Origin of the sequence: Erwinia sp. MYb375 (assembly GCF_037479175.1) — a bacterium.
Classification (GTDB): Bacteria; Pseudomonadota; Gammaproteobacteria; order Enterobacterales; family Enterobacteriaceae; genus Erwinia; species Erwinia rhapontici.
Genome location: NZ_JBBGZS010000018.1, coordinates 1 through 54103, shown reverse-complemented (window position 1 = coordinate 54103; position 54103 = coordinate 1). Strand labels below are relative to the sequence as shown.

The window sequence follows — 54103 nt, the reverse complement described above, 5'->3', positions numbered from 1 at the left end:
GTAGCTAAGTGCGGAAAAGATAAGCGCTGAAAGCATCTAAGCGCGAAACTTGCCTCGAGATGAATTCTCCCTGGGGCCCTGAGCCCCCTGAAGGGACGTTGAAGACTACGACGTTGATAGGCCGGGTGTGTAAGCGCAGCGATGCGTTGAGCTAACCGGTACTAATGACCCGTGAGGCTTAACCTTACAACGCCAGAAGCGTTCTGGTGAGCGTGATGAGAGACGCGAAGAGATTTTCAGCTTGTTACCGGATAAAGAATTAGCGGAAACGAAAGATTTTACGCTGAGGCAAGGCGGAGCCTGAGGCGGCACGAGGGAGCATACTGAAGTATGTGACTGAGAGGCGCGAGGGTGACAACGCTGCATCAGTGAAAAAGATTCGTTTCATGCACAAAGAATTTGCCTGGCGGCTTTAGCGCGGTGGTCCCACCTGACCCCATGCCGAACTCAGAAGTGAAACGCCGTAGCGCCGATGGTAGTGTGGGGTCTCCCCATGCGAGAGTAGGGAACTGCCAGGCATCAAATAAGCAGACAAGCCTCATACGAAAGTATGAGGCTTTTTTGTGCTTTAAATCTGGCGATCATCGCTGATTTGATACGAAAAATCTCTGTTTTGTCAGGGGATTACCTGCCATAAAAGCCTAAATAAGATCTTCCGGATAGTTAACATTGCGAAATGCAGCCTCTGCTCGCTCAAATAAAACACTGTGCCCCCCTGCCTGCTGAAGAAACAGCATCAACTTACGGTCACCGTCCGCCAGATAGCGTTGCAGTGAACCCGCAATACTGCAGTGCAGCAATGCTTGCGTGGGGTGATCTCGCTCTTCTGTGCGTGCCCAGACCGCAGATGCTGTTCCTTTATGCTGCCACAATTTCTGAACCAGATTATCCGGGAGCAACGGTGTATCACAGGAAGTGAATACTACCCATTCCGTTTCTGCCTGTTGCAGTGCTGCCAGCATTCCTGCCAGTGGTCCCGGGAAAGCTGCCAGCGTATCGGATATCACAGGCAACCCGCTCTGTTGATATATCTCAATATTTCGATTGGCATTAATCCATACAGTAGTGACCTGGGGCTGCAAACGCTGCAAAACATGTTGGTAGAGTGGTTTCTTCTGCCACAATATGAGCCCTTTATCTTCCCCTCCCATACGGCTGCCACGGCCACCTGCAAGGATGACGCCGGTCACGGTTTCGCGTTCTGGGGCGGAAATTCGATTCATTAGTTTTATACCCTATGCTTAATGTTGGGTTCTTTATACAGGGACAACTGCATGAAATGCCATCGCCTTAACGAATTAATCAGCTTGCTACAGCCTGCCTGGCAGGATGATCCTGATCTGAATTTACTCGAGTTTTTACAGAAATTAGCCGATGAAGCCGGCTTTAAGCAGCCTGTTAGTGAATTAACGGATGATGTACTGATCTATCATCTCAAGATGCGGGGCAGTGATAAAGATGCTGAAATTCCAGGGTTGAAGAAAGACTATGAGGATGATTTCAAAACAGCATTACTGCGTGCTCGGGGCGTGATTAAGGATTAAATCAGGCGGTTGACCCGCTGCCGCTGCCATTTAATGGTACTCTTGCAGGCTATTATTTATCGATTATCAGCGAGCATGCCGGATGAAAGAACCTGCTTTTAACTTCCACACCCTGACGCCTGATACTATCCTGGATGCGTTGTGGGAGACCGGTCTGCGCGTGGAATCCGGCCTGACGGCGCTAAACAGCTATGAAAACCGCGTCTACCAGTTCTCCGATGATGACAAACGGCGCTACGTGGCGAAGTTCTATCGCCCGCAGCGTTGGTCGCAGGCGCAGATAGAAGAAGAACATCAGTTCGCTGCTGAGCTGTTTGCTGATGAGATCCCACTGGCAGCCCCTCTGGAACTGAAGGGCTCAATGCTGCACCAGCACCAGGGGTTCTGGTTTGCTGTTTTTCCCAGTCTCGGCGGGCGCCAGTACGAAACCGATAATTACGATCATCTGGAATGGGTAGGGCGTTTCCTCGGGCGAATCCATCAGGTGGGCCGCCGGAAAAACTTTGAGTCGCGGCCGACTATCGGATTACAGGAGTACATTGATGAACCGTTACAGATTCTCACCGACAGCACGCTGGTCCCCGCAAAGCTAAAAACTGATTTACTGGCCAGTATCGGGCGTCTGCGCACAACTTTACAAAACTGCTGGCATACTCAGTGGCAGCCTTTGCGCTTACACGGCGACTGCCATCCGGGCAATATATTGTGGCGTGATGGCCCACTGTTTGTTGACCTGGATGACGCGCGTAATGGCCCTGCGGTACAAGATCTGTGGATGCTTATCAATGGCGATCGCCAGGAGCAGCGTCTGCAATGGGACATTCTGCTGGAGGCGTACGGTGAATTCTGTGAATTTGATACTCATGAATTGTCACTGATTGAACCTTTACGTGCTATGCGGATGGTTTATTATCTTGCATGGGTTGTCCGCCGCTGGCACGACCCGGCTTTCCCGGCCAGTTTTCCGTGGATGACGGATGAGGATTTCTGGCGCAGACAGATTTCCACTTTTAACGAACAGAACAAGCTGCTGCAAGAGCCTCCGCTACAGCTTGCACCTGTTTTCCAGGTGTGATCACCCTTTGGTTCGCCTATTGAGATGTAATCAGGAGAGAGTTTGACGATGAAAAAGATTTTATTTGCGCTCGTCGGTATGGTTCTGGCATTCAGCGCTTCTGCCGCACAATTTACCGATGGTCAGCAATACGTCACGCTGGATAAACCGGCTACTGGCGAACCACAGGTTCTCGAATTCTTTTCATTCTACTGCCCACATTGCTACCAGTTTGAGCATGTATGGCATGTGAGTGATGCCGTGAAGAAAGGCCTGCCAGAGAATGTGAAAGTCACCAAATATCATGTTGAATTCCTGGGTGGCGAAATGGGTAAAACCGTAACGCAGGCCTGGGCAGTAGCGATGGCTCTGGGCGTGGAAGACAAAGTAACGGCACCGATTTTCGACGGTATTCAGCAGACGCAAACCATCACGGATCCTGCCAGCCTGAAAGCGGTCTTCGTGAAAGCCGCGGGCATCAAGCCTGAAGAGTACGATTCAGCCTGGAACAGCTTCGTAGTGAAATCACTGGTTGCTCAGCAAGAGAAAGCCGCAGCCGATCTGGACCTGCGTGGCGTGCCAGCGATATTCGTGAACGGCAAATACATGGTGAACAACGGTGGCCTGGATACCAGCTCACAGGAAAACTATGTTCAGCAGTATGCCAACGTGGTGAAATACCTGATTTCTCAGAAGTAAGCCTGCACAGACTTCCCCTAACGCCGGCGATGCCGGCGTTTTCTCTCTCGCCTGGCGAGATAATTATCGTAAAAATGCCCTTTCATCAGTTGGAGATATCGTCTCTTCCTCTGAGCATACCAACTTATATCCACATCAGCCCTATTCCGGGAAACATAAAGTTAATCCTGGTATAAATAAATAAGTAAATGATTATAAACAAAATTTAATTGTGTTTTTAAATGCATTTCCACAAATTCGCTGCTGTTAGTAAATTTACACACAAACTTATCCACAACGTGTCAATGCGAAGCGTAACGCAAAATCACAATTGTCCGTGGATTATTCGCTGTTGAGATTTCATCTTTCATAGCGAGCTGTGGCATCCTTAACGCTAATCAAAAACCAAAGAAGAACGTGACGACTTATGGCTCAAATTGCAGAAAACCCGCTGATTCTGGTAGATGGATCTTCCTACCTGTACCGTGCTTATCATGCGTTCCCTCCGCTGACCAATAGCGCAGGCGAACCCACCGGTGCAATGTACGGCGTATTAAATATGCTGCGCAGCCTGCTGCTGCAATATAAGCCAAGTCATGTAGCAGTGGTATTTGATGCCAAGGGTAAAACCTTCCGCGACGAATTATTTGAAGCGTACAAATCTCACCGTCCCCCGATGCCCGACGATCTGCGTGCGCAAATTGAACCATTGCATACCATGGTCAAAGCGATGGGGCTGCCGCTGCTGGCCATCTCAGGTGTGGAGGCTGACGATGTCATCGGTACGCTGGCGCTGGCCGCAGAGAAAATCGGCAAACCGGTGCTGATCAGCACCGGTGATAAAGATATGGCTCAGCTGGTGACGCCAAATATCACCTTAATTAACACAATGAATAATGCGATTCTTGGCCCGGATGAAGTGGTTGAGAAATACGGTATTCCTCCCTCGTTGATGATTGATTTCCTGGCGCTGATGGGCGACTCCTCCGATAACATTCCGGGCGTCGCCGGTGTCGGTGAAAAAACGGCTCAGGCACTGTTGCAGGGATTAGGCGGAGTGAAGGATATTTACGCCAACCTGGATAAAGTGGCGACGCTGACTTTCCGCGGGGCTAAAACCATGGCCGCGAAACTGGAACAGAATAAGGAAATGGCCCTCCTCTCCTATCAGCTGGCAACGATTAAGACCGACGTTGAACTGGAATTGACCTGCGATCAGCTGACCGTTGAAGAGCCTGCAGTTGAAGAACTGTTGGGGTTATTTAAGCACTATGAATTTAAGCGCTGGATTGTTGATCTGGAAGAAGGCTCCTGGCTGCAAGGCAATAAGAGCCGACCCACTGCCGCAAAAGGCAAAGTGGATGCAACTGTGGCGCCGGATGCCGCAGAAGTCGCTAGCGTGCTCTCTTCCGAAGGTTATGTCACCATTCTGGATGAAGCGACCTTCGATAGCTGGCTGACGAAACTTCAGCAAAGCGAGCTGTTTGCCTTCGACCTGGAAACCGACTCGCTGGATACGCTCAGTGCTAACATCATCGGCCTGTCTTTTGCCACCGCCCCCGGTGAAGCCGCCTACCTGCCCGTTGCGCATGACTACCTTGATGCACCGGACCAGTTAGATCGTCAATCCGTACTGGCACGGCTTAAACCGCTGCTCGAAAACCCCAAAGCGCTTAAAGTCGGGCAGAATCTGAAGTACGACCGTGGTGTGCTGGCAAACTATGATATTGAACTACAAGGCATTCAGTTCGATACCATGCTGGAGTCTTATGCGCTGAGCAGCGTTGTCGGTCGCCATGATATGGATACCCTGGCATCACGCTGGCTGGGCCATAAAACCGTGAGCTTTGAAGAGATTGCTGGCAAAGGTAAGAATCAGCTGACGTTCAACCAGATCGCGCTGGAGCAGGCGGCGCATTACGCGGCGGAAGATGCCGACGTCACACTACAGCTGCATCTGAAAATGTGGCCAGAGTTGCAGAAAGAGCAGGGGCCAAAAGAGGTCTTTGAACAAGTTGAGATGCCGCTGGTGCCGGTCATCTCCCGTATTGAGCGCAACGGTGTGCTTATTGACCAGAATATTCTGGCGGTGCACTCGCAGGAGCTGGGCAGCCGCCTGGCAGAGCTGGAGCTGAAGGCACACGAGCTGGCAGGCGAACCGTTCAACCTCTCTTCGCCGAAGCAGTTACAAACCATCCTGTTTGAAAAGCAGGGCATCAAGCCCACCAAGAAAACCCCGGGTGGCGCACCGTCGACCAGCGAAGAAGTCTTAGCTGAGCTGGCGCTGGACTATCCGCTGCCGAAGGTGATTCTGGAGCATCGTGGTCTCTCTAAGCTGAAGTCCACCTATACCGATAAGCTTCCGTTGATGATCAATCCACACAGCGGACGAGTACATACTTCTTATCACCAGACAGTCACGGCTACCGGGCGTCTCTCTTCCAGCGATCCGAACCTGCAAAATATACCTGTGCGTAATGATGAAGGGCGACGTATTCGTCAGGCATTTATCGCGCCGGAAGGCTGTCGCATTGTCGCGGCTGACTACTCACAGATTGAGCTACGTATCATGGCGCATCTGTCACAGGATAAAGGGCTGCTGACCGCCTTTGCCAGCGAGCAGGATATTCACCGTGCGACAGCCTCTGAAGTCTTCGGTGTTGCGCTGGATAAAGTCAGCGGCGAGCAGCGCCGTAGCGCTAAAGCGATCAACTTTGGCCTTATTTACGGCATGAGTGCTTTTGGTCTGTCACGTCAGCTCAATATTGGTGCCGGTGAAGCGAAGAAGTATATGGACCTCTACTTTGAGCGTTACCCGGGCGTGCTGCAGTATATGGAGAGTACCCGCGAGCTGGCGGCAGAGAAAGGCTATGTTTCGACGCTGGATGGCCGCCGACTCTATCTGCCAGAGATTAAAGCCAGCAATGCGATGCGCCGTAAAGCGGCAGAGCGTGCGGCGATTAATGCGCCAATGCAGGGGACCGCAGCGGATATCATCAAACGGGCAATGATTGCCGTGGATGAATGGTTGAAACCTCAGACCAACGATGACGTGAAAATGATCATGCAGGTACACGATGAACTGGTATTTGAAGTGCGTGCTGATGCAGTCGATAGCGCATCAGCGAAAATCCGTGATCTGATGGAAGGCAGCATGAAACTGGATGTGCCGCTGCGCGTTGATATTGGCGTGGGTGACAACTGGGATCAGGCTCACTAAGTTCATCTTTCCTGTCCTGTGGGCTGATTTTTCTCATTCAATCAGCTCGCAGGATTGCCCCTGCTAACATTGTCGCTTTAAACGGTTCAGCACCTCGCTTCATTCCCTTCCGACAGTAACAATATCTAACCATCTCAGGCACAACACTTTTTTAGTAATTAAGCTACATGATCGACGGCGTTATGTGACATGAGTTGGATAATGCATGTCGTTTTCTGAAAATTAACTACAAAAAACCCTTTTGAGCGCTCAAAAAATGATGTAAAGTTTCAGATGTAGGGTACAGAGGTAAGATGTTCTATCTTTCAGACCTTTTACTTCACGTAATCGGATTTGGCTGAATATTTTAGCCGCCCCAGTCAGTAATGACTGGGGCGTTTTTTATTGGGCGAAACGTAGGGGGCAGGCATGCCTGACCCTGGATGCAGGCGGGTTATTTGGCAGGGATATCGTCTTCGGTTGCCGGAGGAATATCACGATACCAGCTGTCCAGCTTCTGGCTCAGTTTATCCACACCAATTTTCTTGAGTGATGAAAACGCTTCAACATCTACAGTGCCGAGGAAGGTTTTTGCCTCTTCACGAACCGCGTTCAGCTGTGCTTTACGCGCGCCGGATGCCAGCTTGTCGGCCTTAGTCAGCAAAATCAGTACTTCAATTCCGCTCTGTACCGCCCACATCACCATCTGACGATCAAGATCTTTCAGCGGATGGCGAATATCCATCAGCACCACCAGCCCCTTCAGACAATGACGATCGCGCAGGTATTCCGCCAGCGCACGTTGCCATTTGAGCTTCATCTCTTCCGGGACCTGCGCGTAGCCGTAGCCTGGCAGGTCGACCAGACGGTAGCCTTCAGCAACCTGGAAAAGGTTGATCAATTGGGTACGACCAGGGGTTTTACTGGTACGGGCCAGGCCTTTCTGGTTAGTCAGCGTATTCAGTGCGCTGGATTTACCCGCGTTAGAACGCCCGGCAAAAGCAACCTCAATGCCAGTATCGGCAGGCAGGTGGCGGATATCGGGGGCGCTGGTGACAAAATGGGTGACGTGATAATTCCAGCCAGACAAAATAGATACTCCAGGTAAGAAAGGACAATTGTGCTGATTATACCCTGTATAGCGATAAAGCGCCCGGTAAGACACTGCATGATCGCGCGCTGTGAGACATTGACCATTGCCCCTGCGAGCACTCTCTGTATTTTGAAATTAAAAAAATGGATTTTTTACTAATTTTCATAGAGTTGTGAAATAGCCGAAAAAAACAGAGTAAAAATTACTTATGTCACCTTGTTTGCCGGACTGGTTAGTCTACATTTGTAGCCAGAAACAGGATATTTCACTTCAGGATGAAGTGCTCAGGGAGCATCAGGACGATCTCGGGCAGGGAAGGAAATGTGCACAGGCGTGCGCGACAAGGATTCAGGAACGCTCACAGGATTGAGTAAAGGCAAAGGAAAACAGGGATGCTGGCTGCTAATAAGGATGCTGACATTGTCAGTCCTTCTGCGGAAGGTGCTAAAAACCGCGACGGGGTGACCTGCCGCCTTTTTTCTTTGTCTGCTTTCTGCTAGATTTCGCGGCAATTCTATACTGAAGATAAACGTCTGAGAGCAGAAACCATGAAGCAACCTGCACGCACGCCCCAGGATAAAAAACCGGGAACCAAAGTGAAACGTAAAACGCGTGATGAGATTAATCAGGAAGCGCGAGACCGCAAGCGTGATAAAAAGCACAGCGGCAATACTTCCGGCAGCCGGGCTAACCCGGTCACCGAGAGCCAGAAAGGCGCTAACGGCAAACCGGCCAAAGACCCACGTATCGGCAGTAAAAAGCCGATTGCCCTGGGCCCGGATGTGGTTGCCAGCAAGCCGAAGCCTGCACAAGTGGCAAAACCCGTCGTAGAGAAGAAGCCGCGTCTGTCACCAGAAGAAGAACTGGCGCAGTTGGAAAATGACGAGCGTCTGGATGCGTTACTCGATCGTCTGGAAAATGGCGATGCCCTGTCAGCGGAAGAGCAGGCGTGGCTGGATCAGTCACTGGACCGCATCGATGTGCTGATGGAGCAGTTAGGGATTGCCCTGGACGATGACGCCGAAGATGAGCAGGCAGAAGAAGATATGTATCGCCTACTCAAAGGCGGCCAGTGATCCTCTCGTCTCTCTGACGTAACATGAGGCAGCGCAATGTAGCGCTGCCTTTTCTTTGTAGGGTTTTTGGTGATGATTTGGCCTGGATCAATTATTGCGCTGATTCTGCTGTGCTGGCTGGGGGGGTTATTCGTTAAACTACAGCGGCTATCGCGGCTGAAAACCCGGCTGCGCAGCAAGATCGTCAGCCAGCAGCTTCCTGTCACGCGGCGGTCAATGCGACGACGATAAGGGAAGCCGCCATGCAGATGCAGACCACCGAGTGGGACCTCTCGCTCATTCAAAAGTACAATATCGCCGGTCCCCGCTATACCTCTTATCCGACCGCACTGGAATTCCATCAGGATTACGACGAGCCGGCTTTTCTTCAGGCAACGCAGCGCTACCCTGAACGGCCGCTGTCGCTCTATCTGCACATCCCCTTTTGCCACAAGCTATGTTACTTCTGCGGTTGTAATAAACAGGTCACGCGCCAGCAGCACAAAGCGGATGATTATCTGGATGTGCTGGTGCAGGAAATCGCCCTGCGTGCACCGCTGTTCCAGTATCGCACCGTCAGTCAGATGCACTGGGGGGGCGGCACTCCCACCTTCCTCAATAAGGCGCAAATCAGCCGACTGATGGCCTGTCTGCGCCAGCATTTTCACTTTACGGATGATGCTGAGATCTCAATTGAAGTCGACCCGCGCGAAATTGAGCTCAACGTGCTTGATCATTTGCGAACCGAAGGTTTTAACCGCCTGAGCATGGGCGTGCAGGATTTTAACAAGCAGGTGCAGGAGAAGGTGAATCGCGTACAGGATGAAGCGATGATCTTTGCCCTGATGGCGCGGGCGCGTGAGCTGGGTTTTTCCTCCACGAATATTGATCTGATTTATGGCCTGCCAATGCAGACCCCAGAGAGTTTCGCTTTCACCCTGCAAAAAGTGGCTGAGCTGAATCCTGATCGTCTGAGTGTCTTTAACTATGCTCATATGCCCGCTCTGTTCCCCGCTCAGCGTAAAATCAAGGATGAGGAGTTGCCCGGTGCCCTGGAAAAGCTGGATATTTTACGGCAAACCATCGCCACGCTGACCGCGCAAGGGTATCAGTTTATCGGCATGGACCACTTCGCCCGGCACAATGACGAACTGGCTATTGCCCAGCGTGAGGGGGAACTGCACCGCAACTTCCAGGGATACACGACGCAAGGTGAGAGTGATCTGCTGGGAATGGGCGTTTCAGCGATTAGTATGATCGGGGACAGCTATGCGCAAAACCACAAAGAGCTGAAACATTATTACGCAGAAATTCGGGCAGGCAAAACCGCCCTGTGGCGCGGCCTGCAACTGAGTGAAGATGATTGTCTGCGGCGCGATGTGATTAAAAGCCTGATCTGTAACTTCTCGCTGTCATTTGATGCCATCAGCACGCAATGGGGAATTCACTTCCGTGAGTATTTTGCCGAAGATCTGGCTCTGCTAACGCCACTGATGATGGACGGGCTGGTGGAATGCCACGACAACCGCCTTGTCGTCACCGCTAAGGGCCGTTTACTGATAAGGAATATCTGCATGTGCTTCGACCGTTACCTGCGTCAGAAAGCGTCTGGGGGGCAATTTTCGCGGGTTATCTGACTGGACGGGTCGATCGAAAAAAGGGTTGATCGACCTCTACGGCGATCTCGCGGGTATTTACGTGCGAGGATTTTGTCGGGGCGGACCTTCTTTTCCGGGCCGCCCCGATGACGTCACCGGGTGTTATTCCATTCCCAGCTCTTTCAGCTTACGCGTCAGCGTATTGCGCCCCCAGCCCAGCAGACGAGCCGCCTCCTGCTTATGACCCTGCGTATGACGCAGGGCGGTAGTCAGCAGCGTACGCTCCATCTCGGGTTGCGCTTCCGACAGCAGGTTTTGATGACCGGAGCGCAGAGCGCGGTCCGCCCACTGTGCCAGCAACGTCGCCCAGCTGTCCGGCAATGACTGAACCGGGTTTTCTGGCGTCGATGTTTCAAACAGCTCTGGCGGCAGATCCTGGATCAGCACTTCCTGCCCGGCGGCCATCACCGTCAGCCAGCGACAGGTATTCTCCAGCTGGCGTACGTTGCCTGACCAGTGCAACCGCGTGAGCGCGGTTTCCGTTTCAGGATGCAGGATCTTGGCTTCCACACCCAACTCTCTGGCGGCGACCTGTAAGAAGTAACGTGCCAGACGCGGAATATCTTCACGACGTTCACGCAGGGGGGGCAAATGCACACGGATCACGTTCAGGCGGTGGAATAAATCCTCACGGAATTTCCCCTCATGCACGCGCAGCTCCAGATTCTGGTGAGTCGCAGCAATAATACGCACATCCACTTTGACCGGTGCATAGCCCCCGACACGATAGAACTGACCATCGGCCAGCACTCGCAGCAGACGGGTCTGAACATCCAGTGGCATATCACCAATTTCATCGAGGAACAGCGTACCGCCATCGGCCTGTTCAAAACGACCCTGGCGAATCTGATTGGCACCGGTAAACGCCCCTTTCTCATGACCAAACAGTTCTGATTCGATCAGGTCTTTAGGGATCGCCGCCATATTCAGCGCGATAAATGGCGCTTTCGCACGCGGACTGTGGCGATGCAGTGCATGAGCAACCAGCTCTTTACCCGTACCGGACTCACCGTTGATCAGCACGCTGATCGACGAACGCGACAGGCGGCCAATAATACGAAAAACATCCTGCATTGCGGGGGCTTCACCGATGATATCGGTGGTTGGCCCGCTGACGGGCTGATTGCGCGGCTGCTGCTGTTCCTGATAGTGACTGATGGCGCGCTCAACCAGCGCAACGGCTTCATCAATATCGAACGGCTTCGGCAGGTAATCAAACGCGCCCTGTTGATAAGCACTGACGGCAGCATCCAGGTCTGAGTGCGCTGTCATAATGATCACAGGCAGCATGGGGTGCCGCTGTTTGATCTGCTTTAACAGCGCCAGGCCGTCCATACCGGGCATACGAATATCTGACAGTAAAACGTCTGGGGTTTTGGTCGCAAGGGCTTCCAGTACCTCGTTTGCGCTGTCAAACGTTGCGCAGTTTAAACCAGCTCCAGTCAGCGCGCGTTCAAGCACCCAGCGGATGGAGCTATCGTCATCGACGATCCAAACTATCCCTCGTTGCATAGAAACCTCACTGGCGAATAGGCAGGTAAACCGAGAATTCAGTGTGTCCAGGCCAACTGTGGAACTCTATTTTTCCCGAATGCTGATCGATCAGACTGCGGGCAATGGATAACCCCAGCCCGGTGCCGCCTTCGCGGCCGCTCACCATCGGATAAAACAGCGTGTCCTGCAGCTGTGCCGGAATGCCGGGGCCGTCATCTTCAATATCGATGCGTGCCACCAGGCGATAGCGTGTTCCGTGCAGCGTTAACTGGAACGCTGTGCGGGTACGTAAAGTAATCGTGCCGCCTTCTTCACCCAACGCCTGCAGGGCGTTGCGTACTACATTCAAAAGGACTTGTTCTATCTGGTCCGGATCGTGAGGCAGTTCTGGCAGGCTCGGGTCATAATCGCGGACAAGTACGACATTATCGGGCAGTTCCATCGAGACCAGATTCACCACACGTTCAGCCACCTGATGGATGCTCTGTGTAACATGCATACCGGGCTGTTGCGGGCCAAGCAGACGGTCGACCAGATTGCGCAGGCGATCGGCCTGTTCAATGATGACCTTAGTGTATTCCGTTAACGCCGGGTCGGGCAGTGCTCTGGCCAGCAGTTGTGCTGCACCGCGAAGCCCACCCAGCGGGTTTTTAATTTCGTGTGCCAGGCCACGCACTAAATCACGTGCTGCAACCTGCTGCGCATGTTGCAGCTGTTCCTGACTGAGTCGGCGCTGATTATCCATGGGCGCCATTTCCAGCAGAATTAATCCTTCGGGCAGACGTTGCGCGGTGAGCGACATAATGTGCGCACGGCTGTCGACCACCAGGGTCACTTCGCTGTCGGTAAAACCTTGTCCGGCATCCAGACTTTCGAGCATGACCTCAATATTCAGGGAAAAATAACCCATCAGTTCCGGCAGTGGCGTACCAAACAGCTTGCGGGAACTTTGCGCCAGCAGTTGCTGCGCGGCGGGGTTGGCGTAATGAACCACCAACGCACTATCAATCAGTAAGATACTGTTGATCAGTGAATTGAGAATCTGCCCAGCATCGGGCAGCGGGCCAGTTGCCATACAGCGTTCTCCTGAGGTAGTTATGCACCAATTTAGTGCATTATAGCCATAAAACGCGAAAATCGTCTGACATAACCGGGAATTCGTGGTGAAAAAAGCCCATCCTGAGATGGGCTGAAAGTTTCCACGGCAACAAAATCCCAGACGTCTTTCACGCCGCAGCTGTGTTGGCTTCTCTCAGTCACCCGAATCACTTAGCGGACTAAGCTCATCGGGCCTCCTTCGATTGCCGCCTTGCTGCAACATGAAATTCGTCGGGCTTACTTCTAAATTAAACGCTGTAGTACAGTTCGAACTCAACCGGATGCGGAGTCATACGAACGCGGTCCATTTCTGCTTTACGCAGCTCGATATAAGCTTCGATAGCATCGTCAGTGAACACGCCACCACGGGTCAGGAACTCGCGGTCTTCGTTCAGTGCAGCCAGGGCTTCGTCCAGAGAACCTGCAACTTTTGGAATCTCAGCTTCTTCTTCTGGTGGCAGGTCGTACAGGTTTTTGTCCATTGCATCGCCAGGGTGGATCTTGTTGATGATGCCGTCCAGGCCAGCCATCAGCAGTGCAGCGAAGCACAGGTATGGGTTTGCAGCAGGGTCAGGGAAGCGCGCTTCAATACGGCGTGCTTTCGGGCTGGCAACCACTGGGATACGGATAGAAGCAGAACGGTTACGGGCAGAGTAAGCCAGCATAACAGGGGCTTCGTAGCCTGGGACCAGACGCTTGTAGGAGTTAGTGGTCGGGTTCGCCAGAGCATTGATTGCTTTAGCGTGCTTGATCACACCACCGATGTAGAACAGCGCCATTTCAGACAGGCCGCCGTATTTGTCACCCGCGAACAGGTTAGTGCCGCCTTTAGACAGAGACATATGGCAGTGCATACCAGAACCGTTATCACCGAACATCGGTTTTGGCATGAAGGTCGCAGTTTTGCCGTAAGCGTGAGCGACGTTGTGCACAACATATTTGTAGATCTGAATTTCATCAGCTTTTTTGGTCATGGTATTGAAGCGGGTTGCCACTTCGTTCTGACCCGCCGTTGCCACTTCATGGTGATGAGCTTCAACCACCAGACCCATCTGCTCCATGGTCAGACACATGGCAGAACGGATGTCCTGTGCGGAGTCGACAGGTGGCACTGGGAAGTAGCCGCCTTTCAGACCTGGACGGTGACCTTTGTTGCCGCCTTCATATTCTTTACCGGAGTTCCAGTAAGCTTCGATGTCATCGATAGCAACGTGTGAACCTGAAGTGCTGCTGCCGAAACGGATATCATCGAACAGGAAGAACTCTGGCTCTGGCCCAAACAGAACGGTGTCTGCAATGCCAGAAGAGCGCAGGAAATCTTCGGCGCGTTTCGCGATGGAACGCGGGTCACGGTCGTAGCCCTGCATGGTGCCTGGCTCGAGGATGTCACAACGGATGATCAATGTAGAATCAGCAAAGAACGGGTCAATGACTGCGGTGGTTGAGTCTGGCATCAGAACCATGTCGGATTCGTTGATACCTTTCCAGCCACCAATCGAGGAGCCGTCAAACATTTTGCCTTCTTCGAAGAAGTCAGCGTTAACCTGATGAGCAGGGATAGTCACGTGCTGCTCTTTACCTTTGGTATCGGTAAAACGCAGGTCAACAAATTTGACTTCGTGCTCGTTCATCATCGACAGAACATGTTCAGCGGACATACTTAACTCTCCTGGATTTTGTCATTGGCGTCGTGTTTAGAGAACTTCACCGGTGCGCTTTGCGTTTCGCCGCGCTAACTCCGATAATAAAGATCTCTCACAAGCTTACAACCGTTGTGGAAACTGGCGTTTTTCGCTTAATGAGTATTTGCGAAATCTATGCCAACTTTTTTATTTAACGAAAAAAGCGCTATGATGCGCCCTCTCGTGAGACGAGGACTGCACCACGATGGAAGTCGCGCACCATTTTGGTGCCATTGAATGATAAATGGGCACTCTTTTGGTGCAAATTTTCGTCCAAGTGCAATGTTTGCACTGAAAATGGCTGTAAATGCAATCCGGACAGTTATCTTTATATGAAATTTGTGATCCTGTTCAGTCCTTCGATTAATCCGTGTACAATAGCGCGCTATTTCTAATGCCTGAGGCAAAGCTGTGATCGAAAATTTGCGTAACATCGCCATTATTGCCCACGTTGACCATGGTAAAACTACCCTGGTTGATAAGTTGCTGCAGCAGTCCGGGACCTTTGATGCCCGTACCGAAGCAACCGAACGCGTAATGGACTCCAACGATTTGGAGAAAGAGCGTGGGATTACCATCCTCGCAAAAAACACCGCCATTAAATGGAATGACTACCGCATCAACATCGTGGATACCCCAGGACACGCCGACTTCGGCGGTGAGGTTGAGCGTGTGATGTCAATGGTCGACTCGGTGCTGCTGGTTGTGGATGCAATGGATGGCCCGATGCCGCAAACCCGTTTCGTGACCAAAAAAGCGTTTGCTAATGGTCTGAAGCCGATCGTGGTAATTAACAAAGTTGACCGCCCTGGTGCGCGTCCTGACTGGGTTGTTGATCAGGTGTTTGACCTGTTCGTTAACCTGGATGCGACCGACGAGCAGCTCGATTTCCCGATTATCTATGCTTCAGCCCTGAACGGTATTGCAGGCCTGGATCACAACGATATGGCGGAAGACATGACCCCGCTGTATGAGGCGATTGTTAAGCACGTCTCTCCACCACAGGTTGAGCTGGAAGCCCCGCTGCAGATGCAAATCTCTCAGCTGGACTACAATAACTACCTGGGTGTTATCGGTATCGGCCGTATTAAGCGCGGTAAAGTGCGTCCTAACCAGCAGATCACTGTGATCAACAGCGAAGGCAAAACCCGTAACGCTAAAGTCGGTAAAGTTCTGACCCATATGGGCCTGGAGCGTATCGAAGCGACTGAAGCGGAAGCCGGTGACATCATCGCTATCACCGGTCTGGGCGAACTGAACATCTCTGACACCATCTGTGATACTCAGAATGTGGAAGCGCTGCCAGCCCTGAGCGTTGATGAACCAACGGTCACCATGTTCTTCTGCGTTAACACCTCTCCGTTCTGCGGTAAAGAAGGTAAGTATGTGACTTCACGTCAGATCCTTGACCGTCTGAACAAAGAACTGGTGCACAACGTGGCACTGCGTGTTGAAGAAACCCCAGATGCTGACGCCTTCCGCGTATCAGGTCGTGGTGAACTTCACCTGTCAGTTCTGATCGAAAACATGCGTCGTGAAGGTTTCGAGCTGGCGGTATCCCGTCCAAAAGTTATCTTCCGTGAATTCGAAGGCCGCAAGCAGGAGCCATTCGAAAACGTGACCCTCGACATCGAAGAACAGCATCAGGGTTCTGTGATGCAGGCGATGGGTGAGCGTAAAGGTGACATGAAAAACATGGATCCGGATGGCAAAGGCCGTGTGCGTCTCGACTATGAGATCCCAAGCCGTGGTCTGATCGGTTTCCGTAACGAATTCATGACCATGACTTCCGGTACCGGTCTGCTGTACTCCACCTTCAGCCACTACGATGATGTGCGTCAAGGCGAAGTTGGCCAGCGTCAGAACGGCGTGCTGATCTCTAACGGCCAGGGTAAAGCAGTCGCGTTCGCCCTGTTCAGCCTGCAGGATCGCGGTAAGCTGTTCCTCGGCCACGGTGCTGAAGTGTATGAAGGCCAGATCATCGGTATTCACTCACGTTCTAACGACCTGACGGTGAACTGCCTGACCGGTAAGAAGCTGACCAACATGCGTGCTTCCGGTACTGATGAAGCCACCACTCTGGTTCCACCTCAGAAAATGACCCTCGAGCAGGCGCTTGAGTTCATTGATGATGATGAACTGGTCGAAGTGACGCCACAGTCTGTACGTATCCGTAAACGTCACCTGACTGAAAACGACCGTAAGCGCGCAAGCCGCGGTCCGAAAGAAGCGTAATAGCGCTTTTCTCAGGGCCGGAGTTTTCTCCGGTCCTGAGCTTCCTTCTGAATCTTCTCCGCAGTTTTCAAAATCCTCACCTGTTCAGTCTCTCCATTTACCGCTAGAGTGAATAACTCACCGGAACAAAAGGAGATGGCCATGCTGTATATCTTTGATTTAGGTAACGTCATTGTTGATATTGATTTCAACCGGGTTCTCGGTGTCTGGAGCGATCTGAGCCGTGTACCCCTCTCGACGCTGCAAAGTCGTTTTCAAATGGGGGAGAGTTTTCATCAGCACGAGCGTGGTGAAATAAGTGACGAAGCGTTCGCACAAAAAATGTCTGATGAGCTGGGGCTGTCATTAAGCTATGAACAGTTTGCTGCCGGTTGGCAGGCGGTGTTCGTCGGCGTGCGCCCGGAAGTCATTGCCATCATGCACAAATTGCGTCAGCAGGGTGAGCGCGTGGTTATCCTGTCAAACACTAACCGTCTGCACTGCCAGTTCTGGCCGTCACAGTATCCGGAAGTGAATGCAGCCGCCGACAAAGTCTATCTGTCGCAGGAAATGGGGTTGCGTAAACCTGAACCGGCGATCTATCAACGCCTGCTGAACGAAGAAGAGTTCTCCGCTGAAGAAGCGATCTTCTTTGATGATAACCCCGATAACATTGAAGCGGCGCGCAAGCTCGGCATTCACAGCCTGCTGATTACCGATGCCAGCGTGTTACCGGCTTTCTTCGCCGATCGCCAATAAATGCGCTTTCTCAATCATTATCGGCACCGACTACGGGCCTTTTGGGCATGGGTGAAGCTGCTGTGGCAGCGCATTGATGACGACGGCATGACCATGCTGGCCGGGCACCTGGCCTATGTCTCGTTACTGTCGCTGGTACCGCTGATCGCCGTGGTTTTTGCTCTGTTCGCGGCTTTTCCGATGTTCTCAGACGTCAGTATTCAGCTGAAGAACTTCGTTTTTAACAACTTTGTACCGGCGGCCGGCGCGACCATCCAGAACTATCTGGAGCAGTTCGTGGCCAATGTCAGCAAGATGACGGCGGTGGGTGTCGGCGGGCTGGTGTTTACCGCACTGCTGCTGATGTATTCAATCGACTCGGCGCTTAACGCCATCTGGCGCAGTAAACGTAAGCGTCCGCTGGTCTATTCATTCGCCGTTTACTGGATGATCCTGACGCTGGGTCCGCTTCTGGCGGGTGCCAGCCTGGCGATCAGCTCCTATCTGCTTTCGTTACACTGGGCGACAGTCAGCGGCGTGAGCATGCTGGTGGATGTCGGGTTACGGATATTCCCGCTGCTGCTCTCCTGCCTGTCGTTCTGGCTGCTCTACAGCATTGTCCCGACCACCCAGGTGGCAGGGCGCGATGCGCTAATCGGTGCGGTCGTTGCCGGGTTACTCTTCGAACTGGGTAAAAAGGGCTTTGCGCTGTATGTTACGATGTTTCCCTCGTACCAGCTGATTTACGGCGTGCTTGCTGTTATTCCCATTCTTTTTTTATGGGTTTACTGGACCTGGTGTATTGTTTTATTAGGGGCGGAAATTACCGCTACGCTGGGGGATTACCGCCAGCTTAAACAAGAAGAACAAGAAAGAGAGAACGAAGAATCATGATTGCCTTAATTCAACGGGCGTTATCCGCTAGCGTGACAGTGTCGGGAGAGACCATCGGGGAAATCGGACCAGGATTACTGATTTTACTGGGCGTGGAGAAAGGCGATACGCCTGAGCACGCGAAAAAGTTAGTCGATAAAGTCCTTGGTTATCGTATCTTCGGCGACGAAAACGACAAAATGAATCTCAACGTGCAACAGGCGGGGGGAAGTGTTCTGGTCGTGTCGCAGTTCACGCTGGCGGCTGACACCAAAAAAGGGATGCGTCCGAGTTTTTCCGGCGGTGCTGTACCCGCTGATGCCGAAAAACTGTATGAGTATTTCGCTGCCTGCTGTCGTGATAAAGGAATAGCCACGGAAACCGGGCGTTTCGCTGCTGATATGAAAGTGGCGTTGATTAATGATGGCCCCGTGACCTTCTGGCTGCAGGTTTGAAGCAGCTAGCCGAGCGGCAAAGGAATGGCCTGGCGGGACCTGAAAGAGAGAACCATTTTATGTATCACCTCCGCGTGCCAGAAACTGCAGAAGAGTTAGATACCTATTACCAGTTCCGCTGGGAGATGCTGCGTAAGCCATTACACCAGCCGATGGGCTCAGAACGTGATGCCTGGGATGCGTTGGCGCATCATCAGATGGTCGTGGACGAACAGGGCAATCCGGTGGCTATCGGGCGGTTGTATATCAATGCCGATAACGAAGCTGCCATCCGCTTTCTCGCCGTACATCCGTCTGTCCAGGGTAAAGGCCTGGGCACACTGGTGGCGATGACGCTGGAGTCTGTTGCGCGTCAGGAAGGGGTCAAACGCGTGGTGTGTAGCGCGCGTGAAGATGCGGTCGATTTCTTCTCTAAGCTTGGCTACCTCAATCAGGGCGAAATCACTGCGCCGCAAACCACGCCGGTACGCCATTTCCTGATGATTAAACCCGTGGTGACACTGGACGATATTCTGCACCGTGCCGACTGGTGTGGGCAGTTACAGCAGGCCTGGTATCAGCACATTCCGCTCAGTGAAAAAATGGGCGTGCGCATTCTGCAGTATACCGGTCAGAAATTTATCACCACGATGCCGGAAACCGGCAATCAGAATCCTCACCACACATTGTTTGCCGGAAGCCTGTTTTCACTGGCGACGCTCACCGGGTGGGGGCTTATCTGGCTGTTGTTACGTGAACGTCACCTTGGCGGGACGATCATCCTGGCCGACGCCCATATTCGTTACAGTAAGCCTATCAGCGGCAAGCCGGGTGCAATCGCTGACCTCGGATCACTGTCTGGCGACCTTGACCGTCTGGCGCGTGGCCGTAAGGCGCGTGTGCAACTGGAGGTGGAACTGTTTGGTAACGATGTGTCGGGTGCGGTGTTTGAAGGGGTATATATCGTATTGCCCGCCGACCCGGACGGCCCTCTGGAAGAGGGGGGCTGCGGGCTTTAAATCGGTCGCATAGCTGGCCAGTGGTAGATGGCTCGCCAGTTTTGCGACATTTTATGCTAAATATTCATATCTCAATTTTTTAAGAATTAACCGTAGCAATAACTCCATGTGCGCAGAAATAAATTTTTTGCGATCTGCAAATTGCTGATAAATATAATTATTTTTTTTAAATTTTCCCATTGCATCCTAAATCCCAATAGTTAGTTGTCAATCGTGCTTCATTGATAATATTTTCTGTAACGATGGTTATAAATGTCGAAGTTTCTATACCTTTAATGAAAATAAATATTTTTTTATTTTTGATGTTATTATGCATCGAATTAATACCACCTAATAGGCTTATAGGTTTACACGTAAACATTAAGCCTTAAAGTTTAATGACTAAATTTCATCAAGGATGCTAAAATGAAATTCAATAAATTTCTGATCGCTGCTGCTATTTCTACCACCGTTGTTTCTTCAGTATCGGCATTTGCTGCTGATGACACAATATCTCCTACTGTAGGTGAAATTCAGTTCAAAGGTGAACTGGTGAACTCTGCATGTGGATTAGCGGCTTCTTCCAGCCCGTTATTAATCGACTTTGGTCAAATTACAACGTCAAGCCTGAAGAATAGTAAGCATGCGGGTAATGTTCGGAAAGATATTGAGTTACAGGGCTGTGATACTACCGTGGCTAAAAGTGTAAAGGTAACGTATAACCCGAATACTGTTGATGTAAAAGACCCGACCCTGGCTGCATTTACCTCCGGTACCGCAACGGGTGCGGGTATTGGCTTAACTGATAGTGGTAACCAGCCGGTTAAATGGGGGGTAGCTTCTACGTCAGTAAACCTGGTGGACGGCGCTGTTAAAATTCCATTTGTTGCCTATGTTAAAGCAAATGGCGATACCGATGTGACGCCAGGTACATTCCAGTCATCAGTTAACTTCAAGATTGATTACCAGTAATTTTAATGGCGTTAAGAAATCTGTTTTAAGCATATTAACCCTGGTAAGTATGCCTCATGGAATTATGCCAATGGGTATGCTGTATTACCGGGGTTATTTTTTTAAAACTTGCGTTAGCAAAGACCGCAGTAACACAGCCTGCTAAGACAGAGCCGGTGATAACAAAACCCTTTACCACCAAGTTGACCAGGTGTTATCTGGAATGCATGACCCACCCAGGTATACCTTACCAACGCGCGAATATGACGTTTATCGGTGCTTCTCGGAGCCGTCGTTCACCATTTTTTAGGTAACGTCATGAGAGCCTGCATCTGACTATCATATAGTCAATGGTCATGATGAGAAAAATTTACTGACTTACTAATCTCTGACAGAAGAAAAATTAAAGCTAGTGATTTTTATGCAAATGTAAATTTCTTTATGGACTATTTGTAAAAAAATAGATGGATTTTTTACAAATATACCTCCCTGTACGACAGGGAAGGAATATCGGATGTTTTTTTACCTAAAAAACAAGCGGAGATTGTTAATTGTCAATTTAACGCTCTGCTTATTTGTTCGCTACGTTTATGCTGAAAATGATTCTGTTGAGTTTAGTGTCGATGCGTTGGATGCATCTGACCGTAGTAATGTTGATTTAAGTCGATTTTCTGAAACCAATTTCGTTTCACCTGCGACCTATCTTCTCGATCTTAAAATAAATGGTAAGGTTTTTAACCGATTAAAAATAACATATATCTTGTCGCCAGAGAATGAGAAAACCAGCCTTGCCTGTTTAACCGATGATGTAGTGAATTCACTTGCTCTTAAAGAGGATGCATTTAAGCTTATCCGTAAAATCAATAATCACTGCTTGGATATTACCACTATCCCCAATGTCACTGTGGAAAACCACGATGGTATGCTGGATATCACCATTCCTCAGGCGTGGATGAAATATTCAGATCCGGACTGGGTCCCGCCGGAACGCTGGGATCATGGTGTGCCTGGTATCCTGCTGGACTATAGCGTAAGCGGACAAACGTCTCGTCAAATAAGACCACAGAGTACCAGCAGTGATGTTTCCGCGTATGGTCAGGTTGGCGCTAACCTGGGAGCGTGGCGCTTTCGTGCTGAATATCAGGGAAGTTATTCCCCTGACGATCACAGGAAGCGTTTTGACTGGAACCAGATTTACGCTTATCTGCCTTTGCCGATGCAGGCTGCAAAGCTCACTGTGGGTGAAATATACCTTAACTCCCAGGTGTTTAACTCGGTGCGTTTCACCGGGCTCAATCTTGCCAGCGATGAGCGCATGTTGCCGCCTAATCTTCAGGGTTATGCGCCGCAGATCCATGGTATTGCCAAGAGCAGTGCCAAAGTCACGGTAAGCCAGAATGACCGTATCATTTATGAAACCACGGTACCTGCAGGCCCGTTTAATATTCAGGATTTAAACAGTGCGGTGCGTGGTGCTCTTGATGTGAAAGTCGAAGAGCAGGACGGCAGTATCACCACTTTTCAGGTTAACACGGCCAATATCCCTTATCTGACTCGTCCGGGATATATCCGTTACAACACCTCCGTGGGTCGGCCGTCGCAGTACAACCATAAACTGGAAGGTCCGGGTTTCTTTACCGGTGATTTCTCATGGGGGGCAAGTAACACCTGGTCATTGTACGGAGGTGCGTTGTTAACCGGACGTAACTATAACGCATGGTCCTTAGGGCTGGGACGAGACATGGATATGCTGGGTGCGTTATCAGCAGATGTCACACAGTCGATAAGTAAATTGCCTGGGGACAGTGCCCAGCAAGGGATGTCGTTCCAGTTGAGTTATGCGAAAACGTTTGATGAGTACAACAGTAGTATCACTTTTGCGGGCTATCGTTTTTCTCAGAAAAAATTCAGGACCTTGTCTCAGTATCTCGATGAGCGTAATCGGAGCCGCGACCGCTATGGCCGCGAGAAAGAGATGTACACGATTACGGCTAACAAGACCCTGTGGATGGATAATCCCGATTTAAGAACCACCGTCTATCTGACCTATACGCATCAGAATTACTGGGATCAGACCGGGCAAGACCGTTACAGCTTTTCTGTGGGACGAGCGTTTCGTCTTGCCAATATTGATGGCATTTCAGCCAATCTGTCCTTCTACCGTTCAATTTACCAGGGGCGCAAGGATGACAGTTTAGCGCTTATGTTCTCAGTGCCGATCGGTAACAGCCGCTGGGCAGGATATGAGATGCAGACGCAGGGAAAAAAAAATACGCAAATGGCATCGTACAGTGACAGCAGTGATTACAACAATCTCTGGCGTATGCGTACAGGGGTTGGCAGTGACGGTAAAGCTGCAGTGGATGGCTATTACCAGCATCGTGCCCAAATGGCGCAAATTGACACCAATATTAGTTATCAACAGGATCGCTTTGTCTCCGTTGGGGGGACCGCCCGGGGTGGTCTGACGGCAACACGCTATGGTGCTGCGCTTCACAACAGCAGCAGCACACTGGATACCGCCCGTATCATGGTGGATACCGGTGGGATCGCCGGTATACCGCTCAATGATAAGACGGTAAAAACGAACTATTTTGGTATTGGTATCGTTCCTGATGTCGTCAGCTACAGTAGTTTTGATACACGTGTCGATGTTGATGCGATGGATGATGATATTGAAATTAGCCGTGCAATTTCCACCAATACGCTGACAGAAGGGGCGATTGGCTATGAACGTTTTAATGCTGCTCAGGGGGAAAAACTGCTGGCAGTGATTCGTTTAAGCGACGGTAGTTATCCGCCGTTTGGTGCAGAGATATTTAACAGCGATGGTGTGAACGTCTCCATGATTATGGACAACGGCATTGCCTATATTTCCGGGGTTAAACCTAATGAGAAGTTATCAACGGTCTGGGAAGGAATAACGCAGTGTTACATTGTCGTTCCTCAGAAAGTGACTCGTGATCAGGTGCAGATTTTAATGCCCTGCCAGTAAATTAATTTTATACAGTGAAAGTATCCATATGAACATCGCATCAATTTTTAAAAAAACGGCTACAGTGGCAATGTTAAGTACGGCAGGGATAAGTACCGCCATGGCGGGTATTTCTCTTGACCGCACCCGATTAATTCTCAACGGAGACAGTCAATCAGCAAGTGCTAATTTAATTAACACCAGCCCTGACGTGCCATTTCTGGCTCAGTCATGGGTTGAAGATGCTACTGGGAAAAAAATAACGTCGCCCTTACTGGTTTTGCCAGCATTACAGAGAATTAATGGCAACGAGAAAGGGGTAATACGTGTGACCAAAACCACAGGTATTGATGCATTACCTCAGGACCGGGAAACTATTTTCTATCTCAACGTCAGAGAAATCCCACCGAAATCAACGAGAGCCAATGTCCTGATGCTTTCTATGCAATCGCGTATAAAACTGTTCTATCGCCCGGCGTCTGTTATTCCTAAAATACAAGGGGCCGTATGGCAAGACCAGATTGTCTTTCGTAAACAAGGGAAAAAAATGGTCGCAGAAAATCCAACCCCTTATTACATTACGCTCATTGGTCTGACAAGAGATGTTGCCAATAAAACAGGTGAGAAACTGACCACGTTTCCTGGCATCATGATTGCGCCAAAATCATCGGTTGATATCACTCTTTCAGACAGCAGCGTGAGCGGTTTTAAGATGATGTACGTCAATGATTATGGCGGTCACCCCGATATCCGTTATGGTTGTGATCTGAATGTGTGTAAAGCATTACCTTCGGATCAGCAGCCCAAATAATTCAGCAGAAATGACGCACGTGAACCAGAGTACGTTGCTAGCATCGCTTGAAGCGACCAAGCGTCATACCAGTGCAGGGCAATATCTGATTATGCTGTATATCAAGATGGGGGTATTTACAGGTGGAAAAGTCAGTATCAGGTGTTACGAGAAATTTTAAAAAAAATATTATTAATAAGGTCGTGATGCTGGTGACAGTTGTGCCTTTCTTTCATCCTGCCTGGTCTTTCAGGGATGGCGAAATCTCAAATGTACACGGTACCTATCAGTTCAATATTCCATTGAAATCTCTGGATATTACAAATAACACCCCTGGTGCTACAATAAGTACTAGTTGGAGTGTTAGTCAAGACTATCGTGCTAATACTCACTGTTCTAAAGAGATAGAAGTAAATGATTCGGTATATTATACGAGTAGAACGAAGATGCCTTCATCAACAGTGAATCCAGGGTATCTTTTCCTAAATGACTATTTTGATGTAAAGGTGGAGATGTATATTTCGGGAAATTATAATGCTTATGTTTCCGTGCCCTTTACTAATGTGTCTAATAATTATCCTATGAAAGTAAAATGTGTTCCGCCATATTCAGCTCTGGGGTTTTCAGTGGGAACCGGTAATAGTGGACGAGTGATTTTTAAGACCACCAGGCCTATCGTTAATGGAATGAATGTGAATAAGCTGGAAGCGATAGAGCTTTATGGAAGATTAGGAAATGGCCCGGTACCGACTACCAAAGCCCTGTCAAGGGTCGTCCTGGAGTTAGGCATTATAACAGTGCCGGATAAGTGTGTGATTAATAAAGGAACGCCCATTTCTATCGAGTTTGGCCCCGTTGGCAGCACCAGCGCCCAGTTGAATGGTGAGAATTATAAAAAACCTCTTTCCATCGAGGTAGCGTGTTCCGGTGGAAGCTTCGATAGCGGAACACTGGCTGTTAAATTAGGTGTCCAGCCGGCAGGTTCGGGGACCGCAGGCTTCAACAGGAACTATTTGGGGACCACAGGAACGGTGAATCGTAAAGATTTGGGCATTGTTATTCGCAACAAAAATAATGAGGTGGTTAAACCCAATACCTTTTCGACAATCGACAGTTTTAGTGCTGGCCGCGGGCGCTGGGATCTAACGGCGGCTCCGATTGCTAAGCCGGGAACGGATATTCCCGAAGGCGAGTTCAGTTCCAGCGCCAGCATTGTGGCGTCGTTCAATTAGGGCGTAATGATGGTGACTTTTCGCTACTTACTTTTTGGGGCTTTATACCCGCTTTTAACCGGCAGTGCATTGGGTGCTGAACTCACCGGCACAAGTGTTCATTTTCACGGTACGGTGGTTTCTCAACCGTGCAGCGTTGCGCCAGGCAGTGAAAAAATACTGGTAGACTTTAAACACGTGTCTGTTAAAGATTTTTATCTGAATAAAACGTCTACGCCGGTTCCCTTTTCAATCCGGTTGGTCAACTGCACAACGGCCGTTTACGATTCGGTCACGGTGACCTTTAGCGGCGAGGAGAACAGTGAATTATCCAACCATCTGACGATACATCCTGTGTCGGGGGGAGGTGCTGCGGGGGTCGCGATCGGCCTGAAGCTACAGAATGGTCAGTCCGTTGAGCTGAATAAAGCGACGCCGTTAACCCGGCTCTCTACTGGTAATATGAACCTGGGTTTTACGGCTTATCTGGAAGGGGAGCCTGACGCACTGCATAAAAGAGAAATTTATTACGGCCCGTTTACCGCCTCGGCCCGTTACACCCTAAATTACCAGTGATAACACTCAGGTCTTTGGGCAACAAGACCTGAGCGTGTCTTCGGCAATGACTCTCAGAGTGGCCTTAGCGGCCCTTTTTCTTACGGCCTGGCTGGTCAAAACGTTTGCGACCCGCCGGACTGGAAGGGGCTTTATCGGCGGATTTCGCCCCGCCTGATACCGGCTTTTTCGCGGTCGTTTTTTTTGCCGGAGCTTTCTTCGCGGATTTATCTTCTGAGGACGAATCCTCAATCAGTTTAAATAACGCGACCAGTTCATCGTCGGTCAGGTCGCGCCATTCTCCCGGCGGCACCCCCTTCAGGCTGATGTTCATAATACGAACACGTTCCAGCTTGGTGACCTCGTAGCCAAAGTGCTCGGCCATACGGCGAATCTGACGGTTTAGTCCCTGTACCAGTGTAATGCGAAAGACAAACGGAGCTTCTTTCTTCACTTTACATTTTTTGGTCACCGTACCGAGCATTGGCACGCCTGCGCCCAGACCGCGAATAAACTCTTCGGTAACCGGCTTGTTGACGGTCACGATGTACTCTTTTTCGTGGTCGTTACCGGCCCGGAGGATCTTATTGACCAGATCGCCGTGGTTGGTTAGTAAGATCAATCCCTGAGAGTCTTTGTCCAGGCGGCCAATAGGGAAGACGCGCTTGCTGTGGTTAACGAAATCAACGATGTTGTCGCGCTCTCCATCTTCCGTGGTGCTAACGATACCGACAGGCTTGTTCAGTGCAATCAGCACCAGATCGTCTTCGTTACGCGGTTCAATAAGCTGACCGTTCACTTTCACCACATCGCCGGCAAAGACCTGATCGCCCACCGAGGCACGCTTGCCGTTAATAAAAACATTTCCCTGTTCGATGTAACGATCGGCATCGCGGCGAGAACAGATACCGCTCTCGCCAATGTATTTGTTAAGACGAATGGATGAGTTAGTCAGCATAGTTCCCCCGTAAAAAAGCGGACTATACCTTACCCGCGAGAGGTTGCGAAGCCCGGACGGGGCAGATATTGCCCCGAACGAGAATTACTGCGCGCCAGCGAGCTGGCCTGCCTGCATGGTCTGTTGCACCGATTTATCGCCTGCCGTCACTGTCAGCGCGCCATTAGCAGACGATTTCAGTGATTGTGCCGCCGACAGACTGCCCTGTAATTTCAGCTGGAGATTGCCGTTACCCTGCAGTGGCACCTGTGGCCAGCCCCAGTCATGTAACACATTCACGGGCACCTGACGGCCACTCAGGGTCAAGGATAGCGCACGTTGCGGTTGCTGGCTGACCGTGGCCAGGCCCTCCAGCATACCTTCATGGCTGAAAGCACTCATCTCCGTCACGTTGATGCTGTTATCCCCGGCGTTGAGTGCCAGCGAGGGATGGCGCAGGTCGACACGGTTAAACGTGGCTTCGGCGGCATTGACGCTCAGATCGCCTGACCAGATTCCCCACTGATGTTGACGAGCCATCAGCAGATGGTTGCCCGTACCGTCCAGTGACGTCATCTGGAATGGGAAGTCCGGATTGATATCGATAATCAGGTTGCGGTTAGCGCTGAATTTGATTACCTCAACGCTTGCAAGCCAGGAGGGCAGAGGTTGCATCCAGTGATCACGCCAGTTCAGCGGCAGGGTATATTCCAGCCCGGCGATGACCAGTTCATCCAGCGTCAGTTTTTTGTCGCTGCGCGTCCAGTTTCCCTGCGCCCGCACCAGGCCGTTGACCCAGCGAGAGCTGAACTGCGTGAGCGTCACGCCCTGCGCGGTGAAGTCCATATTGGCAATCGGATCGTTCAACTGCATGCTGCCATTCACAAAACTGCTGGCATTCATCGACAGTGAGCCGTTATCACTTTCCCAGTCGCCGTGACTGATGCTCAGATCTTTTAAGGTCAGGTCGAGATCGGTGACAGCCCAGTCTTGCCCTTCAAGGCGCGCATCGGTCACGTCAACACGATCAAAGTGCACCGCCGGCAGTGCGCGCAGGGGCTGTATGAAATCGCTAAGGTTTTTATCACTCTGAAGACGGATGCTATTCAGACGTAGATTGGATACCTGCCAGACGCCTTTCACATCGCGCTGTGCGCTGGCGGTGACGGATCCCAGTGCCACATCGGCACCCAGATTACTGAGGATAAGCTGCTGTCCTTTCAGACTGCCCTGAATCAACACGTTGGAGGCGGGAATGCCCTGCAACGTTAGCGAACCTGCACTCATCTGGAAGCTGGCCTCGTTGCCGAGCACCTTACCGGCTTCCGGTTTCCATGGCATCACCCCGCCGTCAACCCGTTGCGCCTGTAACGGCCACCCACCCTGGTTGCGGTTTAACGCCATCTTGCTCAGCAGCAGGCGGTCGGCTTGTAATGAAAGCGGCGCGCTCTTTTCGCTGAGGTTGAGTGTTCCCTGCTCAAGACGAATGCTGGCGAAATGGAGTGGATTACTGAACTGGATTAGCCCAAGCCCGAGATTGACGCGTTTAGCCACCAGTGTTGCGGGCTGGCCTTTACGGCCGAAGGAGACATTGTTTAACAGCAGATGGCTGGGATCGGAAAAGTCATGCTCCATCTTACTGAGTGATAGCTGATAGTCACTGTCGGCACTGACCTGACGGCCAATCCAGCCTGCACCCCACTGGGTTTGCAGCAGCACATAGACGGTGACTATCACCAGCAGCAGCATGAGCAGCAGGGTGAGTAATACTTTGCCGAAGAACTTCATCACATCCATCCCTATGAATTCTGGTAATGGATTGTTATGCCTGATTTATCGCCGTATCTCAACCTGTCCCGGCTTCGGGCGGAATTAATCCGCCCGAAGCCGGGACAGAGAAAGGTTTATTTTTCCTGCGGGAAAACCAGATTCAGAATGATGGCAGTGATACCGCCTGCGGCAATACCGGAAGAGAGCAGCGTTTTCAGCCAGTCAGGGGCAAATTGTAAAATCAGCGGCTGCTGAGAGACGCCCAGACCGACAGCTAACGATAGTGCGATGATCATAATCGCACGGCGGTTCAGCGGCTCGCGTGACACAATCCGCACGCCTGAAGCGGCAATGGTACCGAACATCACGATGGTGGCACCGCCGAGGACAGGCTCAGGAATATGCTGCACAAAGCCACTGACCGCCGGGAACAGACCGAGCACGATCAGCATTAATGACACGACAAAGCCGACATAGCGGCTGGCCACGCCAGTTAACTGGATCACGCCGTTATTCTGCCCGAAGCACGAATTGGGGAAGGTATTAAACAATGCCGAAACAAACGAGTTAAGGCCGTTGGCCAACACGCCGCCTTTCAGACGCTTCATATACAGCGGGCCGCTGACCGGTTGTTCGGAGACATCAGAAGTGGCGGTGATATCACCAATGGTTTCCAGCGAGGTCACCATAAACACCAGCATCAGTGGGATCAGTAAGTTCCAGTCGATGCCTAACCCATAATAAAACGGAGTAGGAATGGCGATCAGCGCGGTATTTGCCGGGGCCGTGTTTTCCGGCAGCATGCCCATTGCCCAGGCCAGCAGATAACCGACTGCCATCGCAATCACCAGCGATGCAACGCGCAGATAAGCGTTACGCTGGCGATTCAGCAGAATAATCACCGCCAGCACAGCACCTGCCAGCAACAGATTTTTCGGCGCGCCAAAGGTGTGATCGTTCATCGCGGCAAACCCCCCACCGATAGAGGTCAGACCGACCTGGATCAACGACAGGCCGATAATCATCACGACAATACCGGAAACCAGCGGAGTAATAACACGACGTGCCAGATGCAGTACGCGTGACAGTGCCATCTCTGTACAAGATGCCAGCATCAGCGTGCCGAACAGGGCTGCCATCATCGTTGGGACGTCAGTGCCGCCGTTTTTCAACGCCAGACCACCCATAATCAGTGGTGTAACAAAATTGAAGCTGGTGCCCTGAATCGACAACAGACCGGAACCCACCGGTCCCCAGGTTTTGATTTGCAGGATGGATGCCACGCCGGAAGCAAAGAGGGACATACTGATAATATGCTGCGTATCCTGCGCAGGCAGGCCAAGTGCCTGGCAAATCAGCAGTGCCGGAGTAATCACGGCAACAAACATCGCCAGCAGATGCTGACAGGCTGCAAACAGGGTTTGCGGTAACGGCGGACGATCTTCAAGGCGGTAAATCAGTTCGCTTTTGCCGGTAGCAACAGGGCTACGGTCGGCGGCAGCATCTTGGGTTTCAACGGACATCTTCAGGCTTCCCGGGGCAATAAAGTGGCGATTTTAATCTTCTTTTGCGTAAAAGCAATCGTTTGCCAACGTGACGAACAGGAATCTAAAACATTCATGATCAGGCGTTGGTATAGCGTTCGGTTTCCGGTAGCCAGCGTTCAATCAGGGCGACTGCCTGCTCCGGATAGTGCTGATGAATATGGCGTGCCACGCGCTGAACTTCAGGGATCATTGCCTGGTCACGTAGCAGGTCGGCCACTTTAAACTCGGCATTACCGGTTTGACGCGTCCCGAGTAGCTCACCGGGGCCGCGAATTTCGAGATCGCACTGGGCAATGACAAACCCATCGTTGCTGTCGCGTAACACCTGTAAGCGCTTTTGAGCGGTTTTGCTTAATGGGGCTTTGTACAGCAGAACACAATGAGAGGCGACAGCACCACGCCCTACGCGCCCGCGTAACTGGTGAAGCTGTGCGAGACCCAGGCGTTCAGGATTTTCAATAATCATCAGGCTGGCATTGGGAACGTCCACCCCAACCTCAATCACGGTAGTCGCAATCAGCAGGTGGATCTCACCCTGTTTAAACGCCAGCATGACGGCCTGTTTGTCCTGGGACTTCATACGGCCATGCACCAGCCCGATGTTCAGCTCAGGTAGGGCCAGCTTCAGTTCTTCCCAGGTGGCCTCGGCCGCCTGCGCTTCCAGCAACTCGGATTCTTCAATCAGCGTACAGACCCAGTAGGCCTGGCGACCTTCGCTGCCGCAGGCGCCTTTCACTCGCGCTATGATATCGGCGCGGCGCGTGTCCGGGATGGCGACCGTTGTCACCGGCGTTCTGGCGGGGGGCAGTTCGTCAATGGTGGAGGTATCCAGATCGGCATAGGCGGTCATTGCCAGGGTTCGGGGGATGGGGGTGGCTGTCATGATCAACTGATGCGGATGGAAGCCCTGCTCCTCACCTTTTTCCCAAAGCGCCAGACGCTGGTGGACGCCAAAGCGATGTTGCTCATCGATAATCACCAGCGCAAGGCCGTTAAACTGTACCTGTTCCTGGAAGATGGCGTGGGTACCGACAACCATTGACACCTGACCGCTGGCAATGGCTTCCTGTTGTGCGATGCGCGCCTTACCTTTCTGCTTTCCTGCCAGCCAACCCACTTCCAGCCCCAGTGGCGCAAACCACTGACGGAAATTATTCGCGTGCTGTTCGGCTAATAGCTCGGTCGGTGCCATCAGCGCCACCTGCTTGCCATAAGCAATCACATTCAACGCAGCCAGTGCGGCGACCAGCGTTTTACCTGAGCCAACATCACCCTGTACCAGGCGCATCATCGGATAATCGTGGGCAAGGTCAGTTTCGATCTCGCGTACCACGCGTGCCTGTGCGTGGGTGGGTTTGAAGGGCAGCGCCGCCAGCAGTTTTTCACTCAGATTGTGGCGGGCCTCCATCGGCAGCGCATGATAGCGCTGCGCCCCGGCACGCACTGCCAGCATGCTGAGGTTATGCGCCAGCAGTTCTTCCATAATCAGACGTCGCTGCGCCGGATGGGTACCGCTGTCGAGATCGGTCAGCGCCATATCGGGCGGCGGACGGTGCAGGGTTCGTAACGCATGGGGCAGGCTGATTAACCCCTGGCTCAGTTCTGGCGGCAGCAGCTCAGCGATCGCACAGGTGTCCAGCAGGGTTAATGCCTGATCGGTCAGGTTGCGTAGCGTGGCCTGGCGTATACCTTCGGTGGTGGAGTAAACCGGTGTCAGCGTTTCCTGAAGCTCAGTGACGCTGTGATCGCCCTGCACCTTATATTCGGGATGGATGATTTCGGCACCGCGTTGACCCCGTTTAATCTCACCGTAAGCGGTGACGCGCCGCCCGGTCGCGAGGCTGTTTTTCATTCCTGCATTGAAGTTAAAAAAGCGCAGGGTAAGCACACCGCTGCCATCGCTGATCTGACAGGTCAGCATTCGGCGGCGGCCAAATGAGATATCGGTATGCAGGACTTCACCTTCGACCGTGGCATAAATCCCCGGCAGCAGGTCGTTAATCGCATACAGTTGGGTACGATCTTCATAGCGCATTGGCAGGTGTAACAGCAAATCCTGCACGGTCAGCAGGCCCAGTTTGGCCAGTTTCGCCGCCTGGCTGGCACCCACGCCTGATAGCGTGTTAAGCGGCACTGCATCCAGCAGGCGGCCCTGCATTATTTACGCGCCCGGGACTGCATTGTGGCCCACCATTCCGGGTCGGCAACGACTTCACCCCGATCGTTGATTTCCGGGTAGGGCAGCCCTTTATGTTTTGCCACGCGGGCCAGCACCGGGTAGCCACCTTCAAACAGCAGGCGCTGCTGTTCACTGTATTCCAGCGTGCTCTCTGCGCGCAGATACATGCCGGCGTTTTGCCGCTGGCGCTGGGCCTCATAGAGGATCAATGCAGAGGCAACGGACACATTCAGTGATTGCACCATCCCAATCATCGGAATGATGATGTCCTGATCGGCGAGATCGAGTGCTTCCTGGGTGATGCCTGTTTTTTCCTGCCCCATCAGAATACAGGTCGGGCGGGTGTAGTCGATTTCACGAAAATCGACGGCTTTATCGGAAATATTGGTCGCCAGAATTTGCATGTTCTGGTCTTTCAGGTGTGTGACGGCGTCGGCGATTGTGCGGTGGGTTTTAACCTGCACCCAGCTGTTGCTGCCCGCAGCGGAAGAGACCATGGTGCGCATACGGCTCCCTGGCCACACCGCGTGGACTTCATGTACGCCAACGGCATCAGCAGTACGGATCACCGCCGAAACGTTATGAGGTTTATGCACCTGCTCCATACACACTGTCAGATCGTGCTGACGGGCGGCAAGCATTGCGCGGATGCGGGCATAACGTTGAGCATTCATGCGAAGTAGACTCCCTAAAAATAAGTCATTCCGTCAGACCGGCGATCGGGGAGCAGGAAAAGACGGAGGTTTGCTCCGTCATTCCCTTAATTGCGATTGCGGTGCACCTTGATCACATCCGGCATCACGCGGATTTTACGCATGATATTCGCCAGATGAACACGATCGCGCGCCGTCAGACGGATAAAGGCGCTGTACACACGACCATCCTTCTCTTCGGTGTTCAGGCTCTGAATATTGGAAGCGGCGGTATTGATCGCCGCAGTCAGATTGGCCAGTGCGCCCTGGTGGTTAAACATATCCACTTTAATTTCAGCCACAAACTCCTGCTCGGTGACCTTGTCCCACTCGACCGCCATGTATTTTTCGGGCTCTTTCTGGTAACCACGGATATTACGGCAGGATTCATGGTGCACGACCAAACCTTTGCCGGGACTGACGTGAGCAACAATCGGGTCGCCGGGGATCGGACGGCAGCACTTGGCAAACGTGATTAATACGCCATCAGCCCCTTTGATCGGCAGCTTGCTACGCGTACCGCTGGTTGTTGATGTGCTGGTGGCCGGAGCATTCTGGTCGCTTTGTTGCAGGTTTTTCGCCACGACCACACTCATTGCGTTACCCAGACCGATTTCAGCCAGCAGGTCGTCAAGAGACGCCATCTTCATGCGCTCCAGCTCATGCTGGACGTTAGCTTCAGGGATCTCTGCCAGTTTACGGCTGCCACCCAGCGCATGATTAAGCAGACGACGGCCGAGGCTGACGGAGTCATCACGCTTAAGGTTTTTCAGCAACTGACGGATTTTGGCGCGTGCTTTGGAGCTGACGACAAAGTTCAGCCAGGCGGCGTTCGGACGCGCGCCTGGTGCAGTAATGATTTCCACGGTCTGGCCGCTGGTCAGGGACTGCGACAGGGGATAAGGCTGGCGGTCAACGCGTGCACCGACGCAGGCATGGCCAATGTCGGTGTGAACGGCGTAGGCAAAGTCTACCGGTGTGGCACCCGCGGGCAATTCGACAATACGCCCTTCTGGGGTGAAAACGTAAATCTCATCCGGGAACAGATCGGATTTCACGCTCTCAATAAATTCAAAGGAGCTACCGGCACTTTGTTGCAGTTCCAGCAGGCTCTGCAACCAACGCTGTGCGCGGATTTGTGCGGTGGTGCTGCTTTCGCCCTGTTCTTTATAAGCCCAGTGCGCCGCTACCCCCATCTCTGCCATCTGATCCATATCTTCAGTACGGATCTGCACTTCAACCGGGACGCCGTGAGGACCGATCATTGAGGTGTGCAGGGATTGATAGCCGTTGGCTTTAGGAATGGCGATGTAGTCTTTTACCCGGCCTGGGCGCGGTTTATATAAACTGTGCATCTGGCCCAGCACGCGGTAGCAGGTATCCACATCACGCACGATCACCCGGAAAGCGTAGATATCCATAATCGAATGGAACCGTTGTTCTTTCAGGTGCATTTTGCAGTAGATGGAATAGAGATGCTTCTCGCGACCGCTGACTCGGCGGGTAATTCCCGCTTCTTCGAGGCGGCCGTCAATTTCAGAGAGGATTTTCTGAATCATCTCTTTACGGTTGCCACGCGCGGCTTTCACCACCTCTTTAATCACGCGATAGCGGTTCGGATACAGGGCTTCGAAGCCCAGTTCTTCCAGCTCGGTTTTCAGGTGGTGTATACCCAGGCGGTGTGCCAGTGGGCTATAAATCTCGAGTGTTTCTTGCGCAATACGGCGTTTTTTGTCCGGACGCAGCGCACCCAGGGTGCGCATATTATGCGTGCGGTCGGCCAGCTTGATCAAAATGACGCGGATATCTTGCACCATCGCCATGATCATCTTGCGGAAGTTTTCAGCCTGCGCTTCTTTTTTGTCGCGGAACTTCAGTTTATCAAGCTTAGAAACCCCTTCAACCAGTTCAGCAACCGTCTGACCGAACAGCTGTTCCATATCCTGGTAAGTGGCGGGGGTGTCTTCGATAACATCGTGCAGAAGTGCGGCCATCAGTGTTTCATGGTCGAGCTTCATTTCAGCCAGGATGCAGGCCACGGCGACCGGGTGGGTGATATAAGGCTCACCGCTGGAGCGTGTCTGTCCCTCGTGAGCATCACGTGCGACAAGATAAGCTTGCTTGAGGCGCTTAATTTGCTCCTCAGGCAAGTATTTTTCAATCAGCTGATTGAGGCTTTCAAACAGATACAAGGCGGGCCTTCAAAGCGAATTAACGACGACCTTCAGCGATAGCGGTAACAGCCTGCAATTCAGCGGCTTCCTGCTCTTGCTGCTCCTGGCGATCGCGTACGTCGAGGATCTGATTCGTGATCAGGCCTTCTTCGATTTCGCGCAGCGCGATAACGGTAGATTTGTCGTTCTCTTCAGGAACCAGTGGGTCTTTACCACCAATCTGCATCTGACGTGCGCGACGTGCTGCTACCAGAACCAGGTCAAAACGGTTACCAATTTTTTCTACTGCGTCCTGTACGGTTACGCGTGCCATAAGTGTGATACTCCACGGGTGGTGACGAAATGACTGGGCATCATACTGAGTTGTCCTCAGTCTGCCAATAGTTTGCTGATTAAAGCATCATGACGGGCTTTTTGACGAGCCATGCGCAGACGCTCTGCACGAATAATGTTTTTCAAATCGGACAAGGCCAGATCGAAATCATCATTCACGATCAGGTAATCATACTCTGCGTAATGGCTCATTTCGGCAACAGCCTGCGCCATACGTTTAGTAATCACTTCTTCGCTGTCCTGGCCGCGGCCACGCAGGCGGCGGTCCAGCTCGTCTTTCGACGGTGGCAGCACAAAAATGCTGCGGGCTGCCGGCATTTTCTCGCGAATCTGTTTTGCACCCTGCCAGTCAATATCAAGAAACACATCAACGCCGGTCGATAACACTTGTTCAATCGCTTTACGCGATGTTCCATAGTAATTGCCGAACACTTCAGCATGTTCGAGGAACGCATCTTCGCTGATCATGGTGCGGAATTCGTCGTGATTGACGAAGTAGTAGTGCTCACCGTGATTCTCACCCGGCCGTACCCCACGTGTGGTGTGGGAAATAGATACCTGAGTATCGTACAGCGGTTGCGTTTTTAACAGCGCCTGAATCAGACTGGATTTACCCGCGCCGCTGGGGGCGGAAACAATAAAAAGTGTACCTTGAGCCATGATTATTCTTGATATGCCAATAAAGCGGAGTCTACTTCCTGCACAGTATACACAGGTGCAGCGCGTGATGCAGCGTTTAGGCCCGGTAATACGCCTTTTTCTGTAGAAATGGACAATGTTTCGCAAGTTTTTGTTGGGTGATGCGTGCTGCCGCAGAAACCCCTGAAGCCAGTTCTCATCATCCCGCTTTCCCCCTCGCCAGTTTGCCTTCGCTGCGTTTTACTGCCGGATATTCATTGAATGTGCAGGAGAAGTAGGGATGCACTATCTGATTTTACTGGTCTGGTTTTTGAGCCTCGGGGTTTCGGCAACGTGTCCGGTCTGGGCACCCACACGCGCTGAGGAGGAAATCGCGGCTCTTGAAGCCCAACTCATGCAGTGGGATGACCTCTACCATCGTCAGGGGAAAAGCGTGGTAACCGATGAGCACTATGATGCTCTGCACAGCAAGTTACAGCAGTGGCAACGTTGTTTTCATCCCACCTTAGCACCTCACCCGCCACTGCTGACGACCGATGGTAAGGTGCCACATCCTGTCGCCCATGTTGGGGTTCGAAAACTGTCCACTAAGGATGATGTAGCGCACTGGATGATGAATAAGCGAGAACTCTGGGTACAACCGAAGATTGATGGTGTGGCGGTTACGTTGATGTACCGTCAGGGAAAACTGGTAAAGATGATCAGTCGCGGTAACGGCCTGAAAGGCGAAGACTGGACGGCAAAAGCTGCGTTGATTAACGATATTCCCCTTACGATTCCGTTGTTGTCCAGGCAGCAGGTTTTTCAGGGCGAGTTGTATCTCAAGATGACCGATCACCATCAGGCTACTGATGGGGGGAGAAATGCCCGCTCAATTGTGGCGGGAGCATTAATGGCAAAAACACCAGCCGACGTGCTGCCGCATATCGGTCTGTTTGTCTGGGCATGGCCAGACGGACCGGAAAATTTAACACAGCGCCTGTTGGCTCTGCGTCAGGCGGGTTTTCCCGATGTCAGTGAATGGACGCACAGAGTGACTGGCGTAGACGAGGTCGAAAGCTGGCGTGAACACTGGTTCCATCAGCCGTTGTCCTTTGTTACCGATGGTGTTGTGGTACATAGCCTCCCATCGGAACAGGGATGGAACTGGATACCAGGCTTGGGAAGCTGGGCGGTGGCCTGGAAATATCCCCCACCGCAAGCGACCAGTGAAGTCCGTTCCGTGGCATTTTCTGTTGGCCGTACCGGAAAAACGAATGTGGTGCTCATTCTGCAGCCAGTACAGTTGGATGATAAGCGCATTAGTCGGGTGAACGTCGGCTCAGTGTCACGCTGGCGGCAATGGAATGTGATCGCCGGAGACCATGTGAGCATTGATCTGGCGGGCCAGGGGATCCCGCGTCTGAATGAGGTGCTGTGGCGGGTGGCGCAGCGAGAGTATCCTCAGTTTCCTGATGCGACATATTTCAGTCAACTTAGTTGCCTCCATCTGACACCTGAGTGTCGGCAGCAGTTCCTTGCACGGCTGGAATGGTTGAGCAGTAAGTCTGTGCTTAATCTGACGGGGTTGGGGCGTCAGAGCTGGCAGCAGTTGCTTCAGTCGGGCTATCTAACACACCTGTTTTCATGGCTGGGATTGTCGCTGGAACAGCTGAAGGTAGTTCCTGGAATCGGGGAGGCGAGAGCTCATCTTTTCTGGCAGCAATTCCGCTTGAGTCGACAGCGGCCATTCAAGCGTTGGGTCCGGGCATTAGGTGTTCCGATCCCTGAGAAGGCCATGAATACACTCGCAGATGATAGCTGGTCGCAGCTATTGTCACGCTCGGTAGAGGAATGGCAGACGTTACCTGGTATTGGTGGCGCGCTGGCGCAAAAAATTATCAATTTCCTACAACATCCAGAAGTGCGGCAACTTATTCATGGGTTGGAGGAGTCGACCGCCCGGGCTACATCGTCAGATTAATGGTCATCGTGCGGGTAATTGAATACAGGCAAGCCCAGTTTGAAACGAAGGGCCAACAAACGAGCGATGAATCCGGCTAGCAGCGTAATGATAATGACAGTTTCCATTGGTAGCGCAGTTTTAAGCAACAAAATGTAGACCCAACCGGAGGCGAAGGCGATACCAGCATAAAGCTCTTTCTGAAAAACCAGGGGTATCTGGTTGCAGAACATATCGCGGAGAACACCGCCAAACACACCCGTCACGACGGCACTGATGGCCGCAATAATTCCAGCATGCCCCATATCCAGCGCGACCTGCGCGCCAATGATGGAAAATACCACCAGGCCTAATGCATCCAGGACAAGAAAAACCTTACGAAGGTGGGGCATCAGGGGGGCTGCCAGCGTAGTAATGACGGCGGCAGCAGCAACAATCATTATATATTCAGGATGTTTCACCCAACCGAGTGGGTAATGTCCAAGCAGCATATCGCGAACTGAGCCCCCGCCAATCGCAGTGACAGACGCGATGATGATTACACCGAACATATCCATCTTGCGACGACCAGCCGCCAGTGCGCCTGTCATTGCTTCCGCTGTAATACCGATGATGTAAAGGACCGTGAGTAACATTGCCATCTCCTTAAAACCTGCCGCAATCCTAAGGGGTTAGCGCCAAAACGGCGACTGAAATTTTCTCAGGGAGAGCTCTGTCGGATGAGGTGGCTCAACGGGATGGCATTAATGGTGAATACCTTAGCAAAACAATAAATGCGCGGAGGAGAAATACGAACAGGTGTAAGTGGATGTTATCACCATAGAGTCTGTGTGATTTTATTGATTATTATTGATTAATAAATAAGTCTTTCCGTAGTTGATTTTCTAGTTATATTTCACGATCTTTTTGTTCTAAAATGTTCAGATTTTACTTATAAGTATCCGGCTATTTATAATTCCCATCATTAATTTTTGTTTTTTTCATTGCAGGTCTGTTTATGGGTTTCTGTTATTTGACGCAAATTGCTTGCCATTCCGTACTGAGCGCACTTAAGATGTTTCGTGCAATTGTTAATGGACCGTATGTTTATTAAGGGCTGTGATGATAATCTACATGGAGGGAGTATGTCTAACCGGCACACAATAGCAATCTCTGATGACCACCCACATATCATATATTCGGTAAAGATGCTGTTCGAAAATAGTGATTTTTTCGTTGTTTCAAACGAAACAATATGTGGGAAAAACTTATTGTCGGGTCTGGCTTCTAAACCAACAGACATAGTTATTACTGATTTTTCATTGAGTTCAGACCGTTCTACGATGGATGGATTTGCCAAGCTTCGTGCCCTAAAGGGGCGATTTCCAGATGTGAAGGTTGTCCTACTTACCTCACAAAGTAATACAGCCATTCTGAGAAGTGCATGCGATTATGGCGTAAAGTCAATCGTTAGCAAATCTGATCCTGTAGAGGAAACGGTAATGGCTTGCCAACACGTCATGACACAACAAGGATATTTCTTTTCTACATCATGTAGCCACATTAGGAATTATCTAATAAAAGGGAAGGAAAAGGGAAGTCCTCTTACGCCTAAAGAGTTAGAAGTGATAAGACTATTCTCTTCTGGATATACCTTGTCAGAAATTGCAGTGCGCCAAAACAGAACCATTAGCACCATTTCCACTCAAAAGTACAATGCGATGCGTAGACTGGGTGTTTCCTCTAACATTGAACTGATACGCTATGCATACGCAAAAGGGTTAATCTAGTTTTAAGTGTTGTAAGGTAAAAATAGTATTTTGTTGGAAAGTGACTTCCATCTATTTCACTTATGGTCATAATTTATTTTTCTATTGCAGTTATTCTTATTTTGTTAGCTACCCAAATGCGCAAGGTGATTAACAGACCTCGCGAGAGAACAGGACAAAGCCTGGTCTCTCGATGCGGAAAACTTTATTTCCCTTCAGCAGTCAGTCTAACGACTTACAGTTTTTCCCAGGCTTTTTTCAGGCCGGTCTCTTCATCGGGATCGGCTCCCTGTGCCGATGTTGCTTCTTCCTCTTCCAGCGATTCACTATCGAAAGAGGGCATCGTTTCCTCAATCATCTGTTCATCAAATGCCGGGTTTAGTGCCGGAGAAAGCGGAGAACTCATCAGGCTGTCTGGCATCGCAATATGCGGAACGGGCGCATCCTCCACAAATTGAGCCTCATCTTCCTTCACTGTTCTGCTCAGGCCGACAATCATCAGGCCACAAAGCGCAAAGAAGGCATAAAGCGTATTGCCCCCCAGAGGCTCCATTAGCAGGCCTACGACCAGTGGACCAATACTGGCGCCGACACCAAAGGCCATCAGCAGGCACGCTGCCAGTGAGACGCGTCTTTCCGGTTCAACCAGGTCATTCGCCAGAGCGACAGCCAGCGGATACAGCGAAAACTGTAGCATACTGACGATAAAACCCAGCCCCAGCAGCAGCGAGAAACTGATGTGTGGCAGGATTGCCAGGGGTAGTGCCGCAACAATCAGCACAATGGCATTCAGGCGCATAAGCAGGGTACGGTTATAGCGATCAGACAACCAACTGAGAGGGAACTGTGCGACCAGCCCGGCAAAAATAGCGATGGCCATAAACAGACCGGTTTGACCTGTTGTCAGATCTTGCTGACTGGCGTAAACCGGTGCCAGGCCGTAAAAAGAGCCGACCAGCATGCCAATGGCCAGGGTGGTTGCAAGCACTTTAGGGATAGCACCGATAAAATACCGCAGCTCCATCGGGGCCGGGGAAAGCTGTCGGGCGTGAGTTCGCGTGGTCAAGGCAATCGGCACCAGACAGAGTGAGAAACAGAGGGCGATTAACAGCAATGTACTCAGGCCCAGATCGGTTTGCAGCATCAGTACCACCTGCCCGAGCGACATGCCGAGATAGGTCGCTACCATATAGCAGCCAAAGACTTTGCCACGCTGTTCAGATTCCGACTGATCGTTAAGCCAGCTTTCCAGCACCATATATTGGCACATCATGCACAGACCGATGATCAACCGCAGCACGACCCAGGCCGGGATAAACCCGGTCAGTCCATGGCACAGCACGGCAGCAGTAATAATACCGGCGCAGGAAACATAGGTACGGATATGACCGACGCGGGCGATGAGAAAATGACCCACTTTGCCGCCGATCACCAGGCCAATGTAGTTCGCTGCAATAATGGCCCCGATAAGCCCGCCGGAGACATGTGCCGATGTCAGACGCAGGGAAACATAGGTCGTCAGCAACCCCGAACCGAGCAGCATTAAAAGGGTAGTGGTATAAAGCGGGAAAAAAACGCCTAACGTCTTGTTCACTCTGCCTCCTGGGGAATATTGAACCGGTCCGTTGAGCGCCGCACGCCCTTAACACCGAAAGCGGGTGCCTTGTGATACTAGCAGCTTCAATCCTGAGGGCAAATCGTGCGGGTGAGGTTAGGTGAACCAGTAGCACGAAGGCTACTGGCTGGGATCAGTTCTTTTTCACAAACTCAGACTTCAATTTCATCGGGCCAAAACCATCAATTTTGCAGTCAATATTGTGGTCGCCTTCTACCAGACGAATGCTTTTTACTTTGGTGCCCATTTTCAGCGGTGTTGAACTGCCTTTGACCTTAAGGTCTTTAATCACCGTGACGCTATCGCCATCTGCCAGCAGGTTGCCGTTGGCATCTTTAACAATCAGTGCGTCATCAGTCGCGGCGTCAGTGCCATCAGCCCATACGTGGCCACATTCCGGGCAGTTGAGCATCGCGCCATCTTGCCAGCTATATTCTGAGTGACATTTTGGGCAAGGAGGTAACGTTTCCATGATAATCCTCAAGTAAATCCATAATAAAGTAAGGGGATAGTTTACCTTGTCAGAGACGTTCTTCCTATTGCTGTTTGGCCTGGCATTCTGATACCTGAAAGGTATCACCTTAATTGAAATTCAGGTCGACACTCACCCATGAAAGAATGGCATTTCATTTTATGGAGGGATTATGAAAACAAGACAACTGGCTCAGGATCTCACTGTCAGTGCTATCGGCTTTGGCGCGATGGGGTTGAGTGAATTTTACGGCGAAACGGACGATCAAAAATCCTTAACATTGCTGGGTAAACTGGCTGAGGCTGGCGTTAATTTTATCGATAGCGCGAATCTGTATGGCCGCGGTCACAATGAGCGCCTTATTGGGCATTTTTTAGCACAGCTGGATAGCCGGACACGCGCACAGTTTAAAGTGGCCACCAAATGCGGCATCGATCGCGACCCTGACGCCGCTTATGCCCGAAAAATAAATAACCATCCGGATTATATCGTCCGCTGCTGCCATGAATCCTTGCAGCGCCTCGGGGTGGAAAAAATCGACCTGTTTTACCTTCACCGGGTCGATCAGGACGCGTCTATCGAAGAGAGCATGCACTGTTTGTCCCGCCTGGTGCAGGAGGGGAAAATCGGCCATATCGGCTTATGTGAAGTCTCGGCCACGACCCTGCAAAAAGCTCATGCTGTGTTTCCAGTCACTGCCCTGCAAACGGAGTATTCGTTGTGGACCCGCGATATCGAAGAGAGCATCCTGCCGATGGTCAAGACACTGGGCATTGGTTTAGTTCCCTATTCACCCCTGGGACGTGGTTTTCTCACCGGGAAATACCTGAATAATCGCGACTTCCCGGAAGGGGATTTCCGCAGAAGTAACGCTCGTTTCCAGCAGGATAATCTCGATCATAACCGTCAGTTGCTTGATGCCATCACGCCTTTAACGCAAAAATATCGCTGCACTTCGGGCCAGATTGCGCTGGCATGGTTGCTGGCGCAGTATGAAAAAACAGTCCCTATTCCCGGCACGAAGAATGCACAGTATCTGGTCGAGAATGCAGCAGCGGCTGATCTGGTATTGGATGCGTCAGATATTGTGATGCTGAACAACATTCACCGTAAAATCGCGATTAAAGGCAGTCGCTATACCGAAGAGGGAATGAAAGGGATCAATGTTTAACATGGTGCTCAACCGCTTAGGTGGGAGAATTGAAATGATGCCTGAAAACTGAATAATGCCCCCTAAATCTTTGGAGAACGCGTGGACAGCATTAATAATAAGTTACCCAGCATAAAGCAATTACAGTGCTTTCTCGTAGTGGCTCAGGAGCTTAACTTCAGGCGAGCGGCTGAACGGTTACGGATGACGCAACCGCCGTTAACCCGGCAAATAAAATTGCTGGAAGAGGTGCTGGGCTGCGCGCTTTTTATCCGTAACACTCATGAAGTTCGTCTGACGGAAGGCGGCAGAAAACTGGTGCCTAAAGCGACACAGCTGATGAATGATCTCACCCACTGCGTTGATGAAATGAATACAGAGCAATCTCGTCTGCGTATGGGTCTGACGCGCACACTCAGCTTCGATAATATCCCGCAGGTCAGTGACAGAATAAATCAGTTTCTCAGCCATAAAGAGATTGATATCCAGAACCTGACGTCCATTCAGCTGCTGCAATTACTGTCTAAAGGGCAGATGGATATGGTGATCATCGGTGAAAAAAGTCTGCACAGCGAACAGGATTTTAGTTTTCACTGGATCTATCGTGAGCCGCTGCTGCTGGTTATGCCATCGTCTCACCCGGCCAGTTTGCAAGATAAGGTGGCTCTGGCCGATATTGCCGATCTGCCCCTGTTCTGGTTTCCGCGCCATGCCAATCCGCTCTATTACGATAAATGTGAAGCATACTTCCGGCATTTATCGTTCACCCTTGAACGGGTCAAAGAGCCTGACGACTCGCTGGTTCTGCTGTCCAGCATTGCCCGGGGTAAGGGGATGACGCTGATGCCGCAATCGATGTGCACCTTTCATCAGCAGGGTCTGTGCTACCGCACTCTGACGGATGACGCTGCGCAATCACTGAATATTGATGTCTATGTGGCGACGCGTAAGAACGACACCAGGGAGTGGGTTATCAATGGGATACAGTTGCTGACGGTGGGGAAAAACGCATAAAAAAAGCCCTGTAAACAGGGCTCTTTTACACAGTGATCACGTATTATTCGATGTTCTGAATCTGTTCTCTCATCTGCTCAATCAACACTTTCAGCTCAATGGCAGAAGCGGTGATATCAGCATTAATAGATTTTGATCCCAGCGTGTTCGACTCACGGTTGAACTCCTGCATCATAAAGTCGAGGCGGCGGCCGACCGCTTCCTTCTTCTTCAGGATGTTATAGGTTTCTTTCACATGGGCTTCCAGACGGTCCAGCTCTTCCGCGACGTCCACACGCTGCGCCAGCATCACCAGCTCTTGCTCCAGGCGATTATTTTCCAGCTGTACCTGCGCCTCTTCCAGGCGGGTAACCAGTCGTTCACGTTGCCATTTGAGTACTTCTGGCATATGCGTACGGACTTTGATCACTTCCGCGCTCACCCCTTCCAGACGCTGTTCAATCAGCGCTTTCAGAGCCGTGCCTTCGCTTTCACGCGCAATAATAAATTCGTCGATGGCAGCATCCAGCGCTTTCAGCAACTGGGCAGAAATCGCATCCAGATCCTGCTCTTCGGCTGACATCACGCCAGGCCAGCGCAGGATATCGACCGGATTGATTTCACCCTCATCGCTCTGCATTTTGACCCAGTTGGCAGCTTGCACCAGCTGGATGGCCAGTTTTTCATTCAGTACCAGCGAGCTTTGGGCACGCGGGTCAGCGTCGAAACGCAGGTTAACTTCGATTTTCCCACGGGTCAGACGATTACGAATGCGTTCACGGATCACCGGTTCCAGGCCACGAAACTGCTCTGGCAGACGGATATAGGTTTCAAGATAGCGCTGGTTGACGGAACGCAGCTCCCAGGCTGCGCTGCCCCAATCGCCTTTCGTTTCGCGTCGGGCATAAGCTGTCATGCTGCGGATCATTTTGCGTACCGTTATTAGGAAAAGATGTCGCGATTATAGCGATGCTGACGATGCCTTAACAGGCATTCGGTCAAATGGTCGTGTTTTGGCTGACGTTTTGTTGCCAGAAGCTTAAGATGCCGAAATAAGAAACATCACTCACCTCAGGACCCACTATGATGCCGCGCGTATTCACATTTTCCCTTCTGGTACTGGCGCTGTCAGGCTGCACGACACCGTCACGGCATGCCAGCCAGATTACCGCCCCGATCTGTACAACGGGCGACGCCATGACGCAAACCACGCTTTACTTCGGTCTGAATCGTCCGCAGGGTGCCGTTATCACCGAGGCAGAATGGCAGACGTTTGTTGATTCAGAAGTCACACCTCGCTTCAAAGCAGGGTTGACTGTCTTTGCGGCAAAAGGCCAGTGGCTGGGAAATGATGGCAAACTGGCGCGGGAAAACAGCAAGGCGCTGCTGCTGATCCATGCTCCAGATAAAGCGAGTGAACAGGGGATTGAGACACTACGTGCCATTTATAAACAGCGCTTTGCCCAGGATTCAGTGATGCGGGTGGATGCGGCGGCCTGTGTAGCGTTCTGACCTGTATTTCAATCAAGAATACCCGGCGCGAGTACGCCGGGTATAGAGATTACAGCACCAGCCCGGCAAAGGCTGCGGAGAGCAAGCTGACCAGCGTGGAGCCATAAATCAACTTCAGGCCGTAGCGTGACACCACATTCCCCTGTTGCTCATTCAACCCTTTTATCGCCCCGGCGACGATGCCGATAGAGGCAAAGTTCGCGAAGGAGACCAGGAACACCGACAGAATACCCAGTCCGCGCGGCGACAATTCTGCGGCGATTTTCTTCAGCTCAATCATGGCCACAAACTCGTTCGTCACCAGCTTTGTCGCCATAATGCTGGCAGCCGGTAGGGCATCTGCGGTCGGGATGCCAATCAGCCACGCAAATGGCCAGAACACATAGCCGAGGATCTGCTGGAAGCTAATGCCGAAAACGGCTGAGAACACGGCATTCACCGCGGCAATTAGCGCGATAAAACCAATCAGCATGGCCAGAATGATCATCGCCACTTTAAAGCCAGCCAGAATGTATTCACCCAGCATTTCAAAGAAGCTCTGATCTTCGTGCAGCTTTTCCAGACGGATCTCCGGCTCATCACCGATCGGTGTCGGGTTGATAATCGACAAGATGATAAAGGTACTGAACATGTTGAGGATTAGCGCTGCCACGACGTAACGCGGCTCAATCATCGACATATAGGCGCCAACAATCGACAGCGACACAGTGGACATCGCGGCCGCTGCCATCGAGTAGAGGCGACGTGGGGAAATCTCTGCCAGGATCCCCTTATAGGCGATAAAGTTTTCCGACTGGCCGAGGATCAGCGTGCTGACGGCATTAAATGACTCCAGCTTGCCCATCCCGTTAACCTTGGAGAGAACGGTGCCAACGCCCCTGATCAACAGCGGCAGGATTTTAAGATGCTGCAGAATCCCGATCAGGGCAGATATAAAGACAATAGGACAGAGCACGCCGAGGAAGATAAACGCCAGCCCCTGTGAGCTCATCCCGCCGAAGACAAAATCGGTTCCCTGTGCGGCGTATTTCAGCAGAACTTCAAAGAAGCCTGAAAAGACGGTAACAACGGTCAATCCGCCCGATGCATGCAGGAAGAACCAGGCAAGGGCGGCTTCAATCACCACCAGTTGCAATAGCACACGTGGGCGAATTTTTTTCCGGTCATTACTAAACAGTAACGCCAGGCAGCAGATAATGGCCAGGGCCAGAATAAAATGAAAAACAGAGGTCATACGCAGGTCCGGCATGAGAATGATTAATGAGAGGCATTTAGCCATATTTCAGTTTGATTTACATCCAGCCGGGCGCTATCTGGCTGTTTTAACGTTTAAATAGTCGTTATTTTCATAACAAACCGCGTTCAGTTTCGCCTGCGATAGGCAATCCATGGCGAAATCCGTATAATGCGCAGCCAATTATGTTTAGCTAGCCGGAGAGAAATTATGCGTCCATCAGGCCGTAGCGTACAACAGGTGCGCCCCGTCACCCTGACCCGTCATTACACCAAACATGCAGAAGGCTCTGTGCTGGTTGAATTCGGTGATACCAAAGTGTTGTGTACCGCCACCATTGATGAAGGCGTACCACGTTTTCTGAAAGGTCAGGGCCAGGGTTGGGTCACCGCCGAATACGGCATGCTGCCACGTGCCACCCACAGCCGTAATGCGCGTGAAGCGGCGAAAGGGAAGCAGGGTGGTCGTACCCTGGAAATCCAGCGTTTAATCGCCCGCTCACTGCGTGCGGCAATTGACCTTAAGGCGCTGGGCGAATTCACCATTACCCTCGACTGTGACGTGTTGCAGGCTGACGGTGGCACCCGTACTGCCTCTATCACCGGCGCCTGCGTGGCACTGGCTGATGCGCTGAACCACCTGGTGTCTATCGGTAAGCTGAAGGCTAACCCGATGAAGGGTATGGTCGCCGCTATCTCGGTGGGTATCGTCAACGGCGAGGCGCTGTGCGATCTTGAGTACGTTGAAGACTCTGCCGCCGAAACCGATATGAACGTGGTGATGACGGAAGACGGTCGCATGATTGAAGTGCAGGGCACCGCAGAAGGTGAGCCGTTCACTCATGACGAACTGCTGAAGCTGCTGGAGCTGGCGCGAGGCGGTATCGATACTCTGGTTGCAGCGCAAAAAGCGGCGCTGGCCAACTGATTTTTTCAGGCGACGATGAAGTCGCCTTTTTTATGCCCCCCATCTGAGGAAAACGACATGAAAGCCTGGCAGCGCCAATTTATCGAATTCGCCATCAACAAGCAGGTGCTGAAGTTTGGTGAGTTCACGCTGAAATCAGGGCGCAAAAGCCCTTATTTCTTTAACGCCGGTCTGTTCAATACCGGGCGTGACCTTGCCCTGCTGGGCCGTTTCTATGCCCAGGCACTGGTGGATTCTGGTATCGATTTCGATCTGGTCTTTGGCCCGGCCTATAAAGGCATCCCGATTGCGACTACAACGGTGGTAGCTCTGGCCGATCATCACGATCGTGATGTGCCCTACTGTTTTAACCGCAAAGAAGCCAAAACCCATGGCGAGGGTGGCACGCTGGTGGGTAGCACGTTGCAGGGTAAAATCATGCTGGTGGATGATGTGATCACCGCAGGCACGGCTATTCGTGAATCGATGGAAATTATCGCGGCACATCAGGCGACGCTGGCTGGCGTGTTGATTTCCCTCGACCGCCAGGAGCGCGGACGTGGCGCAATCTCTGCGATTCAGGAAGTGGAACGTGATTACGGATGTCAGGTGATTTCGATTATCACACTGAAAGAACTGATTGCTTACCTGGAAGAACAGCCAGAAATGGCCGATCACCTGATTGCTGTACGCGCTTATCGCAGTGAGTTTGGTATCTGAGGGGATGTCGTTGTGCGGGGCGACCGTTTTTCTGGTCGACCCGCAACATTACACGAGTTGTGCGGCCAGCAGCGGCCAGCGTACGTCGAAGTCGACGGTAGGGCGATAGCGAAATTCGGAACGCACAAAACGTGACAGCAATCCTTCGCAAAATGCCAGTAACTGACTGGCCAGCAGCGTTTCATCGGTAATAAACCCTTCACCTTCACGCATTTTCTTCTCACGCATCACCTGGCGCAACTGCACTTCGATACGTTCAAAAAGCTGGTTGATACGGCCCTGTAAGCGATCCTGTTCGAACATCAGCGCGTGTCCGGTCAGAATGCGTGTTAAACCCGGATTACGCTCACCAAAGCCCAGAATGAGCTGAGTGATCATACGTAGTCGCGGCAGCGTCTCTTTTTCATCTTTCAGAATCAGATTGATGCGCGTAATCAGGCTGTCTTCAATAAATTCGATCAGGCTGTCAAACATCTTGGTTTTGCTGGGAAAATGCCGGTAAAGCGCCGCTTCAGAAACCCCTACAGTCGCCGCCAGTTTGGCGGTGGTGATGCGCTGGCTGCCATCACCAGACTCCAGCATTTGCGCCAGCGCCTGTAGAATTTCTTCTCGGCGATTCCTTTTCGCACTCTTCTTTTCTACCATGTCTTAAAAGACCCCTGAAAACATCACCATAAAACGGGCAAAGGCCCACACAACGTCCGTGAACGTGTGTTCACGGCAAGTCAATTCAGATTATCGTTGGGTGGCCCGTGGAGAATTACTGGCGACCAGAGTGGCCGAAACCACCTTCACCACGCACGCTGGTGTCAAAGTCGTTGACCAGATTGAACTCGGCCTGGACGACAGGCACGAAAACCATCTGCGCAATACGTTCGCCGGGTTCGATAGTAAAGGAGTCTTGCCCACGGTTCCAGACTGAAACCATCAGTTGACCCTGATAATCGGAATCGATCAAACCGACCAGGTTACCCAGTACGACGCCATGCTTATGCCCCAGCCCGGAACGCGGCAGGATCACGGCAGCCAACTGTGGGTCAGCAATATGAATCGCTAAACCTGTTGGCACCAGCGTTGTGACCCCAGGCTCAAGCACAAAAGCTTCATCCAGGCAGGCACGTAAATCAAGCCCGGCTGAACCTGACGTGGCATAGGTTGGCAGGGGGAAGTCGGTGCCGACCCGCGCATCAAGAATCTTAACGTCGATTTTTTTCATCATAAAGGCTGACAATCTCGTCTAATAGCTGTTGGCCAAGGAGTGACTTATCGCAGAGCGGTAAGGCTTTATCTCCCTCCTGCCAAAAAAGGTGAAGAGCATTGGTGTCACTGTTGAAACCCTGCCCGGTTTTGGCTACATCATTGGCGCAGATCAAGTCCAGATTCTTGCGCGCCCGTTTTTGTTGTGCGTATTCTTCCACATTCTGGGTTTCAGCGGCAAATCCTACAACATACGGTCTGTCGTGCGGCATCGCTGCAACACCTGCCACAATATCGGGATTTTTTATCATTCGCAGGGTGATTTCTTCGCCCTGTTTTTTGATTTTTTCTTCCGCCACCGCAGCGGCCCGGTAGTCGGCTACTGCCGCACAACCGATAAAGATCTGTTGATCGGCCGCCTGCGCCATCACCGCCTGCTGCATCTCCAGCGCCGAAGTAACATCAATGCGGTTAACGCCTGCCGGTGTCGGCAAGGTTACCGGGCCCGCAACCAGCGTGATGCTGGCCCCGCGTTGCGCCGCCGCCGCCGCAATAGCAAACCCCATCTTTCCTGAGCTGTGATTGCTGATATAACGCACCGGATCGAGTGCTTCCCGGGTCGGGCCGGCGGTGATCATAATATTGAGATGTTGCAGATCGTTGACGGGAGCAGCCCAGTTTACCGCCAGGTCAACAATCGCCAGCGGGTCTAGCATACGTCCTGGGCCGATATCACCACAGGCCTGGCTGCCGCTGTCAGGGCCCCAGACCAGCACTCCGCGTTGTGCCAGCAGTTGTAAATTATGCTGGGTGGGGAGTGCGCGGTACATCTGCTGGTTCATTGCCGGGACAATTGCCACCGGTGCCGCCGTTGCGAGGCAAAGCGTCGTCACCAGATCATTCGCCATACCGGCGGCAACACGGGCGATCAGGTCCGCCGTTGCAGGGGCAAGGATGACCAGGTCTGCCCATTTCCCCAATTCAATATGCCCCATAGCGGCCTCAGCAGCCGGGTCGAGTAAATCGTCGGAAACCGGATAGCCTGATACGGCCTGCAAACTGAGAGGAGTGATAAAGGCTTTCGCTGCGTGAGTCATGACGACACGTACGTCTGCGCCACGGTCGCGTAACCTGCGTACCAGTTCAGGGGTTTTATAGGCAGCGATACCACCACTGACGCCAAGAACAATACGTTTTCCGGTTAATCCCATCATGTTGCTGTTCGCCTTCTGTTTAGCCTGCCCGGTGCCCTCGCGCCGCAATACGATTATTTTATCACACTCCGGCGGGCGGGTTAGCACCACACAATTTTTGCGAGCTGGCGCGTAAAGTCAGCACATCGCAATAGGAAACCACTGTATATAATGCCATGCTTTTTTATCTTCAGGAAGGAGAAACGGCAGATGGATGAGAACTGGATGGGGTTACCCCCGCGTGAAAAATTGTTGAAATGTGGCGCACAAACGCTGAGTGATGTTGAACTGCTGGCTATTTTCCTGCGCATCGGAGCGCGTGGGGTTCACGTGATGACGCTGGCACAGCGCTTGCTTGACGTATTTGGCTCGCTACACCAATTGATGACGGCACCCGCCGAAGATTTTCAGGCGATTCACGGTATTGGCATGGCAAAATATGCGCAACTGAATGCGGTGGCCGAACTCGCCCGGCGCTGCTTTACCTGCCAGCAGGCATTAGAAAACCGGGTCGTCAGCAGTGCTGAACAGATGCTGGATTTTCTTAACGGCTCGCTGGCGCATCGGGAAAGGGAAATTTTCCAGGTGATCTTTTTTGATAATCAGCATCGGGTCATTCATACCAGCGAAATGTTCAGTGGCACGATCAACAGCGTTGAAGTGCATCCCCGTGAGATTATACGTGAAGCGCTAAAACGCAATGCAGCGGCGGTCATTCTGGCGCATAATCACCCATCCGGGCTGGCAGAGCCCAGCCGCGCCGACCGTGATATAACGCAGCAAATTGTGCGCGCCTGTAACCTGATGAATATCCGGGTGCTTGACCATATGGTCATCGGACGGGGTGAGTATGTGTCTTTTGCTGAACGGGGGTGGCTATAATGAGCCGGCTGTTATTTAACCGTTTTACGATTTAGTTCTGGAATTACAGTGCCTAAAGCGGATGCTTCCTGAACAAAAAGGACAAATGTACGCGATCCTTAGGGATCTTTATCTGTTCGGGACTTGAGCGGTCGCGCTTCAGGGCGTATACTACGCCACCTTTGAGAATCTCGGGTTTGGCGTTTGAGCCTACTCAGCGGGTTCACATAGAACTCGCCTGGATGGGCTATAAGCCTGACGAGGCGGCCAGAACCTTATTTTTAAAGCTCGAGCTGATTTGATTTTTGGAGAATAGACATGTCACGAGTCTGCCAAGTAACTGGCAAGCGTCCGGTAACGGGTAACAACCGTTCCCACGCAATGAACGCGACGAAACGCCGTTTCCTGCCGAACCTGCACTCTCATCGTTTTTGGATTGAGAGCGAAAAGCGCTTCGTTACACTGCGCGTATCTGCCAATGGCATGCGCGTAATTGATAAAAAGGGTATTGATACGGTCTTGGCCGATCTCCGTGCCCGCGGTGAGAAGTACTAAGGTAAGGAACTGAAACATGGCTAAAGGTATTCGTGAGAAGATCAAGCTGGTTTCTTCTGCTGGTACAGGTCACTTCTATACCACCACGAAGAACAAACGTACTAAGCCGGAAAAATTGGAACTGAAGAAATTCGATCCAGTTGTCCGCCAGCACGTGATCTATAAAGAAGCTAAGATTAAGTAATTAATCTCAGTGGATGAAAAACCCGGCTCCGGCCGGGTTTTTTTGTTTCTGGGGTTTTCTGTATAGTACGTTGCAATGTGAAAAATTGGCCAGGCGCTACGGAGGCGAGTCAATGCCAGAGTTACCAGAGGTCGAAACCAGTCGACGCGGGATTGAGCCACATCTTGTTGGCGCTACGATTCTGCATGCCGTGGTGCGCAATTCCCGCCTTCGCTGGCCTGTTTCGCAAGAAATCCATGCTCTGAGTGACCAGCCCGTTCTGAGCATCCAGCGGCGTGCTAAATATCTGTTGCTGGAGCTGCCAACAGGCTGGATCATCGTACATCTTGGGATGTCAGGTAGCCTGCGCGTATTGCCGGAAGATCTGCCTGCGGCGAAGCACGATCATGTTGATCTTGTCATGAGCAACGGTAAGGTACTGCGTTATACCGATCCACGTCGCTTTGGTGCCTGGTTGTGGTGCCCTGACCTTGCCGCTAGCTCTGTGCTGTCGCATCTGGGGCCAGAGCCGCGTAGCGAGGATTTTTCAGCCGCGTATCTGTTTGAAAAATCGCGGGGTAAGCGTACAGCGGTCAAACCCTGGCTGATGGATAACAAAGTGGTGGTGGGCGTGGGGAATATCTATGCCAGCGAATCGCTATTTGTGGCGGGGATCTTACCCGATCGTCCTGCGATGGACTTAACTGAAGCCGACACCGGGCTGCTGGTTGCCACCATCAAAGCGGTCCTGCTGCGTTCTATTGAGCAAGGTGGTACCACCCTGCGCGACTTTTTACAAAGTGACGGTAAGCCAGGATATTTTGCGCAGGAACTGCAGGTTTATGGCCGTGCGGGTGAGCCTTGCCGACAGTGCGGCATGCCAATCGAGAGCAGTAAACACGGGCAGCGCAGCACCTTTTTCTGCCGTCACTGCCAGCAGTAAGCCGCTCTGCTCAGAGTTTCGCTTTCAGTGCCTCGTACACCGGGGTGGGCAGGAACGCCTGGACTTCCCCTCCGTGGCGCGCCACCTCTTTCATCAGGGATGAAGAGATAAAGGACCAGGCTTCGGAAGGCATCAAAAATACGCTTTCCAGCGTGGGCATCAGGTGACGGTTCATATGCGCCAGTTGCAACTCGTACTCAAAATCAGACACCGCCCGCAGGCCACGCACCAGCACATTGGCCTGCTGCGCTCTGGCAAAGTTAGCCATCAAGTCACTGAATCCCACCACTTCAACATTCGGCAGATGTGCCACCACTTCGCTTGCCAGCGTGACG

The 54103-nt window shown here is 51.7% G+C and carries 50 protein-coding genes and 2 rRNA genes; 30 read left to right on the top strand and 22 right to left on the bottom strand.

All coding sequences use genetic code 11. The features are described from left to right. A 23S ribosomal RNA gene (locus WH279_RS10785) occupies positions 1-186 on the top strand; the annotation flags it as partial. Positions 187-402: 216 nt separating this feature from the next. Continuing rightward, positions 403-518: ribosomal RNA gene (gene rrf, locus WH279_RS10780) — 5S ribosomal RNA — on the top strand. A 123-nt stretch (positions 519-641) separates the two neighbouring features. Here the strand turns inward: rrf and mobA are convergent. Continuing rightward, entirely contained in the window at positions 642-1223 is a 582-nt protein-coding gene (mobA, locus tag WH279_RS10775; RefSeq protein WP_339456489.1) for a molybdenum cofactor guanylyltransferase MobA, read from the bottom strand. Positions 1224-1274: 51 nt separating this feature from the next. On the opposite strand from mobA, the gene WH279_RS10770 reads away from it, so the two are divergent. From WH279_RS10770 to WH279_RS22735, 5 genes are all read left to right on the top strand, one after another. Beyond that, positions 1275-1544 (top strand): YihD family protein, encoded by a 270-nt coding sequence (locus WH279_RS10770; RefSeq protein WP_133846484.1) that lies wholly within the window; start codon positions 1275-1277, stop codon positions 1542-1544. Positions 1545-1626: 82 nt separating this feature from the next. Continuing rightward, positions 1627-2619, top strand: a complete 993-nt coding sequence (locus WH279_RS10765; protein ID WP_339456488.1) for a serine/threonine protein kinase — start codon at positions 1627-1629, stop codon at positions 2617-2619. A gap of 48 nt (positions 2620-2667) precedes the next feature. After that, positions 2668-3297: a thiol:disulfide interchange protein DsbA gene (gene dsbA / locus WH279_RS10760; protein ID WP_339456487.1), complete on the top strand. Its 630-nt coding sequence runs from the start codon at positions 2668-2670 to the stop codon at positions 3295-3297. A gap of 406 nt (positions 3298-3703) precedes the next feature. Next, positions 3704-6496 (top strand): DNA polymerase I, encoded by a 2793-nt coding sequence (gene polA / locus WH279_RS10755; protein ID WP_339456485.1) that lies wholly within the window; start codon positions 3704-3706, stop codon positions 6494-6496. A 293-nt stretch (positions 6497-6789) separates the two neighbouring features. Continuing rightward, a complete protein-coding gene (locus WH279_RS22735) occupies positions 6790-6837 on the top strand; it encodes a spot 42 RNA, inhibition of DNA synthesis (RefSeq protein WP_071892919.1) in 48 nt (15 codons plus the stop codon). 92 nt (positions 6838-6929) lie between these two features. Here the strand turns inward: WH279_RS22735 and yihA are convergent, their stop codons facing one another. After that, positions 6930-7565: a ribosome biogenesis GTP-binding protein YihA/YsxC gene (gene yihA / locus WH279_RS10750; RefSeq protein WP_339456483.1), complete on the bottom strand. Its 636-nt coding sequence runs from the start codon at positions 7563-7565 to the stop codon at positions 6930-6932. A 551-nt stretch (positions 7566-8116) separates the two neighbouring features. Between yihA and yihI the strand changes: the two genes are divergently transcribed. Then, positions 8117-8644, top strand: coding sequence for a Der GTPase-activating protein YihI (yihI, locus tag WH279_RS10745; protein WP_339456481.1), 528 nt, complete (start codon positions 8117-8119; stop codon positions 8642-8644). Between the two features lie 242 nt (positions 8645-8886). Continuing rightward, positions 8887-10260 carry an oxygen-independent coproporphyrinogen III oxidase gene (hemN, locus tag WH279_RS10740; protein WP_339456479.1) on the top strand — a complete coding sequence of 458 codons (1374 nt, stop codon included), beginning with the start codon at positions 8887-8889 and terminating at the stop codon, positions 10258-10260. Positions 10261-10383: 123 nt separating this feature from the next. Here hemN and glnG read toward each other — a convergent pair whose 3' ends face one another. The 3 genes from glnG to glnA all read right to left on the bottom strand — a co-directional run bounded on the left by glnG (position 10384) and on the right by glnA (position 14531). Then, positions 10384-11793, bottom strand: coding sequence for a nitrogen regulation protein NR(I) (glnG, locus tag WH279_RS10735; RefSeq protein WP_133846476.1), 1410 nt, complete (start codon positions 11791-11793; stop codon positions 10384-10386). A gap of 7 nt (positions 11794-11800) precedes the next feature. Then, positions 11801-12850 carry a nitrogen regulation protein NR(II) gene (gene glnL / locus WH279_RS10730; protein ID WP_200643480.1) on the bottom strand — a complete coding sequence of 350 codons (1050 nt, stop codon included), beginning with the start codon at positions 12848-12850 and terminating at the stop codon, positions 11801-11803. A gap of 271 nt (positions 12851-13121) precedes the next feature. Next, positions 13122-14531, bottom strand: a complete 1410-nt coding sequence (gene glnA, locus WH279_RS10725; RefSeq protein ID WP_133846474.1) for a glutamate--ammonia ligase — start codon at positions 14529-14531, stop codon at positions 13122-13124. 435 nt (positions 14532-14966) lie between these two features. On the opposite strand from glnA, the gene typA reads away from it, so the two are divergent. The 10 genes from typA to WH279_RS10675 all read left to right on the top strand — a co-directional run bounded on the left by typA (position 14967) and on the right by WH279_RS10675 (position 26314). Next, the gene (gene typA, locus WH279_RS10720) at positions 14967-16790 is read left to right on the top strand and encodes a ribosome-dependent GTPase TypA (RefSeq protein ID WP_133846473.1); all 1824 of its coding nucleotides are present in this window, start codon (positions 14967-14969) and stop codon (positions 16788-16790) included. A 141-nt stretch (positions 16791-16931) separates the two neighbouring features. Continuing rightward, entirely contained in the window at positions 16932-17528 is a 597-nt protein-coding gene (gene yihX / locus WH279_RS10715; RefSeq protein ID WP_339456475.1) for a glucose-1-phosphatase, read from the top strand. Next, a complete protein-coding gene (locus WH279_RS10710; protein ID WP_339456473.1) occupies positions 17529-18401 on the top strand; it encodes a virulence factor BrkB family protein in 873 nt (290 codons plus the stop codon). After that, positions 18398-18835: a D-aminoacyl-tRNA deacylase gene (gene dtd, locus WH279_RS10705; RefSeq protein WP_339456471.1), complete on the top strand. Its 438-nt coding sequence runs from the start codon at positions 18398-18400 to the stop codon at positions 18833-18835. The genes WH279_RS10710 and dtd overlap by 4 nt, the downstream gene beginning before the upstream one ends. 59 nt (positions 18836-18894) lie before the next feature. Continuing rightward, positions 18895-19833 carry a fatty acid biosynthesis protein FabY gene (gene fabY, locus WH279_RS10700; protein ID WP_339456469.1) on the top strand — a complete coding sequence of 313 codons (939 nt, stop codon included), beginning with the start codon at positions 18895-18897 and terminating at the stop codon, positions 19831-19833. Between the two features lie 405 nt (positions 19834-20238). Continuing rightward, complete coding sequence (locus WH279_RS10695) at positions 20239-20784, top strand: fimbrial protein (RefSeq protein WP_339456467.1); 546 nt, start codon at positions 20239-20241, stop codon at positions 20782-20784. A gap of 493 nt (positions 20785-21277) precedes the next feature. After that, positions 21278-23758 (top strand): fimbria/pilus outer membrane usher protein, encoded by a 2481-nt coding sequence (locus tag WH279_RS10690; protein WP_339456465.1) that lies wholly within the window; start codon positions 21278-21280, stop codon positions 23756-23758. A gap of 28 nt (positions 23759-23786) precedes the next feature. Next, positions 23787-24548, top strand: a complete 762-nt coding sequence (locus WH279_RS10685; protein WP_339456463.1) for a fimbrial biogenesis chaperone — start codon at positions 23787-23789, stop codon at positions 24546-24548. A 122-nt stretch (positions 24549-24670) separates the two neighbouring features. Continuing rightward, on the top strand, positions 24671-25759 hold the full coding sequence (locus WH279_RS10680; RefSeq protein WP_339456461.1) for a fimbrial protein: 1089 nt from the start codon (positions 24671-24673) through the stop codon (positions 25757-25759). Positions 25760-25765: 6 nt separating this feature from the next. Continuing rightward, entirely contained in the window at positions 25766-26314 is a 549-nt protein-coding gene (locus tag WH279_RS10675; RefSeq protein WP_339456459.1) for a fimbrial protein, read from the top strand. Positions 26315-26378: 64 nt separating this feature from the next. Here WH279_RS10675 and rluF read toward each other — a convergent pair whose 3' ends face one another. The 8 genes from rluF to gmk form a co-directional block, all read right to left on the bottom strand. Then, on the bottom strand, positions 26379-27251 hold the full coding sequence (gene rluF, locus WH279_RS10670) for a 23S rRNA pseudouridine(2604) synthase RluF (protein WP_339456458.1): 873 nt from the start codon (positions 27249-27251) through the stop codon (positions 26379-26381). Positions 27252-27335: 84 nt separating this feature from the next. Beyond that, the gene (locus tag WH279_RS10665; RefSeq protein WP_339456491.1) at positions 27336-29018 is read right to left on the bottom strand and encodes an AsmA family protein; all 1683 of its coding nucleotides are present in this window, start codon (positions 29016-29018) and stop codon (positions 27336-27338) included. Between the two features lie 116 nt (positions 29019-29134). Further along, the gene (locus WH279_RS10660; RefSeq protein WP_339456456.1) at positions 29135-30523 is read right to left on the bottom strand and encodes a nucleobase:cation symporter-2 family protein; all 1389 of its coding nucleotides are present in this window, start codon (positions 30521-30523) and stop codon (positions 29135-29137) included. A gap of 100 nt (positions 30524-30623) precedes the next feature. Next, positions 30624-32705, bottom strand: coding sequence for an ATP-dependent DNA helicase RecG (recG, locus tag WH279_RS10655; protein ID WP_339456455.1), 2082 nt, complete (start codon positions 32703-32705; stop codon positions 30624-30626). Further along, the gene (trmH, locus tag WH279_RS10650) at positions 32705-33400 is read right to left on the bottom strand and encodes a tRNA (guanosine(18)-2'-O)-methyltransferase TrmH (RefSeq protein ID WP_339456453.1); all 696 of its coding nucleotides are present in this window, start codon (positions 33398-33400) and stop codon (positions 32705-32707) included. The genes recG and trmH overlap by 1 nt, the downstream gene beginning before the upstream one ends. An 86-nt stretch (positions 33401-33486) precedes the next feature. Continuing rightward, positions 33487-35610 (bottom strand): bifunctional GTP diphosphokinase/guanosine-3',5'-bis pyrophosphate 3'-pyrophosphohydrolase, encoded by a 2124-nt coding sequence (gene spoT, locus WH279_RS10645; protein WP_133846463.1) that lies wholly within the window; start codon positions 35608-35610, stop codon positions 33487-33489. Between the two features lie 19 nt (positions 35611-35629). Beyond that, entirely contained in the window at positions 35630-35905 is a 276-nt protein-coding gene (gene rpoZ, locus WH279_RS10640) for a DNA-directed RNA polymerase subunit omega (RefSeq protein ID WP_133846462.1), read from the bottom strand. A gap of 56 nt (positions 35906-35961) precedes the next feature. After that, positions 35962-36585: a guanylate kinase gene (gmk, locus tag WH279_RS10635; RefSeq protein ID WP_200643474.1), complete on the bottom strand. Its 624-nt coding sequence runs from the start codon at positions 36583-36585 to the stop codon at positions 35962-35964. 259 nt (positions 36586-36844) lie between these two features. On the opposite strand from gmk, the gene ligB reads away from it, so the two are divergent. Next, positions 36845-38527 carry an NAD-dependent DNA ligase LigB gene (gene ligB, locus WH279_RS10630; RefSeq protein ID WP_339456438.1) on the top strand — a complete coding sequence of 561 codons (1683 nt, stop codon included), beginning with the start codon at positions 36845-36847 and terminating at the stop codon, positions 38525-38527. Here ligB and WH279_RS10625 read toward each other — a convergent pair. Then, the gene (locus WH279_RS10625) at positions 38524-39141 is read right to left on the bottom strand and encodes a trimeric intracellular cation channel family protein (RefSeq protein ID WP_339456436.1); all 618 of its coding nucleotides are present in this window, start codon (positions 39139-39141) and stop codon (positions 38524-38526) included. The two genes, ligB and WH279_RS10625, sit on opposite strands and share 4 nt — an antisense overlap. A gap of 489 nt (positions 39142-39630) precedes the next feature. Between WH279_RS10625 and WH279_RS10620 the strand changes: the two genes are divergently transcribed. Further along, positions 39631-40275 carry a response regulator transcription factor gene (locus tag WH279_RS10620; protein ID WP_339456434.1) on the top strand — a complete coding sequence of 215 codons (645 nt, stop codon included), beginning with the start codon at positions 39631-39633 and terminating at the stop codon, positions 40273-40275. Positions 40276-40489: 214 nt separating this feature from the next. Here the strand turns inward: WH279_RS10620 and WH279_RS10615 are convergent, their stop codons facing one another. Continuing rightward, entirely contained in the window at positions 40490-41848 is a 1359-nt protein-coding gene (locus WH279_RS10615) for an MFS transporter (protein WP_339456432.1), read from the bottom strand. Positions 41849-42002: 154 nt separating this feature from the next. Next, on the bottom strand, positions 42003-42341 hold the full coding sequence (locus WH279_RS10610) for a zinc ribbon domain-containing protein YjdM (protein ID WP_339456430.1): 339 nt from the start codon (positions 42339-42341) through the stop codon (positions 42003-42005). Positions 42342-42513: 172 nt separating this feature from the next. Between WH279_RS10610 and WH279_RS10605 the strand changes: the two genes are divergently transcribed. Both WH279_RS10605 and WH279_RS10600 read left to right on the top strand, forming a co-directional pair. Next, positions 42514-43512, top strand: a complete 999-nt coding sequence (locus tag WH279_RS10605) for an aldo/keto reductase (RefSeq protein ID WP_339456428.1) — start codon at positions 42514-42516, stop codon at positions 43510-43512. An 81-nt stretch (positions 43513-43593) separates the two neighbouring features. After that, positions 43594-44505, top strand: coding sequence for a LysR family transcriptional regulator (locus WH279_RS10600; RefSeq protein ID WP_339456426.1), 912 nt, complete (start codon positions 43594-43596; stop codon positions 44503-44505). Between the two features lie 43 nt (positions 44506-44548). Here the strand turns inward: WH279_RS10600 and WH279_RS10595 are convergent, their stop codons facing one another. Beyond that, entirely contained in the window at positions 44549-45412 is an 864-nt protein-coding gene (locus WH279_RS10595) for a YicC/YloC family endoribonuclease (protein ID WP_339456425.1), read from the bottom strand. 155 nt (positions 45413-45567) lie between these two features. Between WH279_RS10595 and WH279_RS10590 the strand changes: the two genes are divergently transcribed. Continuing rightward, the gene (locus WH279_RS10590) at positions 45568-45996 is read left to right on the top strand and encodes a DUF3574 domain-containing protein (protein ID WP_339456423.1); all 429 of its coding nucleotides are present in this window, start codon (positions 45568-45570) and stop codon (positions 45994-45996) included. 49 nt (positions 45997-46045) lie between these two features. Here WH279_RS10590 and WH279_RS10585 read toward each other — a convergent pair whose 3' ends face one another. Continuing rightward, positions 46046-47230, bottom strand: coding sequence for a NupC/NupG family nucleoside CNT transporter (locus tag WH279_RS10585; protein WP_339456421.1), 1185 nt, complete (start codon positions 47228-47230; stop codon positions 46046-46048). Positions 47231-47440: 210 nt separating this feature from the next. On the opposite strand from WH279_RS10585, the gene rph reads away from it, so the two are divergent. Both rph and pyrE read left to right on the top strand, forming a co-directional pair. Continuing rightward, complete coding sequence (gene rph, locus WH279_RS10580) at positions 47441-48157, top strand: ribonuclease PH (protein WP_339456419.1); 717 nt, start codon at positions 47441-47443, stop codon at positions 48155-48157. Between the two features lie 57 nt (positions 48158-48214). After that, positions 48215-48856: an orotate phosphoribosyltransferase gene (gene pyrE / locus WH279_RS10575; RefSeq protein ID WP_339456417.1), complete on the top strand. Its 642-nt coding sequence runs from the start codon at positions 48215-48217 to the stop codon at positions 48854-48856. A gap of 48 nt (positions 48857-48904) precedes the next feature. Here the strand turns inward: pyrE and slmA are convergent, their stop codons facing one another. From slmA to coaBC, 3 genes are all read right to left on the bottom strand, one after another. Continuing rightward, positions 48905-49501 carry a nucleoid occlusion factor SlmA gene (slmA, locus tag WH279_RS10570; RefSeq protein WP_200643463.1) on the bottom strand — a complete coding sequence of 199 codons (597 nt, stop codon included), beginning with the start codon at positions 49499-49501 and terminating at the stop codon, positions 48905-48907. Between the two features lie 115 nt (positions 49502-49616). Continuing rightward, entirely contained in the window at positions 49617-50075 is a 459-nt protein-coding gene (dut, locus tag WH279_RS10565; RefSeq protein ID WP_133846449.1) for a dUTP diphosphatase, read from the bottom strand. Continuing rightward, entirely contained in the window at positions 50053-51267 is a 1215-nt protein-coding gene (gene coaBC / locus WH279_RS10560) for a bifunctional phosphopantothenoylcysteine decarboxylase/phosphopantothenate--cysteine ligase CoaBC (RefSeq protein WP_339456412.1), read from the bottom strand. The genes dut and coaBC overlap by 23 nt, the downstream gene beginning before the upstream one ends. A 189-nt stretch (positions 51268-51456) precedes the next feature. On the opposite strand from coaBC, the gene radC reads away from it, so the two are divergent. The 4 genes from radC to mutM all read left to right on the top strand — a co-directional run bounded on the left by radC (position 51457) and on the right by mutM (position 53768). Further along, a complete protein-coding gene (gene radC, locus WH279_RS10555) occupies positions 51457-52128 on the top strand; it encodes a RadC family protein (RefSeq protein ID WP_339456410.1) in 672 nt (223 codons plus the stop codon). A gap of 297 nt (positions 52129-52425) precedes the next feature. Beyond that, positions 52426-52662, top strand: coding sequence for a 50S ribosomal protein L28 (gene rpmB, locus WH279_RS10550; RefSeq protein ID WP_062746922.1), 237 nt, complete (start codon positions 52426-52428; stop codon positions 52660-52662). Between the two features lie 16 nt (positions 52663-52678). Then, on the top strand, positions 52679-52846 hold the full coding sequence (gene rpmG, locus WH279_RS10545; protein ID WP_001051798.1) for a 50S ribosomal protein L33: 168 nt from the start codon (positions 52679-52681) through the stop codon (positions 52844-52846). Positions 52847-52958: 112 nt separating this feature from the next. After that, complete coding sequence (mutM, locus tag WH279_RS10540; RefSeq protein ID WP_339456400.1) at positions 52959-53768, top strand: bifunctional DNA-formamidopyrimidine glycosylase/DNA-(apurinic or apyrimidinic site) lyase; 810 nt, start codon at positions 52959-52961, stop codon at positions 53766-53768. Positions 53769-53778: 10 nt separating this feature from the next. Here the strand turns inward: mutM and coaD are convergent. Beyond that, positions 53779-54103, bottom strand: a 325-nt coding sequence (gene coaD / locus WH279_RS10535) for a pantetheine-phosphate adenylyltransferase (RefSeq protein WP_339456398.1), incomplete at its 5' end; no start/stop codon positions are given.

Coding starts and splice junctions, on each gene's coding strand:
- WH279_RS10610 (WP_339456430.1), bottom strand. CDS start 42,341: ATGGAAACGTTACCTCCTTGCCCAAAATGTCACTCAGAATATAGCTGG.
- WH279_RS10590 (WP_339456423.1), top strand. CDS start 45,568: ATGATGCCGCGCGTATTCACATTTTCCCTTCTGGTACTGGCGCTGTCA.
- WH279_RS10585 (WP_339456421.1), bottom strand. CDS start 47,230: ATGACCTCTGTTTTTCATTTTATTCTGGCCCTGGCCATTATCTGCTGC.
- glnL (WP_200643480.1), bottom strand. CDS start 12,850: ATGGCAACTGGCCCGCTGCCCGATGCTGGGCAGATTCTCAATTCACTG.
- polA (WP_339456485.1), top strand. CDS start 3,704: ATGGCTCAAATTGCAGAAAACCCGCTGATTCTGGTAGATGGATCTTCC.
- yihX (WP_339456475.1), top strand. CDS start 16,932: ATGCTGTATATCTTTGATTTAGGTAACGTCATTGTTGATATTGATTTC.
- hemN (WP_339456479.1), top strand. CDS start 8,887: ATGCAGATGCAGACCACCGAGTGGGACCTCTCGCTCATTCAAAAGTAC.
- pyrE (WP_339456417.1), top strand. CDS start 48,215: ATGAAAGCCTGGCAGCGCCAATTTATCGAATTCGCCATCAACAAGCAG.
- ligB (WP_339456438.1), top strand. CDS start 36,845: ATGCACTATCTGATTTTACTGGTCTGGTTTTTGAGCCTCGGGGTTTCG.
- dtd (WP_339456471.1), top strand. CDS start 18,398: ATGATTGCCTTAATTCAACGGGCGTTATCCGCTAGCGTGACAGTGTCG.
- rph (WP_339456419.1), top strand. CDS start 47,441: ATGCGTCCATCAGGCCGTAGCGTACAACAGGTGCGCCCCGTCACCCTG.
- yihI (WP_339456481.1), top strand. CDS start 8,117: ATGAAGCAACCTGCACGCACGCCCCAGGATAAAAAACCGGGAACCAAA.
- WH279_RS10625 (WP_339456436.1), bottom strand. CDS start 39,141: ATGTTACTCACGGTCCTTTACATCATCGGTATTACAGCGGAAGCAATG.
- gmk (WP_200643474.1), bottom strand. CDS start 36,585: ATGGCTCAAGGTACACTTTTTATTGTTTCCGCCCCCAGCGGCGCGGGT.
- WH279_RS10675 (WP_339456459.1), top strand. CDS start 25,766: ATGATGGTGACTTTTCGCTACTTACTTTTTGGGGCTTTATACCCGCTT.
- glnA (WP_133846474.1), bottom strand. CDS start 14,531: ATGTCCGCTGAACATGTTCTGTCGATGATGAACGAGCACGAAGTCAAA.
- trmH (WP_339456453.1), bottom strand. CDS start 33,400: ATGAATGCTCAACGTTATGCCCGCATCCGCGCAATGCTTGCCGCCCGT.
- WH279_RS10665 (WP_339456491.1), bottom strand. CDS start 29,018: ATGAAGTTCTTCGGCAAAGTATTACTCACCCTGCTGCTCATGCTGCTG.
- rpmB (WP_062746922.1), top strand. CDS start 52,426: ATGTCACGAGTCTGCCAAGTAACTGGCAAGCGTCCGGTAACGGGTAAC.
- slmA (WP_200643463.1), bottom strand. CDS start 49,501: ATGGTAGAAAAGAAGAGTGCGAAAAGGAATCGCCGAGAAGAAATTCTA.
- WH279_RS10605 (WP_339456428.1), top strand. CDS start 42,514: ATGAAAACAAGACAACTGGCTCAGGATCTCACTGTCAGTGCTATCGGC.
- mutM (WP_339456400.1), top strand. CDS start 52,959: ATGCCAGAGTTACCAGAGGTCGAAACCAGTCGACGCGGGATTGAGCCA.
- WH279_RS10620 (WP_339456434.1), top strand. CDS start 39,631: ATGTCTAACCGGCACACAATAGCAATCTCTGATGACCACCCACATATC.
- rpoZ (WP_133846462.1), bottom strand. CDS start 35,905: ATGGCACGCGTAACCGTACAGGACGCAGTAGAAAAAATTGGTAACCGT.
- WH279_RS10690 (WP_339456465.1), top strand. CDS start 21,278: ATGTTTTTTTACCTAAAAAACAAGCGGAGATTGTTAATTGTCAATTTA.
- WH279_RS10765 (WP_339456488.1), top strand. CDS start 1,627: ATGAAAGAACCTGCTTTTAACTTCCACACCCTGACGCCTGATACTATC.
- rluF (WP_339456458.1), bottom strand. CDS start 27,251: ATGCTGACTAACTCATCCATTCGTCTTAACAAATACATTGGCGAGAGC.
- coaBC (WP_339456412.1), bottom strand. CDS start 51,267: ATGATGGGATTAACCGGAAAACGTATTGTTCTTGGCGTCAGTGGTGGT.
- fabY (WP_339456469.1), top strand. CDS start 18,895: ATGTATCACCTCCGCGTGCCAGAAACTGCAGAAGAGTTAGATACCTAT.
- WH279_RS10685 (WP_339456463.1), top strand. CDS start 23,787: ATGAACATCGCATCAATTTTTAAAAAAACGGCTACAGTGGCAATGTTA.
- WH279_RS10660 (WP_339456456.1), bottom strand. CDS start 30,523: ATGTCCGTTGAAACCCAAGATGCTGCCGCCGACCGTAGCCCTGTTGCT.
- glnG (WP_133846476.1), bottom strand. CDS start 11,793: ATGCAACGAGGGATAGTTTGGATCGTCGATGACGATAGCTCCATCCGC.
- recG (WP_339456455.1), bottom strand. CDS start 32,705: ATGCAGGGCCGCCTGCTGGATGCAGTGCCGCTTAACACGCTATCAGGC.
- dut (WP_133846449.1), bottom strand. CDS start 50,075: ATGATGAAAAAAATCGACGTTAAGATTCTTGATGCGCGGGTCGGCACC.
- WH279_RS10595 (WP_339456425.1), bottom strand. CDS start 45,412: ATGATCCGCAGCATGACAGCTTATGCCCGACGCGAAACGAAAGGCGAT.
- dsbA (WP_339456487.1), top strand. CDS start 2,668: ATGAAAAAGATTTTATTTGCGCTCGTCGGTATGGTTCTGGCATTCAGC.
- rpmG (WP_001051798.1), top strand. CDS start 52,679: ATGGCTAAAGGTATTCGTGAGAAGATCAAGCTGGTTTCTTCTGCTGGT.
- mobA (WP_339456489.1), bottom strand. CDS start 1,223: ATGAATCGAATTTCCGCCCCAGAACGCGAAACCGTGACCGGCGTCATC.
- WH279_RS10710 (WP_339456473.1), top strand. CDS start 17,529: ATGCGCTTTCTCAATCATTATCGGCACCGACTACGGGCCTTTTGGGCA.
- WH279_RS10695 (WP_339456467.1), top strand. CDS start 20,239: ATGAAATTCAATAAATTTCTGATCGCTGCTGCTATTTCTACCACCGTT.
- radC (WP_339456410.1), top strand. CDS start 51,457: ATGGATGAGAACTGGATGGGGTTACCCCCGCGTGAAAAATTGTTGAAA.
- WH279_RS10770 (WP_133846484.1), top strand. CDS start 1,275: ATGAAATGCCATCGCCTTAACGAATTAATCAGCTTGCTACAGCCTGCC.